Source organism: Phocaeicola salanitronis DSM 18170 (genome assembly GCF_000190575.1).
In the GTDB taxonomy this organism is placed as follows: domain Bacteria; phylum Bacteroidota; class Bacteroidia; order Bacteroidales; family Bacteroidaceae; genus Phocaeicola; species Phocaeicola salanitronis.
The window spans coordinates 1,153,211-1,210,881 of sequence record NC_015164.1; the positions used below are offsets into that span (position 1 = coordinate 1,153,211).

A 57,671-nucleotide genomic window follows, 5' to 3' on the forward strand; every position below is an offset into this window, starting at 1 on the left:
TCTCCCGAAGGGGAGGCTTTACTTTCTTCGGTTTTTAAGCCCCCTCTACGGGAGGGGGATGGGGGAAGCCTCCAGATTTTCTTCCGCTTCACGGATGCCTGCTTGTGCGGCACGCTCTAAGCACGGCTTCGCTTCGTCATAGCGTTCCAAGAGAATCAACGCTACGCCCCGGGCGTTATCGGTTTGCGGGCTGTTTCCTGCTTTCTCCAAGTATCGCAATGCCTGTTCCGCCTCTCTTCGCTCCAAGAGTGCGTTGGCGGCGTTCAGGTTTGCCGTTTCATCATCGGGGTACATGCGTACCGCCACGTCGAAGACACGGTTGAAGTCCTCGCTCCCCGGTTCGTAGGTCTGCGCCACGGCAAACATCTCCTGCAGGCTCAGGTTCTGCGGACGGGTCTTGATGATTTCTTTCGCTTCGTTTACATTAAAGCCCCGGATGGTGTAGCTCACCGTATAATCGGTGCGGCGCAACGCCGGATAGCAGTCCGCAAGCAGCGTGCGGTAGGCTTCGGGATAACGGGAACGGATGTTCCGCTCCTTTTGGTCGATGTCGCCTTCGCCGTCCATCAGGGCAAGGATGGCATCTTTGTCTGCCAGGTCGCTTTCCTCAACGTACTTGCGCAAGCCTTCCCAGTTCTCGCCGCCCGGTTCCGCGCGAAACAACTTCGCATCAATGCCGTATTCGTTTACCAGGTATTCCTTTAAGGCATTGGTACGCCCTTCCGCCAGACGTTGGTTGGAAGCCTGGCTTCCTTCGGGCGATGCATAGCCCTTCAGCATAATTTGTGTGATGCTGAAATCCTTGTCGGCACGGATGGTATCAATGGTGGAACGGATTTTGCGAAGTTCCGCAGCGTTGCGCCGGTAGTCGGGATGGATTTCCGTACGGTTGACCGGGAAATCGAGGAAGGCTTCCCCGCTCAACGAGCGTGCCTTGCGCGTTTCGGCTTGGGGTGTGATGTATGCCAGGCGGGGGGTAAACACCAGGTCGGCTTGTGCCAATGCAGTACGGCTGCCTTTTTCTACTTCGCCGCATCCACATGCATCTTCCGTGATAGCCAGTTCGGCACGGTCCATCCACGAGGCGTATGGCAAGGCTATGCGGTAGTTTACCGTCTGGGCTTCTTCCTTCTTATGACGGACGATGCTGTAAGGTTGTTCCGTATAGAGCGATTCTTCGTTCCGTTGGTAATAAATGTAACGCCTGCGCCCCATAACCTCTACGGCAGGAAGCCATTTCCACTCTTCGCCTGCATAGAACAGGGGAGCCACCACGACCGAACGGTTCCTCCCGACTTCCATGCCTGAAAGGTCGATATCCATGGCAATCACCACGCTGTCACGTTCCTTGCTGATTTCCACATCGCGCACCGTGGCGCCGCTCGTCAGACGTTGCACGCCCGCATCGGCAAACGCCGAAGAAGCTGCCAGCAAAGACATTACGCTATATAAACAGATTGTTTTCATCGTTCTCCTCCTCCCTTATTAGAATACATAAATCAGGTTGATTGCCGCTTTGGTAGGTCCGAAATAGTGGTGCGGCTCGTTATCTTCCAGCTTGTCGCCGCACGTAGCGCACTCGTACTTGTCGGCTTGCGAATAGACGTAACCGATTCCGATTTCCGCTTCAATGCTCCAGTGCTTCGAAAGCAGCCATTGGTATCCGTAGGCAACGCCCACTCCCAACATCCAGCCTTCGAACCGGTGTTCCTGCAGTTCTCCGAAGTCGGTGCCCAAGAACTTAAAGTCCGTATCCCAGTTGCCCATGTTGTAGATGCCTCCCAAGAGGTGTGCACCGACGAAATGTCCGTTGAACGCCTCGCAGAACCAGTAGCGGGCTTCGGGCTGAAAGGAAAGCTGCCTCCATTTCTTGTTGTCTGAGAAATTCCAAGGATTCCAGTTTGCAGACACGTCAAGCGTCCACTTCGGCGCGAGCCTTGTCTCAAAACCAAGGTTCATCGTCGTTGTAGCGTCATAAAACAAATTGGTCTTCACCGCCCAATCCTGTGCCGAAACCGATACCCCTATGCAGCATAAGAGGATAAATAACAAACGTTTCATAGCATATTGATTGTTTTTTGCTGCCTGAGCAGCCTCACATTTCACTTAATTTAGTATCTTTGCCGCAAACATAGATATATAATTAAGGAGTGTTTGCAACAAGTCTCTATTCTCTACTTAACTATAATCTGCTGCAAACATATATAATAAATTTTACATAAACAAATAGCTTAGTTGTTTTTTTCAAAAAAATGAAATAATACCTTCAGAAGGCTATCCTTCCAACCGCAACCCGTTCCGGTCACACCTTATTGTATTATGCTATCCGCAAACAGCCTATGTAGGGGCGTATCGCATACGCCCGAATGCGCCCAACTTATCCATGCAGATGTTTCCAGGGCGTATGCGATACGCCCCTACAGTTCATTGAATGGAATGCGGATATTCAATTTAGAAGCTGTTTTGAATTTATCGTGCGCTGATTTGGGATGAGTTTTTGAGGCATTTTCGCTTCTGTGATGAGGAAGATAGCGGGCTATCTGACGAAGAACAGGAGCGAAAAGGACCAAAAAATCGCCCAAAGCACACACGAAAACGAACACATCAAGCCAAGAAAAACTTTTTGGAGAAATTCAAAACAGCTTCTTATATAGACGGGAGACATAGGGTAATCTGAAGAAGCAGTTATGTTGCTACGCGCAACGCATATAGGTGCATCCGCTGTAAGATTATTAATCTTCAGGCTGCAAGATTATTAATCTTACAAGCGGAAGATTATTAATCTTACACGCAACGCACTTATCTGTCAGTATAAGACAAGGCAAAATAGGTTAGCCATATATACCATACGCGGTACAGATTTTGTACATTTTAATGGAACATGATTTCAGCACGGAGTACACAGAGGAAAAATTTAAAAGACTCTGTGTGCCTCTGTGTACTTCGTGGTGATAAATACACAATCGCATACCGCACAAAGTATAAAAGCGTATCAAAAAAATAGCCCCGGTCAGGCATCTTCCTAACCGGGGCTTTTATCAAGTATTTACAGATAACAAATTAAGCTTCTTCGGCTACTACTTCGAAAGGAATTTCAACAGCTACTTCCTTATGAAGTTTTACAAGTGCAGTGTAGTGACCAACTTCTTTAACTTGACCCTTAACAAGGATAATCTTACGATCGATGTTATGACCCAATTTAGCCAATTCATCTGCAATCTGAATATTGCTTACAGAACCGTAAACAACACCCGTAGCACTTACCTTAGTCGGGATAGTCAACGAAATGCCTTTCAACGACTCTGCAACAGCTTCAGCGTCTTTCTTAATCTTTTCCAATTTATGAGCGCGTTGCTTCAGTTCTTCAGCCAACATTTTTTTGGCAGCCGGTGAAGCAATGACAGCCTTACCAGTCGGAATAAGATAGTTACGACCATAACCAGACTTAACGGTTACAATATCATTCTTGTAGCCCAAGTTCGCTACGTCTTCTTTCAAAATAATTTCCATACTTATTCCTCCTTTATTTATTTCATCATATCAGTTACATAAGGCAACAAAGCCAAATGACGAGCTCTCTTCACAGCCTGCGCAATACGACGCTGAAACTTCAGAGAAGTACCGGTAATACGGCGCGGAAGAATTTTACCTTGTTCATTCAAGAATTTTTTCAAGAATTCAGGATCTTTGTAATCGATATACTTAATACCGCTTTTCTTGAAACGGCAGTATTTCTTCTTTTTAACATCGACTGAGGGCGGAGTTAAATATCTGATTTCTGATTGTTGTTGTGCCATAATTAATTTTCCTCCTTTTTAGTTGATTTTAAACTTCTTCTCTTTGCAGCGTATTCTGCAGCATACTTATCCATTCTGAAAGTCAAGAAACGGATGACACGTTCATCCCGGCGATAATTGATTTCCAACTTTGAGATAACAGACGGATCTGCCTTAAACTCAAGCAGCTGATAGAAACCCGTAGATTTCTTTTGGATTGGATAAGCCAATTTCTTTAATCCCCAGTTTTCTTCGTTGATGATTTCAGCGCCTTCCTGTGTCAGGATGGTTTTGAACTTCTCTACCGCTTCCTTCATCTGTACGTCAGACAAAACGGGAGTTAAAATGAAAACGGTTTCGTATTGATTCATACTATTCGTTAATTAAATTATTAATAATAAATTTTTTAATTGCGGCGCAAAGATACTACTTTTTCTCTAACCTACAAAGAGATACAAAGTTTTTTGTGTAAAGAGCATCGCAATAAATGTATTTTAACTGCAGCAAACGTCTCCAACTACCCTCGGACATCCCCCAAACAATTATAGTCAATCAGAAATGAATTGCGAAAAATCATTTGTCATGCTGAGTGCCTATTTCCTGCGGAAAACCCATTCGATTATGACAAATTGTAAATTCGTCATTGGTAACGAAGTGAAGCATCTCGGATGCGCCCACGTGGATGTACACGAGATCCTTCACGTCCGTTCAGGATGACAATACATCAAGATTTTTTCGCAAACCAATTTTATTTTACTATAAATTGAACCGATTATTAAATTTTTCATCAAATAATTTCCATAATACAAGAATTATACTTTAATTTGTATTTAAAAGATAAACCGTTAAATAAAAGAAGACACACATGAAAAGCTTATTAAAAAACTTAGGACTGATATTAGTCGTTCTTGGAGCAGTAATTTTAATTGTCTGCTATGCCTCAGGCAATGTAAATAACAATGGTATTTTAGGAGGCTCGCTCTTTTTAATTGTCATTGGATTAATATCATACATTATCTTAAACAAACGCATTACAGACTAAAGGAAACTAAAAACAAAGGCATAAAAAAGCCTGAACCGATTCGGATTCAGGCTTTTTTTATGATTATCAATCCTGGTCGGGAGTAATCAGTTTATATCCTTTGCCATGAATATTGATAATTTCTATCGAATCATCTTCCTTCAAATGCTTACGCAGTTTCGTAATATATACATCCATGCTTCGTGCATTGAAATAATTATCATCAATCCAAATGGTTTTCAAGGCAAAGTCGCGTTGAAGAATCTCATTGGCATGTGCACAAAGCAATCCTAACAATTCAGATTCTTTTGTAGTTAATTTTGTCTGCTTGTCACCGATAGACAAAATCTGCTTTTGAGTGTCAAAGGTAAAACGCCCAATTTTATACATATTGCTTTCCTTATTCCGTTTGCCACGCACACGACGCAAAATGGCTTCAATACGGAAAGTCAGCTCCTCCATACTAAACGGTTTGGTAATATAATCATCCGCCCCAATCTTAAACCCTTCCAAAATATCTTCCTTCAATGTTTTTGCAGTAAGGAATATAATCGGGATTTCCGTATTGGCTTGACGGATTTCCTGAGCCAAGGTAAATCCGTCTTTCTTCGGCATCATCACATCCAACACGCACAAATCATATTTATTCTTCAAAAAAGCCTTGTATCCGGCTTCTCCATCGGGAAACAATTCAGCCGAATACCCTTTTGCCTGTAAATATTCTCTTAATAACATGCCAAGATTTTCATCATCTTCGCACAATAAAATACGCAATTTCTCGTCCATTTTTACTCATCTTTAAATAAAGGTAATACAATAATAAATTTAGTGCCCACATTCAGTTCACTTTCGGCACGTATTGTCCCTTTGTGATCTGTAATGATTTTCTTCACATACGCCAAGCCCAGACCAAACCCTTTCACATCATGCAAATTGCCGGTATGAACCCGATAGAACTTATCAAATATCTTTTTCAAATTTTCTTTTTTAATACCTATTCCATTGTCTTCAATGGATATATGAAGCTTGCCGCCTTCGTTCCAGGTGCGCACTTTCAACTTGATATTGACATCCGGTTTCTTGTATTTCAGCGCATTATCCAACAAATTAAAAATCACATTCGTAAAATGCATCTCATCGACAAAAACGAACGGATCATCCGCATCCAAAGCAACATCTAAAGTTCCATTACAGTTCTCCACTTTCAACCGGAATGTATTTGTCACATTATACACCAGTTCATTAGCATCTACTTCCTTCATTTTCAATGTTGCTTTCTGACGTTCGAACATCGACATCTGCAACACTTTCTCCACCTGAAAGCGCAACCGTTTGGTTTCATCGTTAATCACTCCCGATATATGCTTAAACATTTGGGGCGACTTGCCCACAGCCGGATCATTCAACATCTGGGCCGCCAATGAAATGGTCGATATCGGAGTCTTGAATTCATGTGTCATATTATTAATGAAATCATTCTTGATTTCGGTCAGTTTCTTCTGGCGGAAGATGGTATAAATGGTAAATATGAATGTCACCAACAACACCAACGTAAAGATAAGCGAAGGTATCATAAAGCGCACCGAGCTGAAGATGTAATTATCCATCGTCGGGAAAAACACATTCACAAACCCCATCTTTGCGGGAGGATCTTTTTCAAAGAGCAAACGGGAATATATTTTCTCATTATCATATTCATAATCCGAACACCGATAAACCTCTTTTCCGTCCCGGTCGGTCACTGTAAAATGATAAGGAATATCCACACCGTTGTTTTTCAGTTCCGAATTCAGATAATAATCCAACTGCTTAAAATTAACCCGCTCCTTCAACGGCTTGTCGCTTGCCGTATAAAGGATGTTATAAATAACCTCATCCAGCAAAGCACGTTGATAAACGTAACGTTCCTTCAATATTTCCTGCAGGTTCCGGGATGTCTGCGGTATATTTTTCCCCGTTGAGATAATCACCTTCGGAACACTGGAAGGACGGTTTATTATCGCTTTCCACTCGAAACTGGAAAAAGTGCTTCCATCGGGAGAAGTCATCATAAACTGCTGATGTGCGACGACATTCCGGCTGCTATCGGTACCTATTGACGGCACTTGCAATTGACGCGAAAGCCGTGCCGCCCGTTCGGTAGCCACAACATCTTTCTCCAGATATTTCTTTGTCTCTACCAGTTCCAAATTATGCACTGCCTGCGCAAGACTACGTCCTACATTTTCTTCAAACTGTTCCTTGCGCATCTTGACCATCTCCTCAATATAGCTTACTTGCAAATACAGCAAGCTTAGAAAAGAAAGTCCCATTACAATACCTAATATCCAAATCGTTGACTTTTTCATGGAAGCAAATTTACATGGCTAACCGTTACAATACACCTTACTTAACATGTTTTAATCCCAGATTCTTTTATATTAACCAAAACGTTCTTTTAACATGCCAAAATAAGCATTTCATAGCCTTAGCCTGCTTACCTGCTTGCAAAATTAATAAAATTTTAAATCAATAACAAATAAATATCCCTAATAGTTTAAGCTAAGTTAAATAAAAAAAGGCCGCATTTTAAGAAATGCGACCTTTAAACATATAAAAATAACAACTTGCTTACATTTCGTCCTTTTCTTGTTCTTCAAACTCCTTCATCAGTTTCGTCTGAACATCTGCCGGCACAAGTTCATAGCTGGCAAATTTCATAATGAACGATGCACGTCCTCCGGTCAATGAACTTAAAGCAGTCGAATAATTAGACATCTCCTTCAAAGGCACTTTGGCGGTCAATTTTTCATATCCCTTTTCGCTACTCATACCCATAATCATACCTCTACGTCCTTGCATATCGCTCATTACATCACCCAGCTTATCGCTCGGACAGAATACTTCCACATCATAAATCGGCTCCAAAATCTTCGGACCTGCATTCTTAAATGCATCACTAAACGCATGGCGTCCGGCAAGCATGAAAGAAATTTCATTGGAATCTACCGGGTGCATCTTACCGTCATAAACAATGACACGCACATCACGGGCATAAGAACCTGTCAACGGACCTTGCTCCATACGGCTCATGATACCTTTTAAGATAGCAGGCATAAAACGCGCGTCAATAGCACCGCCGACCACACTGTTAACAAATACCAATTTTCCACCCCATTCCAAATCGATGGTCTCTGTTCCTTTTACCGTAACCTTAAATTCCTGACCATTAAACTTATATGTATCCGGAAGCGGCATGCCTTCATAGTAAGGCTCAACAATCAGATGCACCTCACCGAACTGACCTGCGCCACCCGACTGTTTTTTATGACGATAATCGGCACGAGCGGCTTTTGTAATTGTCTCACGATACGGAATCTTCGGTTCCAAGAACTGGACAGGCAACTTTTCATTGTTTTCCAAACGCCACTTCAAGGTACGCAAATGAAATTCTCCCTGACCGTGAACCAATATTTGCTTCAACTCTTTCGACTGTTCTATTACCCACGTCGGGTCTTCTTCACGCATACGGTTCAATATTGCCATCATCTTTTCCATATCAGCCTCATTCACAGGCTTGATGGCACGTGTATATTTCGGATTCGGATATTTAATGAAGTTAAAACGGTTGTCACAATCCTTACCATTCAACGTATTGCCTGTCTTCACATCTTTCAGCTTCACCGTACAGCCAATATCACCGGCACGCAATTCCTCTACTTTTTCACGGATAGCACCTGCACAAACATATAATTGAGCCATACGTTCTTTAGAGCCACGGTCTGCATTGGTCAGGTCATCGCCTTCATGTACAACGCCGCTCATTACTTTAAAGTATTGCACATCACCGATATGCGGTTCTACCGCAGTCTTGAAGAAATAAAGCGAGGTAGGTCCGTTCGGATCAGGCAGAACAGGCACGCCACGGGTATTATGCACCACTGGCATTTCATCCACAAAAGGCACTACATTGCCCAAGAACTCCATCAAACGCCGCACCCCCATGTCTTTTCCGGCACACACACAAAATACTGGGAACATGCCGCGTGCAACCAAGCCTTTACGGATACCTTCACGCATTTCATCCTCGGTCAGAGAATCCGACTCGAAAAATTTCTCCATCAACGTCTCATCGTGTTCGGCAGCAGCCTCTACCAATACCTTATGCCAAGCCTGAGCTTTCTCCATCTCCTCTGCCGGAATATCCTCAATCACAGGTTCGCCTCCCTCAGGTTTCCATGAATATTTTTTCATTAAAAGTACATCAATCAACGAATTAAAGTCGGGACCTGTACTAATGGGATACTGAACGGGAACAACTTTCGACCCGTAATTCTCTCTTAACTGCTCCAATACATGGTCAAAATCACATTTTTCGCTATCCAACTGGTTTACCAAGAAGATAACCGGCTTGCCTAGTTTTTCGGTATAGCGGAAATGATTCTGTGTCCCTACCTCCGGACCGTATTGCCCGTTCAATAGCAGAACCGCTGTATCTGTCACATTCAATGCAGTAAGAGCTGCACCCACAAAATCGTCACTTCCCGGACAGTCTATGATATTCAATTTCTTGCCATTCCATTCTACATGATAAACGGTAGAGAATACAGAGTATCCGTACTCCTGCTCTACCGGGAAATAATCGCTGACTGTATTTTTGGCAGTGATTCTGCCACGGCGTTTTATAATACCACTCTCATAGAGCAACGCTTCTGTGAGGGTGGTTTTACCTGATCCATCATTGCCAAGAAGTGCAATGTTTTTAATTTCGTTAGTCTGATATACTTTCATGGTACTCAAGATTTAAATAAAAAACAAAAGGATATGCTTCTCATATCTCTCATAATGCCGCGCAAATTAGAAATTAATGAGGAGAAATGCAATTTTTGCCCCGTGTTACTAAACTATGTTTTTAGACACATATTCCTACGACTTCAACTAACTTATGACAGGCATAAGCGAAAACGCTCTTATATTCATTACCTTACGGACCTATATCCATCAGCTTATGCACCTATTCCAATTACGTATAGAACTTAAATGAACATCTCCATCCAACTACCATACATGTCCCGAAAACAAGAAAAAGCCTCATCCGAAGTGAATTACCCTGTAACTGACGATAAAATACATATCCACCCGCCGGTTAATGGCAAGCATTGTTTCTTCCTATTAAAAATATTATCTTTGCACCAGCTTTCATTTACAGATTTTGCAACTCATGGATTATAACAAACTGACTCCCATTGTAAACAAGCCGAACGGATGGGCACTGATGCCGCTCGTCGTTTTTCTGTGCCTGTACCTGATAACCTCCATCATCGTCAACGACTTTTACAAAGTTCCCATAACCGTGGCGTTCCTGGTAGCTTCGGTTTATGCCGTCGCCACAACCAAAGGGCTTTCGCTGAACGACCGCATCCTGCAATACTCTTCGGGAGCCGCCAATACCAACATCATGCTGATGATTTGGATATTTATCCTTGCCGGAGCCTTTGCCCAGTCGGCAAAAGCCATGGGAGCCATTGATGCTACCGTCAATCTTACCCTCTGGCTCCTTCCGGAAAACCTGTTGCTTGCCGGCGTATTTCTCGCCTCGTGCTTTATCTCGCTCTCCATCGGCACCTCGGTAGGCACCATTGTCGCCCTTGCTCCGGTAGCTGCAGGCATTGCCGCCAAGACCGACATCAGCATGGCGTTTATGACGGCCATCGTCGTTGGAGGGGCTTTCTTTGGTGACAATCTTTCTTTTATTTCCGATACCACCATTGCCGCGACACGCACCCAAGGCTGCGTGATGCGAGACAAGTTCCGTGTCAATTTTCTGATTGCTCTCCCGGCAGCCCTGCTGGTATTGATATACTACATTGTATACGGAATGCAAACCGAAGCCCATCCCGACATCTCTCCCATCGAATGGGTGAAAATCATCCCCTACCTTATCGTGCTGGGAACTTCCATCGCCGGAATGAATGTCACACTGGTATTGCTCTTAGGCTTGCTGTCGACCGGCATCATCGGATGGGGATACGGCGCATTCGACCTTTTCGGATGGTTTGGAGCAATGGGAGAAGGTGTACTGGGAATGGGGGAACTGATTATCATCACGCTGATGGCAGGCGGTATGCTGGAACTCATCCGGTTTAATGGAGGCATCGACTATATCCTGCACCGGCTGACCGAACGCATCAACAACAAACGGGGAGCCGAATTCAGCATTGCCGCCCTCGTCAGCCTTGCCAATTTCTGTACCGCCAACAATACGATTGCCATCATCACAGTGGGTCCACTCGCCAGCCGCATAGCGGAAGAATACCGGGTAGACAAGCGGAAAAGTGCCAGCATACTCGACACATTCTCGTGCGTAATACAGGGCATTATCCCCTATGGGGCACAGATGCTGATTGCAGCCGGACTGACCCAATTGTCTCCACTCGACATTATTCCCTACCTTTATTATCCGATGGCATTAGGAATATTCGCCATCCTAAGCATCGCATTCCGTTTCCCACGACGGTACTCCTGATGGAATATTATAAAAAGCACCACAGATTACACGGATATTCAATTTTTCGATTTACGAAGTACGATTTTAGAAGCTGTTTTGAATTTCTCCAAAAAGTTTTTCTTGGCTTGATGTTTCCGTTTTCGTGTGTGGTTTGGGCGATTTTTTGGTCCTTTCCGCTCCTGTTCTTCGTCAGATAGCCCGCTATCTTCCTCATCACAGAAGCGAAAATGCCTCAAAAACTCATCCCAAATCAGCGCACGATAAATTCAAAACAGCTTCTTAATATCAAAATAGTAAATTATCAAATCGTAAATTGATTAATCTGTGTAATCTGTGGTGAAAAAAGCGTCAACGCGCTGCCGTAGCATTGCTGAATGCACTGGTCACCTCATCGAAGAAAACCGGGTCGGGATTTGCCTGAAGCAACTGCATCATCAAATCATATACATCGGCATGGCTGTCCAATTTCATCGCCATCTGCAAATCGGCCAATGACTCTTCATACTTGCCGTTGTTCATATAAACTTCCGCACGTGCCTTGTAGTTTTCCACATCCGAAGGAGTCAGGCGGATAGCCTCATCCAAATCTTCTTCCGCTTCGGCGTATGCCTTGGCATTCATCAGCAGCATGCCTCGCGTATAATACGCAAACGCACGATACTCGGTATCCGCTTCGGGTATAAAGCGTAAGCTTTCGTTTACTGCATGGAAAGCCAACTTGGCATCTCCACAAAAATTACAGACCAAAGCCATATAGCAATGGGCATAGCCATTCTCCGGATTGGCGTTCAGTTCGTTAGTCAGATAAGTATAAGCCTGTTCGATATTACCTTCGTTCAAAGCCTCTACTCCTTTTTGATAATCGGCCGTAACCGGACGCTCGAAACCTTTTGCAAAAAGGGAATTTACCGCCAGCAGCCCGCAAATCAATGTTATAATCAGTGTCTTCATGATACCATTAGGTTGTTTTTGATTGTTGGCTGCGAAATTACAAGCTTTTCTCCGAACAACAAATACCTTTTTTTATGTTCTGCATCAGCTTTTTAACACTTTCCTGCTTAATGACCACAAACCTAAGAAGGTCAGCAGCCCGTTGAACATCAACATTTCATAACCGAAAGCATATCCTGTCAGGTAAAAGCATAGGCGGTCGGTGGCATAACACACCAGCGGAGAGAGCAGCGCCACATAAGGAACAAACCGGTCGCGAGGCAACCTGCGGGTAAACATTCCGAAAGCAAACATGCCCAACAGCGGCCCGTACGTATAGGCTGCCAGTACATAAATCGTATCGATAATACTCTGACTGCCTACCGCCTTAAACACCAACATACAGCCGATAAAAACAACAGAAATACCTATATGCACACACCGGCGGATGCGTTGTGCCTTACCCTCCGAAAACTGTCCTACCTCCAGAATGTCAATACAGAAACTGGTGGTCAATGCCGCCAATGCCGAATCGGCACTGGAAAAAGCCGCAGCGATTATGCCGATGGTAAAGAGCACCAGCACCACCGGACCTAAATATCCCTCGGCGGCAAACATCGGAAGAATATCATCCCCCTTGGCTGGCAAGTCTACCCCTAACCGGGAAGAAGCCAGCAACAACAATATCCCCAACACCAGAAACAGGAAATTGACCGGCAAAAACGAGAAACCGTAACAATACATATTCTTCTGCGCCTCCTTCAGGTTGCGGCACGAAAGGTTCTTCTGCATCATATCCTGATCCAGCCCTGTCATAACGATGGTAATGAAAATGCCGCTGAAGAACTGCTTGAAAAAGTTTTGCTTCGAATGCCAGTCGTCGAACACAAAGATACGGCTGTGCGCATTATCCGCCACAGCACCGGCAACCGATGACCAGTCGCCACCGAGCATCGCCACTACCTTGTATATAATAAGGAGTAAAGCCGCCAGCAGGCAGAAGGTCTGCAGGCTATCGGTCCAGACAATGGTACGTATCCCGCTCTTATGCGTGTATAGCCAGATAAGGACTACCGTACCGATGGCAGTCAGCACAAAAGGGACACCGTATGCGTCGAACACATAATGCTGCAAAATCAGACAGACCAAGTACAGACGCGCGGACGCTCCCAGCAATTTAGAGACCAGAAAAAAAGAAGCGCCCGTCTTATAAGAACAGACACCGAAACGTTCTTTCAAATAAGTATAAATGGAAATCAGGTTCAGCCGGTAATAAAGCGGAAGCAGCACATGGGCTATCAGCAGATAACCGACAAAAAAGCCCAGACAGGTCTGCATATACGTCATATCAATGCCCCGCACCATGCCGGGCACCGAAACAAACGTCACGCCCGAAAGCGAAGCCCCTATCATACCGAACGACACAATGTACCACGGCGACTGGCGGTTGCCCCGGAAAAAAGCATCGTTGTCGCTGCTGCGAACCGACGTGATATGCGCCACCAGCAAAAGGATGCCGAAATAAACCGCTATGGTAACAAGGATGAATATGCCGTTCATTGTCATTTCAATCCGTTCAACCGGAGCAGTTCTTCGATTTCTTTCTTGCTGATAGAAGAACGCTCCGCCTTGTCGTAGATGTAAAGCAAGTTGATTTCGGTCTCCTCCACCGCCACCACTACGGTAAAAGAAATAACCCGTGCGCCGCCGCTCTTGCCTTTCCCTTTCGAAGTAATAGCCATCCGAATCTTGCGCAATCCGCCACCAAGGTCTGTGCCGAGGTGAGGATTGGCAAGAAGTTCTTCACTTAGAGAAGCAATATCGGATTTCATCGACATATAACGTTTTCCTAAACGTTTGGCTTCTTTTTCAAACGTATGTTGGAATTTCAATCTATACTTCATCGTCCCAATCTCTCATAAATTCTTCAAAAGTCTTTGATCTCCCTGCCTTCATATCTTTCAGCCCCGCGTCAATCCCCGCGAGAATTTCTTCCTTGCTGATGTACTCGGTCTCTTCTTCCTCCTTGCGGGTGCCTTCCAACAACTTATCGGCAAGCCACACACGGTTCCGTTCGCTGAGCGAAAGCGACTGGATATATTGCCAAAGACTTTCCATGGATGCAGATACTCTCATATTGTTTCCTCCTCATTAATTAACTCAAGGCAAAGATAACGAAATTCACCCAAATCTACGCATAATTTAAGATTTCTTTCGGGCTGCTACCGCCAATAAGACTCCCAAAGCCACACCCAACAAGGCGGCGAACAAGACACGCGCTTCGCTCGGCAACAGGAAAGTAATGGTATGGGCAGGAAACCAAAACAGCGGAATGGTCTTCTTAAATACAAAGTTCCACTGCACATCCCAGTTCAAATGCGTAATGATGCGGGTCATCGGAATCGGCGTTACCAAAGCCCGTACCGAACCGCCACAATCCAATATATGCGTATCGGTTATCTTATGGAACGTCATGAATACAGGAGCGAAAATACTGTTCATCGCTACCGAAATGCAAAAAGCCACCAGTACCTTTGCCGCACAAAACGGACCTGCCATAAAGGAAGAAGCACCGTTCAAGCCAATGTATTCCAATGCCACCGGTACGCCATTGGCAAATACAATCATCGCCAAATTGATTCCCATACCCAATATCCCCCACACTACCGCACGAGGGACAATACCGAAACCCGCTTTCAAATATTTGCCCGAACTCAGACGAAGCCCCAGCAATTCGCCTAAGGTAGACAAAACTGCGAATTTCAAGAAACTCATCACCATACCGTGGGAAGCATTAAACGCTTTATAGCCTTCATACAACGGTTCGAACACAACAAACGGAATGAATATCGCTACAACAATCACGATGAACAGCAAATCAGACTTTTTCATGGCAACTTTACGTGTTTATTTCATTTTACATTAACAAAAGATTCGTTTCGGTCGCCAAGATAAGCAGAAATGTTCAATCTTCCAAATAAATTCCCGTTATTTGAAACGGGATGTATCCACCGCTTCCCGACGCTTCTCCTGATAACCTCCGAATTTCCACGTAAACGATAAGCCTACAGAGCGGTAGCATGAATAATCGTTTGTCACCCACTGGCGGGCGATGCGGACATACGGGTCGATGCCCGCGGTCTCGAAAATATCTTTACACCAAGCCGACAGGATGCAGTTCTTGCCGGCGAAAGCATAACGCAACGCGATGTCCACATTCCCGCTGGCTGGCAAATCATACGTGCCCTGATGCGCTTTGCTGCGCACAAACCCGTTCAGCGTCAGACGCAAGTCCGGACGGGTGGAAAGCATAACCGTATTGTTCCATACCGCCATGCCATAGCAGATGCGGCGGTCGAAAGGCATGTCGTAGAAATCAGCATCCTTTTCGCGCATCCATACGCCTATCAGCGTGAGGCGCGAATCGAGCCATTTCTTTATCTTGAACGGAAGGGAAGCCTGAATGCCCGCCTGACGCTGGAAATCAAAATTCAGATAACGGTAAATCTCCACCAAGCGTTCGGGCGACTGGTAAAGCGTCTGCGTGGCATAATCTTCCGTATGACTGAACCAGGCAGAAAAGATATACTTCGATTTCAAGACATACACCAACCTCACATCGTAATCTTTCGAAGGCTTCAGCAACGGATTGCCCTGCACTTCCGAATAACCTCCGCCCAGATAAGACACCGCATCCTGCACCGCCCAGTAACCGGGATAACGCTTGTCGCTGCTGAAAGAAAGCTGCACGATATGGCTGGCGGAAGGTTTATACGTAGCCGTCAGATTCGGATACCAACTCCATTCGTCCCACACCGGAGTCCGGTAACGCTCGGCTGCCAGCGAAAAGTCTACCGACAAGTCTTCGCCGAACGACTTGCTGAAGCCCGCATATACGTTCAGCGTCTGTTCCCTCCGGCGCGAATCCATGTCCGAAGGCAATCCTTCATTCCCCGAATAACGCTGGTACGAATTGTCCACACTCGTAGAATACACCGCTCCATAGTTCAGCCCCCAGCCGTGCTTCAGCTGATGTTCTTGCGACACGTAGAACTTCCAGGCATTGATGCGTTGCGCGTCTTCGGTGTAAAAGTCCATACTCGTTCCGTCCATTTCGCTGACAAGACGTTGGCTGCCCGGCGCATGATACCACGTAAACTCCGCGCCAGCCTTCAGTCCGAACGGCGCCTGATAGTCCAGCCGTCCGTTGTGCAGCCACGCTTCCTGATTGCCCAGCGTCGTCGCCGTCTGTGTGCCTGTGGTATATTGGTTATAATGGCTGGTGTCGTAACTTCCATTATAAACAAAGTCCAAGGAATGATTTTCGGCGAACCGGTAACCGGCGCCGAGGCGGAACGTATGCGTATGGTTCCGTCCGTGCCCCCTCTCGTGGTTCCGGACAGAATAAGCCTCACCCTCCGCCTCCTGCCAGTGGCGTGCCTCTTTGTCAGTGGTATGATAGCTCTCGCCGTGCGCATGCGAATAAAGGAAATCCGCCGAAAGCTTTCCTCCGTTATATAATAAGGAGGCACGCTCCTCGAACGAAGCCTCGTGCCGTTGGTCGTACTTGGCGAACGCCTCACCCTGCACCGAGCCGGGGTCGCCGATACGGTGGCGCAGGCGGACGTTTATCAACGCACCCCTCACCTGATAACGCGCCGGAGCATTGTACATCACTTCCACCCGCTCGATACGGCTGGCAGGCATTGACTTGAGCAACGAATAAAGTTGTCCGGCACTCATATTCGTCACTTTCCCGTCCAGCACGACGGTCACGCCCCGTGCGCCCAACGTCAGCCCGCCGTTCATCTCCACCACGCCCGGAAGTTCCTTCAAGGCATCATATACATTGTCTATCGGTTTCTGTGCTATCATCCGCGGCAGGTCGTATTCCAACCGTCCGGGCAATGCCTTCACTACGGGACGCTCGCCCTCCACCATGACTTCGGGCAACGCCTGAAAGAGGCTGTCCGCCTGCACGTCTCCCGTCAGCAGGCTGTCCGCCCGCTCTTGCGCCGGAAGCTTTGCTCCGAAAGCCGCCAGCCATAAAATCAGAATCAGTTGTCTCATCGTTTTTCCGTTTTTTATATTGAACGCAGAGGCGCAAAGACACGGAGGAGATAAACTCTGCGATTCTGCGTCTCTGCGTTCCATTCCATTTTTCGTATCTACTTATAATCTGATGCGGCAAAGTTCGGCATTCGAGACGGAATCCGCCCTATCCTCCGGCTTACCGAGTGTTACCGGAAGTGTTATTTAGTCTTACCATATCCGTTCCATAATATAAAAAGGTGTATCTTTGTCCCTGCGAAAGCTTCCCCACAGTGTGGGCGGCAAATCGCAACGTGCGAAAGCTTCCCCACAGTGTGGGCGGCAAATCGCAACGTGCGAAAGCTTCCCCACGGCGTGGGCACGAAATCGCAAGATGCGAAAGCTTCCCCACGACGTGGGCACGAAATCGCAACGCGCGAAAGCTTCCCCACGGCGTGGGCACGAAATCGCAGCGTGCGAAAGCTTCCCCACGGCGTGGGCACGAAATCGCAAGCCTGCGAAAGCTTCCCCACGGCGTGGGCACGAAATCGCAAGGAAAAAACGAATCAAAAAAGACTGACGCATGAAACTGCCCCTGAAATACATCGCCCTGCTGGTCATCCTCTCGCTAACGGGCGTATTCGCCTACCAAGCCTATTGGCTGACCAACCTTTACCGCACCCAACGCAGCCAAATGGAAAGGAACATCCGCGAAGCCATGCGCATGAGCGATTACAACGAAATGATTGTGCGCGTCAGGCGGCTGCAGAACGACTCGTCGGTACAGACCGAAGTGACCGTCTCGACCGGATACGACAACGAACGGGCGTTTACGAAGACGCATACCATCCGGAGCGTCAGGCAGGGCGACAGCACCCGCATCTCCATCTGGGAACGCGACGCCTCCGATACCGCCCGTACCCCACAAGCCGCCCTGCAAGCCAATATGGCTTCCATCCTTTTCGAAAAGAAGAACTCGACCGCCGAGCTTGCCTCCAACTTCCAGCAAGGGCTGCACGCAGGCATGGACCTATTGAACGAGCCTGATTTCGCCGTTTTCGACAGCCTGCTGAGAAGGGAGCTTCACCGCATCGGCATCGATGCGCCCTACCGGCTGATGTACCTGCACCGGGGAAGCAGCGTTGATTCGAGCTATACGTTCACCGACACACTTGCCGTAGAAGGCACCGCCGGCTACCGCCCTTCCCCGCAAGCCGTCACCTACAGTTACAGCTACGACATGCACGGGCATTGGAACTACCTCCTCATCCTGGAGCCGACCGAAAGCCTCGTGCTCGCCCAAATGGCAGGCATCCTGACTGCCTCGGCATTGATACTGGCCATTCTGGGACTGTCGTTCGGGTTCCTCATCCGCACCCTCCTGCGCCAAAAGACGCTGGAAGAAATGACAAGCGACTTCACCAACAACATCACCCACGAACTGAAGACCCCCATCGCCGTGGCATACGCCGCCAGCGATGCCTTGCTCAACTTCGACTCCGGAACAGACCCGGCGAAACGCGCACGCTACCTGCGCATCTGCCAGGAACAATTACGGAGACTGAGCGGGCTGGTGGAACAGATACTCGGCATGTCAATGGAACGGCGCAAGACTTTCCGCCTGCATCCGGAAACCTTCACCCCTCAGGAAGTCATCGCGCCGCTCATCGAACAGCATAAGCTGAAAGCGGACAAGCCCGCCGGCATTACCCTCCGCATCGAGCCGGAGAACCTCACCGTATACGCCGACCGCACGCATTTCAGCAACATCGTGAGCAACCTGCTGGACAACGCCGTGAAGTATTCGCCCGGCGAGGCACAGATTGACATAACCTGCCGCGAAGACAACGGCTGGTTCGTCCTCTCCGTCCGCGACCAAGGCATCGGCATCCCGCACGACAAGCTGCGCCACATATTCGACAAATTCTACCGCGTACCGACCGGAAACCTGCACGACGCGAAGGGCTACGGGCTGGGACTGTATTACGTAAAAGCCCTGACCGAGAAGCACGGAGGTACGGTGGAAGTAAGAAGCGAGCCGGAACGGGGAAGCGAATTCACGATTAAATTAAGAATGAAGAATTAAAGATGAAGAATAGAGAAGCAATAATCGATGTACTGCTGGTGGAAGACGAGGAGACACTCGCCCTTATCATCAAGGACACGCTGGAAGGGCAAGGCTTCGCTATCCGTTTGGCGGAAAACGGGGAAGAAGGAATCGAAAAGTTCTTCGGCCAAAAGCCGGACGTGGTAGTGGCAGACGTAATGATGCCCCGCATGGACGGATTTGAAATGGTGCGCCGCATCCGGCGCAAGGACAAGCAGACACCCGTGCTCTTCCTTACCGCCCGTTCCGCCACGAGCGATGTGGTGGAAGGTTTCGAATTAGGGGGAAACGATTACCTGAAGAAACCGTTCGGGATGCAGGAACTTATCGTGCGCATCAAAGCCCTCTTGGGACGGGCTTCCAACTATTCCGCCCCGGAAAAGCAAACGTCCGTAACAGAATTCGAAATAGGCAGGTACCGCTTCAACGCCATCACCCAACGCCTCTCCTACCTCGGAAACGAGACCGAACTTTCTTACCGCGAAAGCGAAATCTTGCGCCGCCTCTGCGAAAACCGGAACGAAGTGACCCTGATGCAAGACATCCTGATTGAGTTATGGGGCAACGATACGTTCTTCAACCAGCGCAGCCTGCACGTATTCATCACCAAACTCCGCCACAAGCTCTCGCGCGACGAGCGCATCCGCATCGTAAATGTCCGAGGCATCGGGTACAAACTCATCATCAACTGAAAAAGCCCACAATCACACAGACAACCAATCGCCACCCGCGAAACTTCCAGCCGCTTGAGGAGTTTCAACAGGCTGAAACTGCAGTTTTCACCGGTTAAAACCATCGTTTCAGCCTGACAAAAGCCGCAAGGCAACAGGCTGCGTTTGAAAGTTTTCCTTGCCGCATCGCTTAAAGAAGCCGGATTTTTCGTACATTTGCGCCTCGGAAACAGATAAGGAAATTAGAAACGATGAACCAACAATATCCGTCCGCATTACTCGAAAAGGCAGTAGACGAATTTGCCAAGCTGCCCGGCATCGGCCGAAAGACCGCCATGAGGCTGGTGCTCTACCTGCTTCGGCAAGACACGCAGGCAGTGGAATCGTTCGGCAATGCGCTCATCCGGCTGAAACATGAAGTGAAGTATTGCAAGGTGTGCCACAACATTTCGGACACGGACGTCTGCCAGATTTGCTCCAATCCCTCGCGCGATGCCTCGACCATCTGCGTGGTAGAAAACATCCGCGACGTAATGGCAATCGAAAACACCCAGCAATACCGCGGACTATACCACGTGCTGGGCGGAGTCATCTCGCCGATGGACGGCATCGGTCCCTCGGACCTGCAGATAGAAAGCCTGGTGGAACGGGTGAAGGCAGGCACCGTGTCGGAAGTCATCCTGGCGCTCAGCTCGACCATGGAGGGCGACACAACCAATTTTTACATCTTCCGCAAACTGGCACCCTACAACGTGAAACTGACCATCATCGCCCGGGGCATCTCCATCGGCGACGAGCTGGAATATACCGATGAGGTCACGCTGGGACGCTCCATCGCCAACCGGATTGTGTTCACGGGCACCACGATTTGAATTTACGATTTAACGATTTACGATTTTACGATTTATGGAAAAAGAACTGAAACGCCTGATACGGATATTGAAAGCCGAATATGCCCTGATGTGGGTGCTGACTGTGTTGCTCGCCGCGCTATATGAATGCGACATCTTGCCTCAAGGGCTTTTTGCAGGCGATGCCCAAATGGAATACATCATGCAGGTAACCAGCATCCTGCTCACGATATGCCTCATCCCCCTGTCGCTGCGCCTCTTCAACCAGTCATTAACGCGCTACGTATCGCTTTTGCCTCTTCCGGAGGCCTTGAAAAGTTACCGCCGCTGGAGCGAAATCCGTATCGCCTTGCTATTAGTGCTTGCACTCATCGATTTGTCCGCATACTATTGGACGATGAACACAACCGGACTGCTATGTGCCGGCATGACCGTCATAGCGTCCTTATTTTGCATTCCAAGCAAGCAACGGCTCTTAAACGAACTTCAACTATCAGATATATCCAAACAACAATGAAGCTGGCACAGCCCTTACATACCGGAACAATCCTTCTTCGGGCCCCCGAGCCCGAAGACATCGATGAAATGCTTTCATTCGAAAACGATGAAAGCTTATGGGAAAACAGTTGTACCACGGGTCCCTACTCCCGTTATCAATTAAAGAAATACATTGCCGAAAACCAGAACAATCTCTTCGCCGACGGACAACTCAGGCTGATGATTGAACACGCTTCAGGAAATGTGGCAGGCATTGTAGACCTTTTCTCATTCGACGCACGCCATAAACGTGCAGAAATAGGGATTGTAATAAAAGAGAGCTACCGCCGGCAAGACATCGCATACAATGCCCTCAGCTTATTGGAAAGACATTGTTTCCATTTGCTCGGCATCCATCAACTTTATGCTTATATCCGGACAGACAATACCGCCTGCCTGAATTTATTCAAAAAATTAGGATATACATTCAGCGCTACACTAAAAGATTGGATATATACAAGCAGGGGATATAAAGACATTTGCATCGCGCAAAAACTTCAAATCAATTACACGAAGGATATTGAGGGTAAGTAGCCCATAAACGATAAGGATTTCCCAAATCGTTCATGCTGTTGAACCAAAGGTCACGGTAATTTTCATCCAGCAGATGGCATTTGTCGGTCTCCCCTACCATCCACGAATCGTCATCAATTTCTTTTTCCAATTGTTTATATGCCCACCCGGCATACCCGGAAAAGAAACGGACATATCCTTCAATCGGATTTCCATTTAATATGTATTGTTGAAGAGCTGTAAAGTCACCGTTCAGGTAAAGCCCATTTCCTAAATTCAATGCTCCTTCCAGATTACCCAATACATGCAAAAAGAAAATCGTATCCCGATCTACAGGCCCTCCTTTAAAAACAGGAATAACAGGCATCGAAGCTAATCTAGGAACCAATTGGTTCAGTGAAACATGGTATCTGAAGTTTTTATTCATCACAATACCCATACTTCCTTCAATATTGTGTGTAACCATTAAAATGACTGAGCGTGCAAAATGATAGTCATACAATAGTGGAGAAGCAATAAGAATACTTCCCGCATGTGGAAGCGCCTTATTTGAATGTACTTGGAAAATGCGCATATCCATATAACTTCCTTTTTAATGCCTAAATATAACTCTTATTCTTAGAAAATAAAAACTTTCCCACCTTTTTCTGAAAATATTCTTCAAATATTTGGCAATTCCAAATTTTGTAGTAACTTTGCACCCGCAATCGAGAGAGATAGCAACGAAAGAAAAACAAAATGGTGCGTTAGTTCAGTTGGTTAGAATACATGCCTGTCACGCATGGGGTCACGGGTTCGAGTCCCGTACGCACCGCAACTCGAAAAAGCAAAATTAGGAAAAGCTCTGATTCCCAACGGAATTAGGGCTTTTTTATTGGTTTTCGGGCGGCAAAAAATAGCGTTTTGAAGAAGTTATGAGGGGCAAATTCAGGGTCCTTTTTAGGGTCACTGAAAAAAGCACCTGAAATGTATTATACTTCGCTGATTTTCATATTCTTGCATAGGATTTACCTGTTCCCTATTTTGCTAATTTTGTAACGCTAAAAACAAGGTGAAATGAAACAGGATTCAATGAAGATTTTGTTCTTCATCCGCAAGAGCAGGCTGAAGAAAAACGGCGAGGCTCCGGTGTTCCTCCGGATAACCATCAACGGACAACAGGATGAGATACGCATCCAACGCTCTGTCCCAATCAATCTGTGGAATAACCTGAAGGGATGCAGCAAGGGAAAGGATCGTGTGTCCTTGGAACTGAACAGCTACATAGAGGCTCTGAAAGTACGGCTGTACCAAATCCATAAGGAACTGCTCTGCCGGGATGCGCTGATTACTCCCAGAAACATGCTGGTCAAACTGTTCTCTAAGGAGGAACGGCATTTGGTTGTAGAAACAATGAAAAAGTGTATTGATGACTGGCGCTCTCTTATCGGGCAGGAATACCAGCCGTCTACTATCTCCCGCTATGACAACTGCTATGAATCGCTGAAAACAGTAGTAAAGGAATTCTATAAAAAGGAGGACATCACGTTCTACGAACTGAACGGGGAATTCATCGACACGTTTGAAATGCACCTGCGGACAGAGAGAAAACTCTCGCAGAATACGCTCACCAAATACATGAGCTGCTTCCGCAAGGTGTTGGGCATAGCCAGGGATAACGGCTGGCTGAACTTTGATCCGCTGGTGGGTAAACGGAAACGGCTGTTCAAGAAGGAAGAGACATGCCCGACTTTCCTCACACTGGACGAATTGCAACGAATCATGGAGAAGGAGTTTTCAACGGCACGGCTGAACCATGTGAAGGACTTCTTCCTGTTCTGCTGTTATACCGGGCTCTCGTACATAGACGTGAGTACCCTGCGGCCCATACACCTGTACAGGGACAACAACGGAAAGCTGTGGATACACAAGTCGAGGGTGAAAATCACGACGAACAAGGAAACCTGTACGAGTAATGTGCCGTTGCTACCGCCTGCCATCGCTATTCTGGAGAAATACAAGGGGTGGAATGAAAAGGATCCGGACGCACCTTGCCTGCCCATCCCGTCGAATCAGAAGATGAACGAATATTTGAAGGAAATAGCTACCTTGTGCGATATAAAGAAACGCCTGACCGTCCATGTGAGCCGGCACACCTTCGCGACCACGGTGACGCTCGCCAACCACGTGGCCATCCAGAACGTGTCGAAAATGCTGGGACATTCGTCCACACGTATGACCCAGCATTACGCACGGGTGCTTGACAACAGTATCATGGAGGACATGAAGGGAGTGGCTGGAATATTCCGCTAAATGTTTCATGAAGTCTGAAATGCTTCTCAACCGGCTGGTCTTATAACAAAACCAGAAAGGATTGTTTCTCGTAATGACAATCCTTTCTGGCTTTATATCTCTCTACCTGAAAGCTTCCCGCCTGTTCTCTACAAGCAGTTTCTCTATGTCTGCTTCCCGATACAGAATTTTACCGCCTATTTGATAAAACGGGATTTTTCCTGTATTACGATATTCCTGTAACGTGCGTTTTGTCAATTTCAAATGCTGTGCCAGTTCGGTGTCAGTCAGAAAACTTTCTCCATTCAATATCGGTCGCATATTGGTTTCCAGCATGTCGAGTAAAGCAGATAAATGCTTCATGTCCTGGAAAAACGCAATAGCCTGCGGATCGTCACGCATTATAACTTTACTCATCCTTCGGACTCCTTTCTCGATTTACGTCTACAGCCTGTCATTCCTAATAATCTCATAATATCGTGCTCCTGATAATAGGTCCTGCGGTCAATCTGGGTGTAAGACAAAGTACCGTTGCTACGCAAAGATTGCAAGGTTCGTGGCGAGATATGCAATATGGCGCATACTTCCTGATTGTCCAGCCATTTGTTCAGTCGCTTGGGCAAATGTCTTTGAGACAACATTTCCACTTTCTTCTTGAGCAATTCCAAAGCCATGCGCATATCTTCAAATGTTTTAGCCTCTATACATACAAATTCCATACATCTCATTTTTAGGTCAGACAAATATAGCATTTGTAACCGTATTGCCAAAATGCATGTCGGCAACTGGCTGCCAATGGCATCAAATGTCATAACAAATTCACTCAATTGAAATTTTTCAAGCGGCTACAATGCTCCCTTTTAAGCGTATGCTCGCCTGCGTGAATCTAAATATTCACTAAAAACATCTATCCCAAGCGGGGAGTTTATCAAATAATCTCTATTTTAGTCCGTCGTAATATCTAATCTTACCCAAAGGCATGAATGATTTTATCCTGACCCTATTGATAAACGGAGGCGTAGTCTTATGCATTGTTGGGCTATGGGCTTATGCCAGATACTGGCGGCGAAAGGCGGCAAAGGCATTCCTCCAGCATGCGGTGGCCTGCTACAAGAAAGAAGACAGGGAAGAGTTAGCCGGACAAGCCGTGATGGCCGGGAGCAGACATGCCGGTTTGTTGTATGCGCTGACGTGCCCGGAACGGTTTGACATCGTACGGCCGATGCGGGCTTTCCGTTTCGGGAAAATACGTTGCATGTGTGCCGGCTATTATTTTCCCCAACGCTATGAAAGCTGGCTGAGGGATGATCAGGCAGATTTTGTACAGGATGTGTATGCCTTTAAGGACGGGGAAGAACCATGTGAAGACTATTTCTCACAAGCATTTGAAATTCTTTCTGTCAATGAGAATGTGACAGCGGTATTCATGCCCTGCAGTACCTCTGAACGGTATTACAGACGTTTCGCAAAAATAGCCCGCTATTTGGAACGGCATGGCTATGCTATGTCCGGACTTCATCTGATAGGAATCATTAGGAACCGGGAAAGCAAGCACACTGCCGCCCAACGGTCGAGCGTTGATACGTCGAACTACTCCATGTCGCTGGCATTGCAAGGAAAAAAGGTGGTAATTGTAGATGACCTTCTCACTACGGGAAGCAGCCTGACCGGATTTGCCCGGAATTTGGAACGAATTGGCGCGGAAGTGATCGGAGCGGTATTTCTTGCCCGTACATTTCAGGTCCCGTCATGGACGAAGGTTCGCTGGACGGTATGGAAAAGACATGTTTTGCCTCAGTGGATAAAGGCATAACGGATTATTTTGCCAACTGAGGGTAAATAACGTGAGTTCGATATAATTCAAAACATAGTAAGTTGCCCGTCCTTGACAAAACACAGGTCAATGGCGGGTTTCATTTCAAAGAAACAGTATGCCGCTATGGCAGATAGTGAATTGGCAATGAAGTTATTGAAGGAACGGTGTCTGGAGTGTTCAATCTGTGCGATATTCTTCAACTCATCATTGACCGTTTCTATCAAAGCTCGCTTTCTCAGCAGGATTTTGTCCGCTACGCTCATCAGGGAATTTTTCATATTGTTCTTCACTTTGGTTATCAGCTGTATGCCGCTCGTGAAAAGATTCTCGAACAGTGCCTGACCGATGTACCCTTTGTCCGCACAGAGCTTTCCCTTTATATTTTTTAGGGACCTGGTTTGTTTCAACGGCTCACGGTCATCCACATTTCCGGGCGTGAACATAAAGTTAAGGATTTCCCCTTTGTCGTTGATAATCAAATGCAGTTTGAAGCCAAAGAACCATTCCATGGAGCATTTCCCACGTTCTGCAAGTCCCTCAAAAGTCTTGTGAATCAATATGCGTTGATTAAGACATACACGCAACGGGGTGGAATCAACAAAACTGATACCGGTATAAGTACCCAGCAAGACTTCCTTGATGAAAACAGTCAGCTGTAACAGGACTTCCTTCTCCAGTTCCACAAAACGGTTGTAGGACACACGTCTGGGGAAGAGGTGACTCAAGTGCTTGCAGACATATTCCTTGTAATAATGCTTGAAACATCGGAAACCTCCCGAGTGGAACAGAATGAGGATGACCATGATTTCCGTATCGCTCATTCGGTTCGGCTTGTTCCGGTGCTTATGATTCTTGTCTTCAACCATGTATTTTTCCTGCACTTTGGCAAATTCTTTGCAAAAATCATCCGCCATGCAATAAATTTCCGTAAATTTAGCCTCTGAGAACATAGTGGTAATCGTTTAAATGTTATAATTTAATACTTTTATCGCTATGTTCCTAATTTTCAAATGAATAATTTTATTCCTTATATCGAACTCACGTTAAATAATTGAATCTACGGCCTAAAGAATTGCACAGGTATCATTGAAGTGATGAAAAATTTATGTCAGAGTTCAAACTTTGTATGGCAATAATTTAACATGAGTTCCACATAATTCAAAACATTGTAAGCTGCCCGTCCTTGACAAAATCCAGGTCAATGGCGGGTTTCTTTTCAAAGAAGCAGTATGCAGCTATGGCGGAGAGCGAATTAGCAATGAAATTATTGAAGGAACGGTGTCTGGAGGGTTCTATCTGTGCGATGTTCTTCAACTCATCATTGACTGTTTCTATCAAAGCCCGTTTTCTCAACAGAATTTTGTCCGCTACGCTCATTAGGGAATTCTTCATGTTGTTCTTCACTTTAGTTATCAGCTGTATACCATTAAGGAAGAGATTCTCGAATAAGGCTTGTTCGATATATTCCTTGTCCGCACATAATTTTCCTTTGATGTTCTCTAGAAACTTACCCTGTTTCAATGGCTCACGGTCATCCACATTGCCCGGAGTGAACATGAAATTGAGAATCTCACCCTTGCCATTGATTATCAGATGCAACTTGAATCCGAAAAACCAACCCATGGAACATTTTCCATGTTCGGCAAGCCCTTCAAAGGTCTTATGAATCAAGATTCTTTGGTTGCGACATACACGTAAAGGAGTAGAGTCAACAAAACTGATACCTGTGCAAGTTCCCAGCAATACCTCCTTGATGAAAACGGTCAGCTGCAACAGGACTTCCTTCTCCAGTTCCACAAAACGGTTATAAGACACACGTCTGGGAAAGAGGTACGCCAGATGCTTGCAGACATATTCTTTGTAATAATGCTTGAAACATCTGAAACCTCCCGAATGGAACAGAATCAGAATGACTATGATTTCCATATCGTTCATTCGGTTTAACTTGTTCCGATGCTTATGATTCCTGTCTTTAACCATGTATTTTTCCTGTACTTTGGCAAATTCTTTGCAAAAGTCATCCGCCATACAATAAATTTCCGTAACTTTATCCTCTAAGAACATAGTGGTAATCGTTTAAATGTTATAATTAGTCACTATAAATTTAATACTCTTATCACTATGTTCCTAATTTTCAAAGAAATAATTTTATTTCTTATATCGAACTCATGTTATTTTAGATAAATGCTTATCTTTGCATTAGAAAACATATTGTGTGTAAATAAAGTCTTCATAGTCCTGTTGATTTTTATGTATTAATAGGAAGATTTGACTAAGTTTATTTGAAACAAAATGAAGAATAATAAATGCGCTTTAGGTTTAAAGAAACTATTTGTTTTAAATATCCTGATGCTTGAAGAATTGATGTTACTCAAAAATTAATATTAGAGTATTGATAATTAATCATGAGAAAGATTTTTAGTAATAAAATATATCATAGTAACATAGACCAAGGATCTATTATTAATAATTGTATAGCAGAAGATTATCCACATAGTGCTGTATGGGGGTGTATAATTACTCCTCGTTGTGATTTAGCGCACCAAGGAAAAGTTTCAACAGTTCATTATTTACCAATTATCAATATAGAAGATTGGATAAGAAATGAAGCATATAATATACTAAAAAAGCAATGGGCGAATGCCCTGGAGAAGAAATTGAACACTATATTAAAAGATGCCGGAAGTGGCGATTGCTTTTTAAATAAGAACCTTCCTTCCGAAGATATATTAACTGTTGCAAGGACATTAATAAAAAAGAAGGCTGTTCTTAAGTCTTTTGAAACAGATTTTAGTATATATCTAAAGCAAACAGATAATGATTTTAAACAGTCATTAACTCAAAAGCAACAACAAGGAAATTTGAAAAATCTCATAAAAGATCTTGTCAAAGGAAATAATCATGCTTTTTATTTCATTGAAAGCTGGGATAATCCAACTGAATCTCTTCCTTATAAAGTAATTTTATTAAGAGACATTCGGAGGTTAAGATTAAAAATTGCGCTTAAGTTCGCATCTGGATTTCTTGAAGAAGATATTAGCCAAGAAGATATTATATATAATGATTTGGCTACATCAGGTGATTGTAGTAATTTATATTGTATTATTGAACAGATCAAATCTCCATTTATAGAACATATTTTACAGGCGTTTTCCTATAATTTTTGTAGAATAGGAGTTGAAGATATAAACAATATTGAAAATGTTGCAGATAATATAGTAAACCAATCTTTAAAAATATTATTGTCATGAATTATATATATATAACATATGATGCAATAACAGAATTTGCTTCTGATCGCTTTTTTCAAAGTGCAGAATACAGCGAAAGCATTATGCTGTGTAATATTCTGCGAGGAAAAGAGGAAAAATGGCAACATAATAAAATTGCATTTAAGCTAGTTAAGAATGGCTGCTTTTTCTACACAGAAAAGCTGAATAAGAAACGTGGAATAATTTTTGATTTATCAACCTTTGAAGGATTCTTAAAAAATGAAAACGAACGTATTATTACAATCTTTCAAAAGACGATAAAATACGCTGTCAGATATTTTGAAAAATTGCCAACAACAACTTGCGAAAAGCTTCTCCCAGGATCTACTACCATTGTTTATCCTTTTCCTTTTACTGCAACTAAAGATGTAGATAAAGTTTTAATAGATAGAAATTCCTCGAAACAAGATAGGAAGGACCGAAATATTCTTACTGTATTTTTCTTTGGAAATAACGATAAAGCAAAAGTTTCTTTTACTAATTTAAATAAGGCTATTGAAGAGTTGGTAAATATAAGATATAATGAAGACTTAGTAAATGGAACCAAAGAAAAGAGACAAACAGCTTTACTTGTAACAGATTTAAATACTTTAAATATATCAATTGATTCTAAAATAGGATACGAGAACTGGCAGTATTATTTAACAGAAAATCAAAAACAATTTGTAACATCATTAATTAAAGGTCCTGAAAGATTGGAGGGTGCAGCTGGTACAGGAAAGACATTGTCAATGATATTAAAATGTATATATATATTAAAAAGTAAGATTGATAAATTAGAAGAATATCATATTATATTTATAACTCATTCTTTAGCAACTAAAGAAAGAATTATAGATATCTTCCAGAATAATTGGTCGGAATTTGAAAACTATCAAGAAAAGAATGGTTCACGCCCTATTGTCTCTATATTTATAACAACATTACAAGAATGGAGTGCGAACCATTTGGGTACTAATAGTATAGCTGAAAATGAATATCTTGACAAAGATGCAAGCTATTCTAAAGCTATTCAAATATTATATATTGAGCAATCTTATGATTTTGTTATGAAAAATCATTGGAATGCATATAGCCTAATTTGTTCCAATGAATTTTCGTCTTTTTTTAATAATACTCCTAAAGAGAATTTATTAGAAATGCTACAACAAGAAATAGCGGTAATGATAAAAGGACGTGCAGGAGGAAATTTTGATAAATATAAGATGTTAAATCGTCCCCAATACTCAATTCCAATAAAAAATGATGCTGATAAAAGTTTTATGTTTGTAATCTTTAATAATTATCAGCATTCATTGGAAATGGTGGGACAGTATGATAGCGATGACATTACACTTTCTGCATTAGGACAAATAAATACTCCTATTTGGAGTAGAAGGAGAAGTAGAGAAGGATATGACGCTTGTTTTATTGATGAAACACACTTGTTTAATATTAACGAATTATCTATTTTTCATTATATAAACAAACCGGAAGAACAAAATAATATTATTTTTGCAATAGATAAGTCTCAAGCTATAGGAGATTGGGGAATTACGAATAAATCATTAGAAAATTTATTCAATATATCTTTAAATAAAACTGAAGAGCATAAATTTAAAACTGTATTTAGGAGTTCTCCTGATATTGTTAATTTGGCATTTAATATACTTTCATCAGGTGCTACATTATTTACTAATTTTGAGAATCCATTAGATTATTCTTTCTTTAATTTTACCAAAGAAGATGATAGGAAATGCAAAAAGCCAGTTTACATCATGCATAAAGATGATGATACTATTATTAAAAATGCGTTTGATTGGGCAGATAACTATAGCAAAGAGATGAATTGTTTAAAATCCAATATATTAATTATTGCAACAACTGATATTTTATTGAAAGAAATGGAATCCTATGCAAAAAGATGTCATAAACCATTTGAAGTCTTACAGAGTCGTAGCGATTCAAAAACCATAAAGCAAGCTATAGATGGCAACAAATATATACTGAGTGGTATTGATTATGTTGGAGGATTAGAATTTGATGCATTGGTAATTGCTGGCGTTGATAAAGGACGAGTACCACCTAGTAAAGATTCTAATGACGGAGCTTATCATTTTATGAATTATGCATGGCACAATAGGATGTATGTAGCTGTAACAAGAGCAAAATACGCCATATGTATATTGGGAGTACAAAGCAGAGGGGTAAGTCCTATATTGGAAAGCTCTATTTATTATAGAGTACTCGATTATCAAGAATAAATGTTTATCTATGATAATCCTTGAAATATGTTACAAAAATATTTAACTATATCAAAGTTTCTTTTTGATAATAATGAGAACGCGTTAAAACTGATGTGCCTATTTCACTAGAATGTAAAAGACTGTGTCAGCAAAGAATAAAATATTAATGTTGCTGACACAGTTTAATTTACATCCTCGTTACTATTAGGTTCATAGTGACAGTCGCTATTGTTGTATATAAAGGTTTAATACCTGTAGTTGGCCGAATGCTTACGTCCTTCAGACGTATATCTTCATTGAAAGCTTTGAACGAGATGTGTTCGATGAACGATATACCGTCTATCTGTATGTTGTTAACCTTTGCACCGAACTCAACGGATTTGGTTTCCTTGCTTCTGACGATGGGACGTACATAATGACGGTCAATGCTGACAATACGGTCACTGACCTTACGACCTTCAAACATGTCCTTTTCCTGTACAAGAACCTTTCTGATGATGGAAAGACGCTTCCGGTAATCCTGCGTATATCGTAGTGCAGCTCCGTACTCTCTATGAATTTCATCCATCTGTATGAGGAGTTTTTCAAGGAGCCTGATCATACGACGCTTGAGCATCCTTGTCCTTGACGCCTTTCTTTTTCTTTTCTTACAGTATGACAGATAGACATCTGCGTAAGCATCCGATAAAGTACACATTGTAAAGCCATCCACTCTTCCGTTACTTTGCCAATAAAAAGACCATGAAACGAATAATGAGTAAAGAAGAGTTCCTGTCTGTTTATGAAAGACAACAGGCCAGTGGCCTGACCATAAAAGATTTCTGTGAGAATGAGGCCTATTCATCCTCCTGTTTCCATTATTGGAAGAAGAAATTCGGCCTGAGCCGTACTTACACCAGCCATCCGGACAAGCTTCCCGATGATACGTTCATTCCATTGGATTTGCGTCGCAGGGGCAATCTCCCGTCAGGCGCGGGTGGCGACGTAACAATAGAGCTTCCTTCCGGAATCAGGATCCACCTTGACAGCCATGGAAACCCTGAACTGACATTTGGATTGATACACAAATTATGCGGCCATGTTCTGTCTGAATGATACCATGCGCTATTTCCTGTGTCCCGGAAAGACGGACATGCGCAAGGGGATCAATTCCCTTTGCGGAGTGGTTCACGACCGGATGGGACATGACGTCCGTCTGGGCGATGTCTTCATCTTCATAAACAGAAGCAGGACCACCATGAAGCTCCTCCATGCAGAAGACGGCGGCATGGTATTGTATGTGAAACGTCTGGAAGAGGGCACGTTCCGTCTTCCGGCCTATGACAGCCGGAGCAGGTCTTATCCGATGGAATGGCGCGACCTGGTCATGATGGTGGAAGGAATCAGTGACAATCCGAACGAGAGGCTGAAAAGGTTGAAAGCCAGTAGAAAGGATGGCTTCTATTGAAAGTTTTTTCATGTATCCGGTTGCGTATCTGACGGAAAATCAGTATCTTTACATCATATAAAGAGATAGAAACGGATGATTCGGCAGGATACAATGGAACAGATAATCAGGAGTCAGCAGGAGCAGATAGCCGGTCTCCTGGAGACTAACCGTTCCCTTGTCGAATCCAACGGGAAACTGCTGGAACAGACGGATGCGCTGCAACGGAAGATACAGGAACTGCTTTCACAGATAGCATGGCTGAACCGCCAGCTTTTCGGGCGGAGAAGTGAGAAGCTGGCAGCCCTGGATCCCAACCAGCTCTCCCTGTTCGATTCCGTTCCTGCAACCGGACAGGATGAAGACATCCGGGAAGATGACAGCAGCGCAGCGGTTCCTTCGAAAACAAAGCCCGATGGAAAGAAGAAGGAATCCCGGCGTAACCGCGAACTCCTGGAGGGACTGCCGGTAGTTGAAGTGGTGATTGAACCTGACCGGGTGGATCTGGACCGTTACAGACGGATCGGCGAGGAACGTACCCGTACGCTGGAATTTGAACCGGGCAGGCTGTATGTAAAGGAGACTGTCCGTCCCAAATATGGACTGAAAGACAACCTGAGTCTTCCCAGGGAAGGTGAAAGCGGCGTAATCATTGCTCCGCTTCCACCTTCTCCTGTTTACAAATGTCTGGCCGGTTCCACCATGCTGGCCGAAATGCTCCTACAGAAATACGAATATCACGTTCCATTCTACAGGCAGGTCAAGGAGTTCCGCCATCTGGGTATCCGTCTTTCCGAAAGCACACTGAGCGGCTGGTTCAAGCCTGTGTGTGAACTGCTGAGACCACTTTATGACGAGCTGGTACGGCTGGTTGTCGGCTGCGGATATGTTCAGGCGGACGAGACCACCATAAGGGTGATCAGCAAGGGAAAGGGGAAGGCCGACAAGGAGTATCTGTGGATGGTCAGGGCGGTCATGGAAAAGCTGGTCATTTTCCATTACGATGACGGTTCCCGTTCGGGACAGACTATAAGGAAACTGCTGAAGGACTTCAAGGGATATCTGCAGAGTGACGGTTACAGTGCCTACAATGTATTTGAAGGTACTGAAGGAGTGTGCCTCATAGCCTGCCTGGCCCATATCAGACGTCATTTTGAGACGGCTCTGGAGGAGAACAGAAACCTGGCAGAACATGCCTTGAAAACAATACAGGAAATATATCGCATAGAACACTTTGCCGACTCCCGGGAATATACGGCGGAAGAACGGCGTGAACTGCGGCTCTGTCAGTCCGTCCCCCTGTTGGATTCCTTTGAGAAATGGATGGAAGGCACATATGTCAAGGTTCCGCCCAAAAGCCGGATGGGACAGGCCATTTCCCATGCGTATCCGTTATGGCCAAGAATGAAGGCCTTCCTCAAGGACGGCAATATAAAGATAGACAATAATCTGGCTGAAAATGCGATACGTCCTCTGACGCTCTCAAGAAAGAACTTCCTCTTCTGCGGGAATCATGAGGCCGCGGAAAATACAGCGGTCATCTGTTCACTGCTTGCCACCTGCAAGGCACAGGAAGTCAATCCGAGAGAATGGCTGAACGATGTCATTGCCAGACTTCCATACTATCAGGAAAAAGATTCCGGCAAAGATATCCGGGAACTGCTTCCGGATGTCTGGAAGTTGAAGAAGTCCAACGAAAATCCAATTGAAGTCTAATAGAGGTACAATAGAATAGCAAACTCTTCTTACCAACTTTATATTCGTTGATAAGAAGAGTTTGTTGTTTTATGAATCTACAATGTGTACTTTATCGGATGCTTACACATCTGCAACATAAGCATATTTGTTGCGTGGACGTCTTATTCCAAGCTCCCTGCAATGCCGGCAGATTTGCCTGTAAAGCCATTCGAGACTTTCCCAAAGAAGCTTCATGTCTGTAGGAAAGCGCATATGGCATAGCAAGTAGCATCTGTCATGCACACGTGAAGGTTCTCAAGATATAGTTTCCAGTGTGTGGCAAGTACCTCCTAAATGGACTCAATGTCAAGATGAGATGCTATCTCATTACGGATTGCGCTGACTATCTTATAGTTGGTTATGGGAAAGACTGGATCTATCATGATTCCGCAGAACATCTGGTAATGTATGTTTCCGTTGAGATGTTCCACCAACCGTCTATCGGAAAATCCAGATATAAGAAGAAACTTATAACTGAATCCTGTTCCCATTTACACAAAATTTTGGACAGTGTCGAAAATCCGGTATAGGACTTCAGCACCATAAGGACAATCTTTGCAGAAGGACTAAAAATGCTCCTGCGTCCCAGAAGCTGCTCAGACAGGCCTGCGGATTCTGCCATACGCTCAAACGGAAACACCGGGTGAAGCTTGCCAAGCTCACTCTCATTAAAACTCTTGCGATATTTTTCCAGAATATCAAATTCTGTAACCCCCAAAGTTGGGTGAATTTCGGAAATATTTTGTGCCTTAGCCATATCTTAATCGGGAAATTCTCCCCCCGTTTTGGCTGTCAAACCTTATTTTCGGGGAAATATCTAAAGATACAAAAATTAGCCAATCGCAACACCTTGTGTATAAATTATTTAGCTAATTTATACTATCTAATGAATATCCTCTGTAAAATAAAGGTTATAAAATATCATTAATAAACAGATGTATCTTTGAACATATTAGAAGATGATATAATTTTATTTATAATATTATTTTGCTCAATTTTCAGCCTTAATGTATTTATTTCATATAAGTCTAAAACTGTATAAATCCCTTCAAACAAAAACTCTAATGCGCATTTATTAGGGTTAGATTGCTTTATTATTAATTTGTAAGGTAAAAATATAGTGTATTCAATGTCTTTCTCTTTTTTAAAAATAGTTGGTCCACATATTTCGTTTGTTAATGATTCTTTTTTTGCAGATATACGGAACATTAATTCATATTCTATTCCATAAGATTGTTCAAATTTAGGACTCATTTCTACTAATTTAGACACTTCTTCAGATAAAAAGCGTTGAAATGATGAACTAAAGGGGAATGAAATCCCCGCTTGTATATAAAGTTGTCCAAAATATATTTTCATACTAATGATTTCCATTTTTAGGTTTGAAACTTTTTTGATTACCTTCTGGCACCTTTCCTGTTTTATCGTAATACGATTGTAATCGTGCCGTTTCTGCATTTTTTGCTTCTAAAGTTGTTGTTATACCTAAATCTTCCACAATAAACCCTTCTACATTGCCTTTGCCATGTATTTTTTCTAATTTTCGTATTTGCTGATGAAGTCTTGTTGGTAAATCTGAAGATTTTGTAATTCGCATCATATCGGCTTTCCCTATTTTATATAATTTATCTTTTATTCTTATTTCATAGATTCCAAAATGGCTAATAGCTGAATTGGAATTCAAGTGTAATCCCCAAATATCAATCCAAATATTTGTATCAAGCACATAACCATATATAGTTGGATTATTCCCTGCTAAACCAATTGGATCTTGTGAAATATAGTTTCCTATACTTGCATCATAGTATCTAAACCTGTTGTAGTACAGTCCTGTTTCTTCATCCGCATACTGTCCTTGGAATCTGAAAGGACAATCGCATTGTAATTTTCCTACAAAGTTAACGACTTTGCCGTAAATATCCAAAGAACATTCCCAGGTCTTGTTTCCCTGCCCGTCGTACATCTGGATAGGAGTACCCATGTAGTCGGACACGATGGAATACTGTTTATCGCCCTGTATCTTTGCCGCAGGTACAAACGTGCCCGCCTCGAACACCCAGGTGGTAATATCTTCTGCTGGTTCTTTGGGAGGGATGTTTCCCTCTTCGTCCGATTGTAAGCCAATGGCTTTGTAACTCCATTCGTGCAGCGGTACGTTGCCATCCCACACCCAGCGTGTGACCTTCCCGAAATACCGTTTGGCCGTGCGGCGCCCCAACGCGTCATACCGGAACTCCACCGGCCTGCCGTCCGGACGTATCACTTTCTTCAGCATGCCGTTGGACGCCCACCCGTAGAGCCATCCCGTGCCCGTAGCCAAGCAGCGGATGCCGCGCTCCTTCTCCAGGCGCTTGCGGTCATGAGTCACGGCGTTGTCCTGCAACTCCTTGAACTCGCGGAAAACGAGGTTGCCCTCGTCGTCGTAGTGGTAGAAACAATTCGGGTCTTCCAGCAGCCGGCCTCCCGCACCGTACTTGCGGTCTTTCCTCTCCGGCGTTTCAAAGAGGTTTCCCACGAAGTCCGGCACGCGGTATATCACGTCCGTCTCGGAACCGTCTGTCGTTTCCTGGCGGATGAGGAAGTCGAAACGGTCGTAATCGTAGCGCATGACCGTTCCCGTCAGCTCGTTCTCCTTGGCGAGCAACCGATTAGCGATGCCCCACTCGTAGCGGTACGCCCCGCGCTCGATGCCGCCCGACCGCACGGACTTGCGCACCTCGCGCCCGAAACGGTCGCGCTCCGTCCTGACGGTCACACCCCCGGAGAACGTGCGCTGCACCTCCAGCCCCGTGTTGTCACGCACCCAGGACGCCTGCCAGCCTTCGCCCGACTGCATGGCCTGCAAGTTACCCTCCCGGTCGTATGTATGGCGGATGTCCGCTCCCAGACTGCTGGTGATGCGGGTGCAGTTTCCTTCGCTGTCATACGTGCGGCTGACGGTATATTCTCCCTGTTTTTCCCCGGTGACCAGTCCTGTCTTCCTGTCACGGATGAACTCCAGCAGGTTCTCCGCGTTCTGTGCCTTGACGAGCAGGCCGTCCTTGTCATACGTGTAAAGGGAGACCTCCCCGTCGTACTGTTCCTCCTTCAGGATGTTATCCAGCCCGTCGTAGAGGTATTCGGTCCATTTGCCGCCGGGACGGTTCACCCGTGTGACTCGTCCCGCCCCGTCACGCTCGTACTCGCGGCGGATGCCGTCGAAGCCTGTCTCCGTAATGACCTGGCCCAGCCCGTCCAGCCCGAAGAAATAGTTGTCGCCCGCCTCGTTCCCGATGCGGCGGAGCTGCAGCTCGCTGTTGTAGCCGAAGGTGATGCGGTGACGCTCCTGCTCGCGGCTTTTCAGCACGCCCAGAGCACCGTAGGTGAACCTGACCTCACGGATGTTGTCGGCGGCATGGACCAGGTTGCCCATGGCGTCGTACTCGAAACGGTGCACGTTGCCGTCCGGCTCCTCAAGGCGGATGAGGTTGTCGGCACGGTCGTAGGCGTAGCGGGTGGCGTTGCCTTTCACGTCCACCGCCTGCACGAGCCTGCCCCTGCCGTCGTATTCCCAACGGCGGAACAGCCCGTTGGGGAACTGCAACAACTCAAGGTCGTACCTGTCGTTGAAGGTGAGCGTGTAAACCCGTCCCTGTCCGTCGGTGATGGTGCGCAGGACTCCGCCGTCGTAGGTGTATTCCACCGTCTCCCCGCTGAGCGTGGTGCGGCTGACGACACGGTCCTGTTCGTCATAGTCCCATGACAGCTCCCTGCCTTCCGGTGTGCGGAGCGAGGTCAGGTTGCGGTTCTTGTCGTAATTCAAGAACGTGTCCCCGCCGTTCTCGTCCGTGATGCGGACGGGCTGACCGAACTCGTTGTAGGCCGTCTTGCGGGTATATCCTTCGGGATTGACCGTGACCTCCAGCTCCTGATAGCCGTTGTACTGCTGGCGGGTAATCCCGCCGTTGGCATCCGCGATCTTGTAGATGAGCCTGTCCTCTCCGTAGTAGTATTCGGTCTCGGCATCCTCGCCGTTGCGGATGCGGGTGCACCCCTTGGCGTAGCGGATGAAGTATTCCATCACGCCGCCGTCGCCCCACGTATGCACACACCGGGCATTTTCGCCCCTGCCTTCATATTCCCAATGGAAGGACATGCCTCCCTGGTTGGTGAGCTGCACGAGCAGGTGTCCGTCGGCATAGACGAAATGCTTGCTGACATCCAGCGCGTCGGTGGTCTCCACCATGTCGCCCCGTCCGTCGTACCGGTAGCGGACCAGCTTGACCTCCTCGTTGTCCTGCCGGATGGACACGCAGCATACACGGCCCAGCCCGTCGGTTTCCACTTTCAGGCGTTCGCCGCGGGAGGATATGATGCCCGACAGGCGTCCGGCGGAAGCGTACTCGAAACGGATGCGGAACCCGTCTTTTGTGGAAATCTCCGACACCATGCGGTATCCGAAACGGTTTTCCGGCCCGCCGAAACGGTATTGGAGCCCCCGGATGTCGGTGAGCAGGTAGCCCTGTGCGTCGAGTGTCCAGAGAAGCTGCTCCTTGCGGTCGAAATAGGAACCGCCGGGTTCCAGCACGGGCAGGAAGGACTCACGCCCGTCGGCGTGGCGGAAAAGGAACGCCTCTTCCTCCAGACGGCGTATGCCCAGGTTGTAGCTGTGGTGCCAGTTGTAGCCCAGCGGCCCGTCCACGGCGGCATCGCTGTAATAGGTGCGCTCCCAGACGATGGGGATGGGGCCGGGAAGCTCGAAGTCCACGTTGGTGTGGTACACCCTGCCTGTGGCGGCATCCACCGGCTCGCCGAACGTCTTGCACTTGATGGGCTGGAGAATGTCCGCCAGCCTGTTCTTTCCTTTCTGTCTCAGCCTGTCAATCAGTGCCTGGAACTTGTCGCCCAGCTTTTTCCACAGTTTCCCCAGTCCCTTGAGGCCGAATTTCAGGGCCAGGGCGAACATGTCGATGGTCGGCGGGCCTCCGACAAGCACCGGCTTGCCCGCCGAAGTGATGGTGGACAGCATGGAGGTGGGGGCCATCAGCGCCTTGCTTACCTTCTTGGGCTTGCCCTTGCGGGGGACGGTCGGTATTCCCACTATGTTGCAGGAGAGGGCCGGATGCGTCAGGGCGGAACAGGGGGCGCCGTCCGCCAGTACCGTAGAGCTGCCCATCCACATCTCGGACTCGGACATGCCGCTGACCAGCGGGGCGGAATGCAGGACGTAGGCCGGCAGGTGCACGATGCCGATGCCCGCCTGGGCGATCCACTGGCCGTGGACCTTCACGGACGGGGCCATGCCCTTGAGTATGCTGCCCGCCACGCCTGCCACGCCGCCCGCGGACGGGGGGATGGCCGTTGCCAGGCTTGCCATGAGGTCGGCCAGGAGGTCGTACACCTTGCCCACGTGCGGCACGGGCATGACGGGGGAAGGCGGCGTGACCGTGGGGTGCGTGTCGATCCCTACGGACAGGTCGCCGAACTTGGCCACAGGCATGCCCGGCACGGAAGGAAGAGCTCCTGCCAGACCTGACTGGAGCTTGTCCAGAGCCGCTTTCGAGGCCGTGAAAAGGTCGGAAAAGCCCCGCACAAGGCTCGAACTTCCGGAAGCTGGCAAACCTGAAGAAGAAATAACGGACATATTTTTATACTCTACATTACATTATTATCTAAAAACAAACCGACTAATCGGTATAATATGCGCAAATATAAATCTTAAATTTGGGATAAAGAAATATAGACCAATTATTTATTGATGTTATGTAACATCTTTCAATACACCTTTCAACTGCATTTTATAAAAGTGCAAATTAAAGAAAAGGATTGAAAGACAGTAAAGTGTAAACCTCCAGACTGTAAATACTGTAAAGGGTTTACAGACTACAGGTTTACACTTTTATTATAGATGGCAAAATCCAGATCTTGTAATTTATTGTATATCAAACGGAAAAGAAAGGATAACCGTTCCAAGGGATTTCCATGGCACACTATTTTCACTATTATAGCCATATACTCCTCATGTGCGCACGGAAGGGGTGATTATTGTATCACTTATAAAAACATGGAGGAATAACTATGCCTTATATAGACGATGAACTGCTGGAAAAGATGATTAATACGATGGCGGAAGGATTTGCGCGTATCGAAAAGAAGCTGGAACGCATGAACCGGCAACGGGACTGCCTGGACGGAGACCAGTTTCTGGACAATGTGGACTTGGCGGAACTGCTTGGCGTGTCGCAACGGACCTTGGCACGCTACCGGGAAAAAGGGAAAATACCTTATTATTGTGTGGATGACAACGGGCGGACACTTTACCTTGCTTCGGAAGTACGGGATTTCATCAAAAGCCGGCAGAAAGGGAAAACCATGAAACCTGAAAAGGGCTAGTCACAGACTGGATGCGATTTGTAAGAGTGAAGATATATAGATAGAGATAGATAGAGAGAGACCGTTTTGAATTTCTACAAAAACTTTCCTTGACCTGGACAACCGTTTTCGCGTATACTCCAGGCTATAAATTCAAAACAGTTTCAGATGTGGATGCTTCATTCAAGAGAGCCGTATCATTGCTCAAAAACAGCATGTTGATACGGCTCTCTTATTATGCCAAAGGCCCCAGTACTCAAACCGGGACGGCAGTCATGCGCATCGTGTCCAGATTGAGATAGAGCCCCCGATAGAATGTACGTCCTTCCCGGATCATCTTCCACAGCAATGCGCAACCGGCCTGTGCCAGCATGGAATTAATAAAAAGGTCCTGCTTTTCCAGGGCTTCCGCCAGCGAACAGCTCGGGCCGGAGTCCTTCTCGTCAATCGTGGAATAGCTGACCTCTTCAGTAATGACATTCAGGTGCGGTGTAGGTTGGTACTGTTCCGAAGCGGGTTGGTAAATCTTGTTGCGCACGGTACCGACCAGTACCTGCCCGGTGGTGCGGGCATTGCCGAAATCCATCCAGTAAATCGGAGTGGTCTCATTGATATGGACACTGTCCCTGAAAGGTTTCAGAAACCGCCAGAGCGTAAGCCTGGAACGTACATTATCGGTACAGGTGATGATGATATTCGCCGTACGGTTCTTTCTCTTCCCTGTTTCAGGCATCGGATAACGGCGGGGTTCCGCTGTCCATGCCGTGCCGAAAAAACGGTTGATCCGGGTGACGAGCGCGACCGCCTTGTTCAGGCCGATTTCCGGCTCGGAAAACAACTGGCGTCCGATGTTGGATTCGGACACGGCATCAGGGTCGTAAACGGTAACATAAAGCCCCGGATGCCCCAATGCCTGCAAGGCCCTGTCCATACGGGCTAATGAGGTGATGACCTGTGACCCTGTACCGCCGGCACCGATGACGATGACGCTGACCGGGTGGTGCGGAGAAAGCAGGTAATTCTCGGTATAATGTATTTTTTTCTTCTTCATGACAATAAATCTTTCAATTTGATATTTAACGGTTGCAGCTCCTCTTCGTTGAAGGGAGCGTTGCGGGCATTCTCGGTGACGATGACCAGGTTGCTCCTGGTTGGGTTGACTTTCCCTCCTAAATGGGAAAACTCGCTTGTCCAGAAACGCTTTTCCCAATATGCCAGCCAATCGGCATAGGTCGGGTTCTGCGGAACGTCCAGCGAGGTGCTGCCCAGGCAGACCTTGCTTTGTGTGACGTTGAAGAACGGTGCCCGGTAAAGCTCCGTCCTTTCTTCCGGCCTGTCCCCCTTGAATGCGTAGATATCCATCTGTTCCTTTTCCACCTTGTAGACAACTCCCGGAAGATTGAACTCCCCGTCAGCGATGTTCAGACCTCCGGTGAAAAACATCCGGTGCCTTCCCGGAGGGTTGTACCAGACATACTTCTCATGCCCTTTCCGGGAATTGCACTCCAGCAGGTTCGGCGGAATCCTCCCGTACGGAATACGGCATATATCAGCGGAATAGTTGTCCGCCAAAGCCCCGATAAATTCGTGGCTGACGGGAATGGCAGCTCCCATACGTCCGTCGGGACTGATGGGACGCAGTTCAAGATGGTATTTGTCATTGCTTCTGTAAGTATTGGAATCATACGCATAAGCGATGAGTGCCGCTTTCGGCACCATGATTTCCTGCAATCTGGTTGTCAGTTCATTCATTTTCTTTCAGTTAAAAATGTCGTTCAATATATTCTGTAAACTTCCCGAACCACCGGGCGAAGCGTTCGGGAAAGTCATCCATGCTAAATAGCCTGTCCGTTTCGGGAGACAACAGCATACGGGTGACAGGGGAAAGGCAGTACGTTTCCCGCTGGTCCGAGTTAAAAATCTCCATCATATCTTCCGTCAGCACGTCACGGATGGAATAGACCAGCATGACCTGTTCATACAATGGGACGGGCCGGAAATCCGGTTCCTCCTCATATGCCCAGTCGTACTGGTAGGACATGATGGAAGGCACGGCTTTGCCGATGAAAGCCATGCCTTCCTTTACGAGCGCCAACAAGCCCCGTTCATTCTCCCTTTCCGGGCAATGTTCTGTCAGTTTCCTGAAGAAGCCGGAACAGAACGGACGTTTCCAGATACGTTTCAGCATCCGGTCAATCCCGCCCTTTTCATAGGATTCCACCAGTTTCTTCCACGCTTTGGCTTCCCGCGGTGTTATGTCCTCGTCATAAGCGGGACGGCTTTCCAAATCGTCACACGCCATTTCATAGTAATATGTATCTTTCAAATCCTGCATGCCATGGTGCAGCATGAAGCGGCGGATAAATTCAAGTACCAGCCTCCTTACCGGCGTGGAAAGTGCCTTGGTAAAATCCAAAGGCAGCCAGAAAAGGGTGTGGTCCGGCCAGTCGTGGTGCCGGTAGAGGCAGAATGCCAGCCTGCCTTCCACCACTTCCAGATTGACAGATTCAGGGACCAGGTTGTCCATCACCTCAAAAAGCCGGGCGATGTCCAGCCTCGGGCACCGGCTCCGGCTCTTTTTGGGGAAAGGCAGGCGGACATCCAACAGACGGGCGTAGTTTACCGCCGACCGGTACAAGTAGTCGAAAGACTCCGGTGTGGTAAGGTTTATACAGGTGACATCGTCCTCATCCATGCAATAATCCGGCGCAACCGGAAGCAGCCGTTCCGTCAGAAAACCATTGTTGTGCCGGGTGGCGGCAGGAGCTTTATGCTCCTGCGCAATGTCCCCCGGCTGATGTCTGTCTGCCGTTCGAGTTCGCAGATGATCTGCCGTGCCAATTCCTGCAACTGGTAGTCTGTAAGCTGTACGCATGCCTGTTTCTCCTTCTTATTAGTCTGTTTTACTCTTGCCATACCTTTATCCTTTTACGCCGGTGGTCGTTTTGAACTCATAAACCGCACAGTCCTCCTCTATGACAGGGCCGTGTACGTTTGCCGTGGTCAGTTCGGGATAGGTCATGGAGTAGAAATCCATTACGTCAGCCGGAGCCATTTCCGGGTTCGGATCGTCCAAAACAAGGTATGTGCCTGTTTTCTTCATTTTGAATACTCTTTTGAGTCCTTTGACTTCAAGTGCCATATCTTTTATCTTTTTAATAAGTTAATACTGCTATTTATTCATGATTGCGGCAAAGGCTTATGATGCCGGATGTTGAACCCTGACACATAAGCCTTTGCGTGTAATAAGCGGATTTAATCCGTACATCGGGAAGTCAACAGCACACCAGTTCCAATTCCTGCTGCGCCTCGTCCTTCATGCGGTTCTCTTCCGGGAAATCCGGGTATTCGGCATAAGGGTCTTCACGGAGCAGTTCACGGTCCTCTTCATCTTCCTTGTCAAAACTGTAAGGGGCTGCCGGCTCCTGTGGGTGGGGTTGAAAATCCGGGGTTCTGCCTGCTGCCGGAGGGTTCGGCGATGTCTGTACGGGGGCAGACGGCTGTGCCTGCACATACGGATAGGTTCCCGGATACGGGGGATATACAGGCTGCCCGTAAGGCGGGTATGGCTGTCCGTTAGGGATAAAACCTTGTGGCGGCGTTGTCTGCGGCTGCTGTCCGTACGGCGCTCCCCATCCGTATTCCGGCTGCGGAGGTATGGGTTGTGCTGCCGGCTGTGCGACCGATGCCGGTGGAACAGCGGCATTTCTGCCCGCTCCGTGAGGTGACATCGGTCCGGCATCAGTCCTTTGTATGGGATTGCCATTGACCGGATGGGGCTGGGCGGACGCCTGTTGTGCCGGAGCAGGAGTCGGAACAGGCTGCTGTGCTGGCGGTTCAAGCCCGACTTCCTGCGCTCCGAAGAGACTTCCGGCATTCGCCTTGCGCTGAATCTCCTGCATCTTGGCGTCAATTTCTTTCTGTTTATCAGCCGTGGCAAGCAGACGTGCCTGTTTTAACCAGGTCTGCGCTTCGGAAAACCTGCTTGCCGCAGCCGTATCGTCCGCCTTCTTCATCAGTTTTTCCATTTTCTCCCGTTTTTCACGGGCTTCTTTGGATTCTTTTTCGACAGTTTTTCCCGGTTTGGCCTGTGAAGCGGTCTTTTCTGCCGCCTTCTCGAAAGCTTCCAGGTTCGTCAGGATGCCGAGCGCCTTCTTTACCGGTGCCATGACCGCCTGCAGGAACTCCCGGTCCAGTTCCTCAGGTGTCCCGCTAAGGACGAGGGGCACCATGTGTTGCTGCTGTTCCTCTTTCAGGGCGTTGTTCCGGGGCATGACCGCCACATTCAATTTGTCATTCATCCTGCGGATGTTGATGCTCAGGTCAGTGCCTGTGCTGATCAGTTGGTAAATCTGTTCAAAAAACATAAATCTAAAATTTAAAAGGTTATTAATTGGCTTATTCTATGGTTTCCTGCATGAAAAGCTTCAGCAGTTCAGCCCTGTCCGGTCGTGAGGCGATGTCCCGCAACGGTTCCAGGTAATAGCCTATGGTACGCGGTTCGTCTGCCGTGTCCGGAAAACGCCGCTTCACAGGACGTGACGGATTATACGGTATCGGCCATGCAACGGGCATGGCGGGGGCGGAAGGGGCAGTTGTTATTGTCTTCATGTGTTCTTGGCTTTAACAGTTACAATAAAATTCCGAATACGGCCAGCCATACGGCTGCCTTGAAAAAGAGACGTATGGCACGGAATGCCAACGAAATGGTTTCTCCAGCCAACAGGATGGCTACAAGGATATTTGCGGATACAATCCCGCTCTTCAGCAGGAGAAATGTACCGATGAACAGGCACAGCACCATGACCGTCCTGCCGATGCATTTGATGATTCTGATTTTCATATCTTTTCATTTTAAGTGAATGACCCCATCGGGGTATGTTTTCCCGATTTTACAAAGGCCGGGTAGCGGATTGGCAGTTTCCTGCACAAGGCTTGGCGGGAAAAAATACCGCAGCGAAGCGAGGATGATTTTTTCCCAGCCAACCAAGCCCCAAGGGGGCTCGCCTTGGGCAGGAAAAAGCAATCCGCTACCTTTGCTGCGTAAAAACGGAAAAATATTTTCACCTAAATAAAAAAATGCAGACCTCACGGCCTGCATCCCTTTTCATTTTGTTTGCCGGGCTTTATGCAGCCAAGCGGATAAGGATTCATTAAACGGTATCATCTTCGGATTTTTCTCCCTTGGAACCGCACAGACGGAAAATCTCATCCGTCACCTCGCCCGCCAGCCTGGACACCTCCTTCAAAAATGTTTCCTGGGCGAGTTTGCCTTGTTCCATGTCTTCCAGTTGCGCTTCCCAGCCGGAAGTGAGGGACGGATCGGCAATCTTCATGCCGCGTACCGTCTCGTAGATATACAGCCCTTTGCGTGTGGGAACGATGTATTTGCCCGAATAACGGATGTATTTGCGGTCAAGCAACGTGTGGAGAATAGCCGCACGGGTAGAAGACGTACCCAGCCCGGCCTTTTCCATATATTCCACCAGCTGCGCATCGGTATAGGGCGGTGGCGGCAGGCTGCGCCGGCGCACCAGGCTGCATGCCGGAACCGGCAAAGTCTCGCCGGCGGAAATATCGGGCAGGGTCAGGAAAACGGCATCTTCCGGGGCAATGTCGCCCTTTCGGCCGAATATGCCGTGCCACCCTTGTTCCACTATCCGGAAAGTGTCTGCACGGAAACGGAGTGCCGCACATACGGCATCTACCGTAGTACACTCCACCTTGCAAGGAGGCATGAAGGTTTCAAGCATCCGTCCAACCACAAGCAGGTAGACCTGCATCTCGCGCCGGTCAAGTTCGAGCCTTCCGGGACACACTCCTGTTGCGATGATGGCCGGATGGGCAGCGCTGTCGTATCCGACAACATGTTCCGGCAGGCACGTAGGGTCGATGCCCGCTTCCTGTACATAAGCTTTCAAACCGTCCCAAGCCAGCATCTTTCCCATAATGTCCGGCAACATGGCGGCAACGTCAGGCGACAAGGTACGGCAGGAGGTGCGCGGATAAGAGATGAGCTTCTTCTCATACAGGCTCTGTGCAATGTCATGCACTTCGCATACTGTCAATCCATAATAGCGGCCGGCATCCTTCTGCAGTTCGCCCAGACTGTACAGCGCAGGCGGTGGAAGTTCCTTGACCCACCGGGTGACGGTTGTGATGCGGAGACCTCCGGCATGGCTGCAGTCGCGATGGAACTCCCCGGCACGATCCCGGTCGTGAAACGTGTCCACGCTGCGCAGCTTGAACGGGATGCCCTCCTTGGCGGTACTGACATAAATGTGCCAACTGTCTGAGGCTATGTGGTTCTCCCGGTCCCGGTAACGTCCGCTGATTGCGGCCAGTACGGGGGTCTGCACCCGTCCCAGGGAATGGTTGCCCAAGCCTGTCGCCCGGCAGAGCGCATAGCTCGCGTTCATGCCCAGCAGCCAGTCTGCCTTTGCCCGGCAGTCTCCCGCCCGAAACAGGCCGTCGTACATTTCCAACGGCTGCATACGCTTCATGCCCTCGCGCACCGCCTGCTCCGTAAGCGAGGAAATCCAGAGGCGGAGTACCGGCAGGCTGCATCCCAGATATCGGTAAAGCTGCCGGAACAGCAGTTCACCCTCGCGCGAAGCATCCGTGGCGGCAATGATGCGGGAACATTCCGGTAACAATTTCTCGATGACCTTGAGCTGTTTGACCGCATTGATGTCGGGAATCCAGCCGTTGTCTGTACGGACATGCTTGACCATCAGCTGGAAGGGCCGGGGCACCAGCGGAAAGTCCTTCCGCTCCACACGTGCCTTGCCGTAGTCTTTCGGCATGGCCAGGGAAAGCATGTTTCCGAAGGTCCAGGTCACTATGTAGCCGCCTCCTGCCATGTATCCGTTCCCGCGCTTGTCCGCGCCTATGATTCTTGCTATTGTCTTGCCCACTTCGGGCTTGTCTGTCAATATGAGTGTATGTTCCATTTTATTTGTTATTGGTGTTTCCCCGTGCCTGAAGCACGGGGAAACGGGTTTGACCATCGTTATTCTTCAAAAGATCCGTTATCAGGGCTGACCCCGTTGATTTCCATGAGCGCATTTCCGTCCGTACTGCGCACGAGGCGGATGGTGGCATCCATCGTCAGGTCGATGAGGGCCGTTCTCAAATGGACGGACAGGACGGCTGTCTCCTCTCCGGAAAGGAGCGGATCAAGATTGCCGCTGTCTTCCAGTTGCTGTCTGCTGATTCCGAAAGACTGAAGCCGTGTCCAGTCCATGTCGGTTTCTGAAAAAATACAGTTGCTTTTCTTTCCCATATTGTTCTTGTTTAGAAGGGTTCGTGAATGAATGATGTTTCTGTCAGACTGCCTGTTTTGCACTGCGTTTCTGTTGCTGGGACTGGGTGGTCTCAGCCTGTGCCGCGTTTCGTGAGATGTTCCGTTTCCGGTCCGGATTTTCCTGGTAGAAATTCAGGATGCCGGTGCTCGGATTGACTTTGGCATAGGAGGAAAACTCCTTTCCGTTTTTTCCTTTCAGGCCGGAAAGAAGCACCGCCTTGCCGTCCTGCAGGTCCGCCCGTTCCTTGGCCGAAAGCACTTTGCCGTAGACTTCCGCAGGAATCCTGGCTTCCTGCTGCTCGCTGAATCCGTCCGGCGTGCGCGAATACTGCGGATACCCGTTGTTCATGTTCAGGCGCACAAAAGAGGAAAACTCCCTGCCGTCGCGTGAAATCATGTTCTCCAGGAAAACGGGCTGGCCTTTGCGCAATGCCTCCCTGTCTTCCGGTGTCAGGCGGACTTCGTTGATTTCTTTCGGGATGTAGATCTCACCCGTTTCCGGATTGTGGCGCGTGTACTTCAGCTGGCTGGTTTCCGGGTCCTGTGTCACAAAGGACGAGAATGTGGTTCCGTTGCTGCGTTTCATATCCTCCACCAGGATGGTGTGCCCTTCGCTGAGCATCTTGAGCTGTTCGGGCGAGAGCTTGACGCCTCCCAACGTCTGCTGGTTGAACACCTGGTCCTTCGGGAAAATATATTCGATGCCCCTGCGTTCCGCGCTGTACTGGATGGTGGCGTTAAACTCCTTGCCGTTTTTGGACGTCATGCCGTCCACATAGACGGCCTCCCCGTTTTTCAGGCGGGCAATCTCGTCAGGTTCCAGTTTCACCCCCTTGATTTCATCCGGAATGAACACATGCTCCTGACGTACCGCCACCAGTTCGTTCGTCACCTTGTCCAGCGAGACCAGGCAGGGTTCGGCATTGCCGTTGTTCCGGAAGTCCAGGTTTACCACACGCCCCAGGTTGCCCGACTCACGCAGGTTCCTCTTGTCCTCTTCCGTAAAGATATGCCCGAAATAGGGGCGTTCCAGTTCCGGTTCCCTGCGGATGCCGTGAATGCCCAGCGTTACCTCGCCGTTCGGGTTGCTCATGAAGGAAAGGCGGGCATCCATGCGGACGGTCGCCAACCCGGGCAGGTTCAATGACAGCTGCACCAGCTTGTTGGTCTTGTACCCCTTGAGCATGCCGTCAAGCACTCCCATACGTTCCAGCATATCTTTGGACACTCCGATATTTTTCAGCCCTTCCCAGTCTATCATGTTCTCGTTATACCGGTAGGACGGTCCCTGTGGCTGTTCTTCCTGTACGGGCTGCTGCGCCTGCTGTTGCGCGGCCTGCTGTACTTCGGTGTGCTGTTCGGCATACTGAGGCGCTGCCGCCGGCTGTTCGTTCACTGTCTGTTTCTTTGCCATTGTCGCATCTTGTTTTAGATTCTTGTTTTGTTCCTCCTTCTGCTTTTTCGGACGGATCTCGTAGTGCTTGAGGAACTCTTTCACTGCATCCGTCTGTTTTCCTTCCGCCAAATCCTTTATGGCCTGCCTGTTACGCTTGTAATCCTGAAAAGTCAGGCGAATCAGGTGGAAGTGGGTCGGTTCACGGAACTGGCTCCAGAAATTCTTAATGAAATTTTCGAGTATGCTCGAATTCTTGTCGAACTTCAGGAACTCGTTCTCATGCTTTTCATCAGCAGGCACAGTCTTGCAGTTGCCTTTTTCATCTGCCTCGCTGACTGTCTGGACACCAGCCTTCGGGTCATTCTTATTGTGGACCATCAGCAGTTCGCTGACTTGCTCCACATAGGGCGCGGACTCTGCTGCCGGTTTGGCGGCAGCTTTGCGGGTACGCTTCGTTTTGGGTTCTTTTTCCATTTCTCTTTTCTGTGTCATACGCGTCGTTTTTAGGTGTTAACGGTTTGTTTTGACACGTCAAAAGTAGATACATAATTTGGATAATCCTTTGATTTTAAAGAAAGTGGCATTACATGTCATCAGGTGTCTTCAAATGTCAGGAAAGAGCATGGAACAGACCGAGAAAAGGGAAAAATGTGGGTGAAAAACAATTGCGGATGAAGCAAAAGAGAAATAAGGGAATAGGAACGAATAAAGGGAAGGGCAGATGCTGTACGTAGCCAAAGCCATGCAGAGCAGAGGGAGCTGGAAGCCCCCTGTAAACTTTAAGATACCGGATGCCCAACAACGAAAGTAATGTATAACTGGAGAATTTCTGTTAGTTTGAAGACTGGTGTCAAAAAGCAGGCCTCTGCCTGTTGCTCTGAATCATTCATGCGTCGCGTCGGTCGCAGTTTTGCCCCTGTAATCATTCCTTAATTCCGTTTCCGGTTGCCGCCGCGTTCTTTTTCGTGAGAATTTTCCCGGCGAAGCCGGTTATGGAAAATTTTCACGAAAACCGGCGGAAACGCGGCTGGCAAAACGGAAACGGAATTACCTTTGATGGAAGGGGGAAAATTGGAATATCCTCTATATTTTATTGATTTGATATACCATAGCGATTCATCTTTTTGTACAGTGTCGGGCGGCTGATTCCCAACAATGCCGCTGCCTGGGTCAAATTCCCGTTTGATTCGGCAATTGCCTGCCTTATCTGTTGTTCTGCTTGCTCTTCTTCCTGTAAGAGAGACTGCATTTTCTTACTATTCCTACCGACTTTCATTGTTTCCGGTCCTAAAGTCGGGGTTATCTTCAAGTACCTGGAAGAAATACATTGCCCTTCACTTAGCACCACCGCTGCCTGAACCACTTGTTTCAATTCACGCACATTGCCCGGCCAGCTATGTTCCAACAACATTCTTTTAGCCGGCTCGTCAAAATCAGAAACTTCCAGCTGCCATTTTTCACTATATTGTCGCCGGAAAAAATCAGCCAACGGAAGAATATCTTCAGGGCAGTGGCACAGCGCAGGCACCGTCATCGTAAAGTCCTGCAAACGATAAAGGAGGTCTGCCCGGAAACGCTTTTCCGCCACTGCCTTGTGCAGGTTTTCATTGGTAGCCGCAATGATGCGTACGTCTGACCTCCTGTCCTGTCCGCCTCCTACCGGCCGATACCTGCGTTCTTCCATGGCACGTAACAGCATCTGCTGTGTCTCAAGCGGAAGATTCTCCACCTCATCAATAAACAATGTGCCGCCATGCGCTTCCTGGAAATATCCGGCCTTTTCTTTCAAGGCTCCTGTAAAAGCCCCCTTAACATGACCGAAAAAAGCGGATGCGGCAAGTTCTTTGGGTAACATACCGCAATCAACTGTCACATAAGGCTTATTGGCCCGCAAACTTTGCCTGTGTATATTGCCGGCCAAATGTTCCTTTCCGGTTCCCGTTTCCCCCCAGATAAGCACGGACATATCCGTAGGTGCAACCAAACGGATGTAATGGTACAATTCATTGAACGCTTTGCTTTTCCGTTCGTATATCACTTTGGAAAACGATAGATTCCTGCTCCTTATTTTTTCCATTACAGGCAGCAACTTGTCTTCTATCAACGGTTTCAGTATATAGTCCTCGGCTCCTAACTTCATCGCATGGATTGCCGCATGTATATCCTCATACTGTGTCATGATGATAAAAGGTTGGGAATATCCCTGTTTCCGCATCCATTCCAGTAAAGATGTGCTTTCACCGTCCGGCAATCTCAAATCGGCCAAGAGGGTATCTTCTTCACCCAGAGAAGAGAGCATAAATTTTCTTGCCTGCGCAAGGTGATGGATTTTTACTGTTTTCCATCCCGCCTTTTGCAAATAACCACAAATATAATCGCAGAACAATATGTTATCCTCTATAACTATCACCCTCATAAGCCTGTATAGTTTGTTGTGCCAACTTAATTATTTCTCTTCCTTTATCTATTATATTTTGAAATGCCAAAACAAGCTCCTCATGCGTGCATTCCGGCATCTGATGGAGTTTTTCATACATTTCGCGTAGCGATTTGGCCGCATGGATCATTTCCCAAGAACTGCTCAAATGATGTATCCAATCGTTCAAAGCCTTCCGGTCTTCCTTCTCCAAACATTTCCTCATCGCATCCATATCATCACGTGTCTGGCGGATCAGCGTATCAAGCATTTCCCGTCCGTTACTACATTTTAATAATGCGTAAAAATCCACCCGCTCTTCCTGCCTCTTATTTCCCAGACATCCTACACATACCCGCATCAGTTCATCTGCGGAGAACGGCTTTCGCAAGCAAGCAACAAACCCAGCCTCAGACAAGCCGGAAATATCGCCTCCGGTTGCTGTAGCTGCGATGACCGGAATCGTACGTGAATTGCCGACATTTGCCATCCGCAATAATTTAAGCACATCAAACCCATTCATCTGTGGCATTTTCAAGTCAGTAATCAATACATCATAATTCTGGTATCGTAAGTGTTCGATCATGTCCCGCACGTTTGCGCACACGGTACATTGTACTCCCTGACGGATAAACATTTCCTTCATCATGGCCAACAATACCTCATCGTTGTCCAATGCCAATACCGTAAACGGAAGCACCCTTGAAATTTTTTCTCCGCTTTCCATAGGCATCTCTTCCGCTAGAGATAAAGGAAGCAAGAACGTAAAGCAAGTTCCTTTTTCCAGCCGGCTATTCAATTTTATTTTTCCACCCAGCAATTCCGCCAGCCCTTTTACGATAGCCAGTCCTAATCCGACTCCTTCCACGGTAACGGCATTCGGCAACCTTTCAAAAGCTGTAAAGATGCGCATCTGTTCTTCCTCACTGATTCCTGTGCCTGTATCTTCAACTTCCAAAGACAAGACTCCGCCTGAAAAGTCAGTTCGAAGGGTTATCTTGCCTTGTGAAGTGAACTTAACCGCATTGGACAATAAATTGGCACCAATCTGGAGAATCCGCTTCTTGTCGCCCACCACTACGGCATCACAGCCATTCTCCACCTCAAACCTCAATCCCTTTTCGATAGCCAAAGGCATAAATTCTGCTTGCAATGCATCGGTAATGCTTTGAATCCTGAAAGGAACCGGGTTCGGCTTTTCCTTATTGCTTTCCAACCTGAAAAAATCCAGCAGTCCGGCCAACATGGAAGCCATACGGTCTGTAACTTGGCGTATCGTCCTGATGTATTCCTCCCGTTTAGCCTTGTTTTCTTCTGTTAAAAGCAGTTCAATATTGCCACCGATGGCAGTAAGCGGCGTACGTAAATCATGAGTAACAGTCAGCATGATCCTTTTCCGGGCTTCAATCAAGACCTTGTTTTCAGAAACGGTCTTTTCCAGTTGCCCGACCGTTTTTTCCAGTTGTCTTTTATACCTATTGATACGTGCCATATCCCGATGTATAACTGCATACGATACTCCAAGCAGCAGCACCATGATTGCGATTTGCCCACTGGTAGTGGCAAAAGAACGCTTTTCTGCCTCAGCTATCCTGTCTTCTCTCTGTTTCAGTTCTTTCAAAAGTGTTCTGTCCATGTATCTGAGCATAGCCCTCAGCTGTCCGTTCAGTTCCCTGTTTTTTCCCGCAAGACTATCCGCCTGCCCTAATAGCCTGCGCGTGTATTCCTGTTGCCTATCTACAACATTTCTGTCCAAATCGTACAAGCGGGAAGCCGTAGAGGAAGGCCTGTCATTCTTCCGCTTTCTGAAGAGTCTTTTCCAAAAGTTACGCTTCTTATTACTATCATCCAGCATACTTTGACGAGCTATTTCCGGTATCTGCCGGGCAATCTTCCTGTCCATGTCCTCTTTCATACGTACCGTCACCATGTATTGCCCCATAAGTTGTTCTTTATCTTCCCATAATCTGCGGATGCTGTCAAGATGCGCATCGACCAACCAACCTTTGAGGTTGCACAAAAGACTATCAACAGACAGCCTTTGCCTATGGTAAGCCTGTAAGTCCTCCGTTTCCCATTCTATGAAAGTTTCCGAGAAGGAAGAAAGTTCGAGCATCCTAACATATACATCATGTATCTCCTGTTTACGGCTACTGATCTGTCTGACTTCCTGTTCCCTTACTTTGCGCTCTTTCCATTCATAAATACCTGTATATATAATACTTCCTATGATTAAAAGTATAACGGCATATCCTACAGCAATCTTTGCCAGAAGAGACCGGGGGTACAAACTGATTTTCATTTACATTTTCTCTTTGTTACTCATTGCTTATATAGACAAAAATCGGCCTGCAACAAATGGCGAAAGTTCTTCGCCACCACTTATTATATAAACCGACCAGTCGGTATTTATTTGCAAAGATAGACTTTTTCAAGGAATAAAAAAACAGATATCCATATCTAGTTCCTATGTTTTGAATTTCTACAAAAAGTTTTTGGGGGTGATGTATTCATTTTCGGTGTGCTTTGGATGATTTACTGGGAAGTTACCGCTTTCTTCATCAGGTCATCCACTATCTTTCTCACCACACAAGTGAAAATGCCTCAAAAATCATCCTAAAGTCAGCATACGACAAATTCAACATAGAGCATAAATAACAATTATACAGTATTTTAGATTGAGTTGTAGCTATAAGATTGAGGAATCAAAAAGGGAAGATACAGATGTGTCCCAGAAGTATTTTTCAGAGCGAACATAAGAAAGTTTTTCCAATAGAAGAATCGAAAAACTGCCGGCTAAAACTATATGCGTCATGTACAGCCAATTTATGTTCCCGTGATGCCTTATAAACTACTTCCAAAAGAAAGTTCTGTTCTTGAAACAGCAACTCCTGATACAAACGGGAAAACTCATCCATGTATTCACCAGCAGAAGATACAAATTGCAAATAATGCATCAAGCCGTTTCCTTTCAACTCCTCGGGGAAATCAGATATTGCACGTTCAATAGGATTCCTATACAAAAGAGTGAATTCATTCCAATTTTCGTGTGGGCTGGATGCCATTTCCGAGGTAAGCTTAGAAGCAGGGAAAAAGCGCAAACGGATGACAGCATCTACCAATTGTTTTTTAGAAGGGAAATGATGGATAACCGCCCCCTTGGACTTATGCACAGCCAAAGCTACATCGCAAAATGAAGTATTTCTTATACCTTTTGCAATGAATAGCCTGTATGCTTCATTGATTATCTTTCGTTTTAAGTCCGGATCCATTTTATAACTGCGCGTAACATTGAAAAATAGCACAGACGCAATCAAGACTCAAACAGCTAGTGGAAAAAGCTAAAGACGTATTGACGCACCTGTGCTATATGACAATGTATAGCGCAAGTCATCATATACCATCTCGTCTTTTTGAAATTTCCACTTTCGTTTGAAAGATGAATATGACACCTGTACTTAATGTATCAAGCTTTATTTTATACGAGGGACAAAGATAAAGTTTTTGCCGCTAATTTCCAAATTTAGACCACACTTAATAATACGGTTCCATAAGAAAAGCGTCCGCTTTCAGGTACTAACAGCAAAATTTTTTCACCGGATTTAAGTTCATGTGTTCTCCAAAACTCATCCAATGCCGCAAAAATAGCCGCAGATGCAATGTTTCCCACTTTAGGCAAATTGGTAAACCACTTACTTTCATCAATTCCCACCCCCACATTTTTCAATTCATTGATTATCTTATCATAGAAGAACATAGATGAAACATGGGGAATAACGTAAGAAATAGAATCCGGAGAAACACTGTGCATTTCCAAACAAGATTTGATATGTTTAGCCCAATATGGTACGGCTTTTAGGCCTAACAATTTAACATCCTGTTTTACAACAAAAAGAGAACGATCTATTCTTTCTTGATTACTAAAGACTTTCCAACTTTTTAACTCCCCATCTTCTCTTTTTTCTGCTCCCATGAACATACAGGTTGGAAGTTCATTGGCATAAGATACCATTTCTACCCACTCTATGCGTAATGCTTTCCCTGTACCAGGACTATTTTGGAGCAAAACTGCACTAGCTCCGTCACTAAGCATAAACCGTAAGAAATCTTTTTCAAGTGCCATATATGGTTGAACTCCAAGATCTGCACATTTTTCATATTCGATATCATAATTTTTAGACAGTAATGTTGCAGATGTCAACTCTGAAGTGCTACATATTGCATTCTTTTTTTCTCCAGATAAAATTCCCCAATATGCTACTTTAAAGGCCTGAAGACAAGATAGGCATATTCCTGAAGCCGAAAAGATTTCTAAGGGCTTCTTCTTTAACAGACCATGCACCATAGAAGCATGAGATGGAAGCATTTGATCTGGACTTGATGTCGCACACGATAATAACTCTATATCTTGATCTACTATAGAAGATTGCTCTAATAGTTTTACAATAGAGTAAACAGCCATTTCTGCATTCGTATGAGTAATCTTTTGTTCTTTCGTTAATGCATAATAACGCTGTTTAATTCCATTTTGTTTCAGTATTATAGGTTTAACTCTAGAATGTTGTCCAGTAATTAAACCTAAATAATCTTCCATGTATTCATTGAATACAGGGGCATTCGGGAAATAGCAGGATGTTCCCGTAATAAAAACATCATTTTCCATTACTATTTACTTTTAATTAGAAAATATAAAAAATAGAGTTGCTCTTTTAAAGCATTTATGTTCAGTCCATTTTTTAATGCATCTTGATACGACTTTCCTAAAAAAACTAATCTCATTTGCTGAGCAAATAATTCTATATTGCATGTGTTACGTATTTCACCTTTATCTTGTGCCCGTTTTAATATCGCTTTCAATTGCATAATTTCTTGACTTTCTATTTCATTAAGCATTTGATGAAATCCCGGATAATATTTTTCTGCTTGTAAAACCAAATTCATATACGCGCGTGTTCCATTGATTTGCGCTTCTGGCATAACAAACTGAGAAAGTCTATCCATAGTTTTCGCAATATTCTCTACATAATAATTTATATATTCCAATAAAGACATATCATAAATGCTATCAGATTGATGCTTGTTTTTCTGTGTATCTAAAATATACACATTAATAACGTCCACTAATAGATCCTTTTTTGTCGGATAATGATAAGAAGTACAGCCTCTTGTCATTTTAGTAATTTTTTCTATATCTTTCAGAGAAACCGTTTCATAATCTTCAGTCAGAAACAATCTAAATGCAGCTTCTCGTATCAAATTTTTTGTTTCTGTTCCTTTAACACTTTGCATACTTATAAATTTGTTTTGATACAAAGGTATGATTTCGGAAGAAGAAATTCAATAAATCTATTTATATTCTGCATTGTAATCATTAAATTTGGCAACATATACATTATTATCGGGTTATTATTCTGCTTTCTTTTCACTTTTTACTACTTTTGTCTTACACAAATCCGATTAGTCGGTTTGTAGGCATAGGAAGGCTCAAACAAAAGTGGAATTTTCGAATGAGACGTATTCCTATGCCTTTT

At 46.2% G+C, this 57,671-nt stretch carries 53 protein-coding genes, 1 tRNA gene and 2 pseudogenes; 16 read left to right on the forward strand and 40 right to left on the reverse strand.

Annotated features, from left to right (window positions below; translation table 11 throughout):
* Nucleotides 1–45: 45 nt before the first annotated feature.
* The 5 genes from BACSA_RS05080 to rpsF form a co-directional block, all read right to left on the reverse strand.
* Nucleotides 46–1,467: a DUF3868 domain-containing protein gene (locus BACSA_RS05080; protein ID WP_013617042.1), complete on the reverse strand. Its 1,422-nt coding sequence runs from the start codon at nt 1,465–1,467 to the stop codon at nt 46–48.
* Between the two features lie 18 nt (nt 1,468–1,485).
* The gene (locus BACSA_RS05085; protein WP_013617043.1) at nt 1,486–2,061 is read right to left on the reverse strand and encodes a DUF3575 domain-containing protein; all 576 of its coding nucleotides are present in this window, start codon (nt 2,059–2,061) and stop codon (nt 1,486–1,488) included.
* Nucleotides 2,062–3,060: 999 nt separating this feature from the next.
* On the reverse strand, nt 3,061–3,510 hold the full coding sequence (rplI, locus tag BACSA_RS05090; protein WP_013617045.1) for a 50S ribosomal protein L9: 450 nt from the start codon (nt 3,508–3,510) through the stop codon (nt 3,061–3,063).
* 17 nt (nt 3,511–3,527) lie between these two features.
* Nucleotides 3,528–3,797: a 30S ribosomal protein S18 gene (rpsR, locus tag BACSA_RS05095; protein WP_013617046.1), complete on the reverse strand. Its 270-nt coding sequence runs from the start codon at nt 3,795–3,797 to the stop codon at nt 3,528–3,530.
* A 2-nt stretch (nt 3,798–3,799) separates the two neighbouring features.
* A complete protein-coding gene (gene rpsF, locus BACSA_RS05100) occupies nt 3,800–4,147 on the reverse strand; it encodes a 30S ribosomal protein S6 (protein ID WP_013617047.1) in 348 nt (115 codons plus the stop codon).
* Between the two features lie 494 nt (nt 4,148–4,641).
* On the opposite strand from rpsF, the gene BACSA_RS20095 reads away from it, so the two are divergent.
* Nucleotides 4,642–4,818: a hypothetical protein gene (locus BACSA_RS20095; RefSeq protein WP_013617049.1), complete on the forward strand. Its 177-nt coding sequence runs from the start codon at nt 4,642–4,644 to the stop codon at nt 4,816–4,818.
* A 66-nt stretch (nt 4,819–4,884) separates the two neighbouring features.
* Here BACSA_RS20095 and rprY read toward each other — a convergent pair whose 3' ends face one another.
* From rprY to BACSA_RS05115, 3 genes are all read right to left on the reverse strand, one after another.
* Nucleotides 4,885–5,583 carry a response regulator transcription factor RprY gene (gene rprY, locus BACSA_RS05105; RefSeq protein ID WP_013617050.1) on the reverse strand — a complete coding sequence of 233 codons (699 nt, stop codon included), beginning with the start codon at nt 5,581–5,583 and terminating at the stop codon, nt 4,885–4,887.
* A gap of 2 nt (nt 5,584–5,585) precedes the next feature.
* Nucleotides 5,586–7,145, reverse strand: a complete 1,560-nt coding sequence (locus tag BACSA_RS05110) for a sensor histidine kinase (protein ID WP_013617051.1) — start codon at nt 7,143–7,145, stop codon at nt 5,586–5,588.
* A 262-nt stretch (nt 7,146–7,407) separates the two neighbouring features.
* Nucleotides 7,408–9,567, reverse strand: coding sequence for an elongation factor G (locus BACSA_RS05115; protein WP_013617052.1), 2,160 nt, complete (start codon nt 9,565–9,567; stop codon nt 7,408–7,410).
* Between the two features lie 430 nt (nt 9,568–9,997).
* Here BACSA_RS05115 and BACSA_RS05120 point away from each other — a divergent pair, with 430 nt between their 5' ends.
* A complete protein-coding gene (locus tag BACSA_RS05120) occupies nt 9,998–11,302 on the forward strand; it encodes a Na+/H+ antiporter NhaC family protein (RefSeq protein WP_013617054.1) in 1,305 nt (434 codons plus the stop codon).
* A gap of 330 nt (nt 11,303–11,632) precedes the next feature.
* Here BACSA_RS05120 and BACSA_RS05125 read toward each other — a convergent pair whose 3' ends face one another.
* From BACSA_RS05125 to BACSA_RS05150, 6 genes are all read right to left on the reverse strand, one after another.
* Complete coding sequence (locus BACSA_RS05125) at nt 11,633–12,235, reverse strand: tetratricopeptide repeat protein (protein WP_013617055.1); 603 nt, start codon at nt 12,233–12,235, stop codon at nt 11,633–11,635.
* Between the two features lie 84 nt (nt 12,236–12,319).
* Entirely contained in the window at nt 12,320–13,774 is a 1,455-nt protein-coding gene (locus tag BACSA_RS05130; RefSeq protein WP_041584236.1) for a sodium:solute symporter, read from the reverse strand.
* Between the two features lie 2 nt (nt 13,775–13,776).
* A complete protein-coding gene (locus BACSA_RS05135) occupies nt 13,777–14,118 on the reverse strand; it encodes a type II toxin-antitoxin system RelE/ParE family toxin (protein WP_013617057.1) in 342 nt (113 codons plus the stop codon).
* Nucleotides 14,108–14,350, reverse strand: a complete 243-nt coding sequence (locus BACSA_RS05140; protein ID WP_013617058.1) for a hypothetical protein — start codon at nt 14,348–14,350, stop codon at nt 14,108–14,110. Before BACSA_RS05140 ends, BACSA_RS05135 begins: the two co-directional genes overlap by 11 nt.
* A gap of 66 nt (nt 14,351–14,416) precedes the next feature.
* Entirely contained in the window at nt 14,417–15,106 is a 690-nt protein-coding gene (locus BACSA_RS05145; protein ID WP_013617059.1) for a hypothetical protein, read from the reverse strand.
* A gap of 96 nt (nt 15,107–15,202) precedes the next feature.
* Complete coding sequence (locus BACSA_RS05150; protein ID WP_013617060.1) at nt 15,203–17,284, reverse strand: TonB-dependent receptor; 2,082 nt, start codon at nt 17,282–17,284, stop codon at nt 15,203–15,205.
* 544 nt (nt 17,285–17,828) lie between these two features.
* Between BACSA_RS05150 and BACSA_RS05160 the strand changes: the two genes are divergently transcribed.
* The 5 genes from BACSA_RS05160 (at nt 17,829) to BACSA_RS05180 (ending at nt 21,945) form a co-directional block, all read left to right on the forward strand.
* Nucleotides 17,829–19,331 carry a sensor histidine kinase gene (locus BACSA_RS05160; RefSeq protein WP_013617061.1) on the forward strand — a complete coding sequence of 501 codons (1,503 nt, stop codon included), beginning with the start codon at nt 17,829–17,831 and terminating at the stop codon, nt 19,329–19,331.
* A gap of 2 nt (nt 19,332–19,333) precedes the next feature.
* A complete protein-coding gene (locus tag BACSA_RS05165; RefSeq protein WP_013617062.1) occupies nt 19,334–20,044 on the forward strand; it encodes a response regulator transcription factor in 711 nt (236 codons plus the stop codon).
* A 230-nt stretch (nt 20,045–20,274) separates the two neighbouring features.
* A complete protein-coding gene (gene recR / locus BACSA_RS05170) occupies nt 20,275–20,895 on the forward strand; it encodes a recombination mediator RecR (RefSeq protein WP_013617063.1) in 621 nt (206 codons plus the stop codon).
* 34 nt (nt 20,896–20,929) lie between these two features.
* Nucleotides 20,930–21,391 carry a hypothetical protein gene (locus tag BACSA_RS05175; RefSeq protein WP_013617064.1) on the forward strand — a complete coding sequence of 154 codons (462 nt, stop codon included), beginning with the start codon at nt 20,930–20,932 and terminating at the stop codon, nt 21,389–21,391.
* Nucleotides 21,388–21,945, forward strand: a complete 558-nt coding sequence (locus BACSA_RS05180) for a GNAT family N-acetyltransferase (RefSeq protein ID WP_013617065.1) — start codon at nt 21,388–21,390, stop codon at nt 21,943–21,945. Before BACSA_RS05175 ends, BACSA_RS05180 begins: the two co-directional genes overlap by 4 nt.
* Here the strand turns inward: BACSA_RS05180 and BACSA_RS05185 are convergent.
* On the reverse strand, nt 21,914–22,504 hold the full coding sequence (locus BACSA_RS05185) for a YqgE/AlgH family protein (protein ID WP_013617066.1): 591 nt from the start codon (nt 22,502–22,504) through the stop codon (nt 21,914–21,916). The genes BACSA_RS05180 and BACSA_RS05185 overlap by 32 nt on opposite strands.
* A gap of 160 nt (nt 22,505–22,664) precedes the next feature.
* Between BACSA_RS05185 and BACSA_RS05190 the strand changes: the two genes are divergently transcribed.
* Both BACSA_RS05190 and BACSA_RS05195 read left to right on the forward strand, forming a co-directional pair.
* A tRNA-Asp gene (locus BACSA_RS05190) sits at nt 22,665–22,738 on the forward strand.
* A gap of 242 nt (nt 22,739–22,980) precedes the next feature.
* Nucleotides 22,981–24,216, forward strand: coding sequence for a site-specific integrase (locus tag BACSA_RS05195; protein ID WP_013617067.1), 1,236 nt, complete (start codon nt 22,981–22,983; stop codon nt 24,214–24,216).
* A 102-nt stretch (nt 24,217–24,318) separates the two neighbouring features.
* Here the strand turns inward: BACSA_RS05195 and BACSA_RS05200 are convergent, their stop codons facing one another.
* The gene (locus tag BACSA_RS05200) at nt 24,319–24,612 is read right to left on the reverse strand and encodes a helix-turn-helix domain-containing protein (RefSeq protein WP_013617068.1); all 294 of its coding nucleotides are present in this window, start codon (nt 24,610–24,612) and stop codon (nt 24,319–24,321) included.
* Nucleotides 24,609–24,914, reverse strand: coding sequence for a helix-turn-helix domain-containing protein (locus BACSA_RS05205; RefSeq protein ID WP_013617069.1), 306 nt, complete (start codon nt 24,912–24,914; stop codon nt 24,609–24,611). The genes BACSA_RS05200 and BACSA_RS05205 overlap by 4 nt, the downstream gene beginning before the upstream one ends.
* Before the next feature lie 260 nt (nt 24,915–25,174).
* On the opposite strand from BACSA_RS05205, the gene BACSA_RS05210 reads away from it, so the two are divergent.
* Nucleotides 25,175–26,008 (forward strand): phosphoribosyltransferase, encoded by an 834-nt coding sequence (locus BACSA_RS05210; protein WP_013617070.1) that lies wholly within the window; start codon nt 25,175–25,177, stop codon nt 26,006–26,008.
* A 47-nt stretch (nt 26,009–26,055) separates the two neighbouring features.
* Here BACSA_RS05210 and BACSA_RS05215 read toward each other — a convergent pair whose 3' ends face one another.
* Nucleotides 26,056–26,961, reverse strand: coding sequence for an IS982 family transposase (locus tag BACSA_RS05215; RefSeq protein ID WP_013617071.1), 906 nt, complete (start codon nt 26,959–26,961; stop codon nt 26,056–26,058).
* A gap of 208 nt (nt 26,962–27,169) precedes the next feature.
* Complete coding sequence (locus tag BACSA_RS05220) at nt 27,170–28,075, reverse strand: IS982 family transposase (RefSeq protein WP_013617072.1); 906 nt, start codon at nt 28,073–28,075, stop codon at nt 27,170–27,172.
* Between the two features lie 341 nt (nt 28,076–28,416).
* Here BACSA_RS05220 and BACSA_RS05225 point away from each other — a divergent pair, with 341 nt between their 5' ends.
* Both BACSA_RS05225 and BACSA_RS05230 read left to right on the forward strand, forming a co-directional pair.
* Entirely contained in the window at nt 28,417–29,262 is an 846-nt protein-coding gene (locus tag BACSA_RS05225; protein WP_013617073.1) for a hypothetical protein, read from the forward strand.
* Nucleotides 29,259–31,526 (forward strand): UvrD-helicase domain-containing protein, encoded by a 2,268-nt coding sequence (locus BACSA_RS05230; RefSeq protein WP_013617074.1) that lies wholly within the window; start codon nt 29,259–29,261, stop codon nt 31,524–31,526. Before BACSA_RS05225 ends, BACSA_RS05230 begins: the two co-directional genes overlap by 4 nt.
* A gap of 256 nt (nt 31,527–31,782) precedes the next feature.
* On the opposite strand, the pseudogene BACSA_RS05235 reads toward BACSA_RS05230, so the two are convergent.
* A pseudogene (locus BACSA_RS05235) lies at nt 31,783–32,181 on the reverse strand (DDE transposase); the annotation flags it as partial.
* Nucleotides 32,182–32,249: 68 nt separating this feature from the next.
* On the opposite strand from BACSA_RS05235, the gene tnpA reads away from it, so the two are divergent.
* From tnpA to tnpC, 3 genes are all read left to right on the forward strand, one after another.
* The gene (gene tnpA / locus BACSA_RS05240; protein ID WP_013617075.1) at nt 32,250–32,603 is read left to right on the forward strand and encodes an IS66 family insertion sequence element accessory protein TnpA; all 354 of its coding nucleotides are present in this window, start codon (nt 32,250–32,252) and stop codon (nt 32,601–32,603) included.
* Nucleotides 32,587–32,955: an IS66 family insertion sequence element accessory protein TnpB gene (gene tnpB / locus BACSA_RS05245; RefSeq protein ID WP_013617076.1), complete on the forward strand. Its 369-nt coding sequence runs from the start codon at nt 32,587–32,589 to the stop codon at nt 32,953–32,955. The genes tnpA and tnpB overlap by 17 nt, the downstream gene beginning before the upstream one ends.
* 75 nt (nt 32,956–33,030) lie before the next feature.
* A complete protein-coding gene (gene tnpC / locus BACSA_RS05250; protein ID WP_013617077.1) occupies nt 33,031–34,650 on the forward strand; it encodes an IS66 family transposase in 1,620 nt (539 codons plus the stop codon).
* A 108-nt stretch (nt 34,651–34,758) separates the two neighbouring features.
* Here the strand turns inward: tnpC and BACSA_RS20390 are convergent.
* The 3 genes and pseudogenes from BACSA_RS20390 to BACSA_RS05265 all read right to left on the reverse strand — a co-directional run.
* Nucleotides 34,759–35,428, reverse strand: a pseudogene (locus BACSA_RS20390) (transposase); the annotation flags it as partial.
* A gap of 167 nt (nt 35,429–35,595) precedes the next feature.
* Complete coding sequence (locus BACSA_RS05260; RefSeq protein ID WP_013617078.1) at nt 35,596–36,030, reverse strand: hypothetical protein; 435 nt, start codon at nt 36,028–36,030, stop codon at nt 35,596–35,598.
* Nucleotide 36,031: 1 nt separating this feature from the next.
* Nucleotides 36,032–40,294: a DUF6531 domain-containing protein gene (locus tag BACSA_RS05265; protein ID WP_013617079.1), complete on the reverse strand. Its 4,263-nt coding sequence runs from the start codon at nt 40,292–40,294 to the stop codon at nt 36,032–36,034.
* A gap of 434 nt (nt 40,295–40,728) precedes the next feature.
* Between BACSA_RS05265 and BACSA_RS05270 the strand changes: the two genes are divergently transcribed.
* On the forward strand, nt 40,729–41,043 hold the full coding sequence (locus BACSA_RS05270) for a helix-turn-helix domain-containing protein (RefSeq protein WP_013617080.1): 315 nt from the start codon (nt 40,729–40,731) through the stop codon (nt 41,041–41,043).
* 235 nt (nt 41,044–41,278) lie between these two features.
* Here the strand turns inward: BACSA_RS05270 and BACSA_RS05275 are convergent, their stop codons facing one another.
* From BACSA_RS05275 to BACSA_RS05345, 17 genes are all read right to left on the reverse strand, one after another.
* Complete coding sequence (locus BACSA_RS05275) at nt 41,279–42,073, reverse strand: PRTRC system ThiF family protein (RefSeq protein WP_013617081.1); 795 nt, start codon at nt 42,071–42,073, stop codon at nt 41,279–41,281.
* Nucleotides 42,070–42,774: a prokaryotic E2 ligase family D protein gene (locus tag BACSA_RS05280; protein WP_013617082.1), complete on the reverse strand. Its 705-nt coding sequence runs from the start codon at nt 42,772–42,774 to the stop codon at nt 42,070–42,072. Before BACSA_RS05280 ends, BACSA_RS05275 begins: the two co-directional genes overlap by 4 nt.
* A gap of 10 nt (nt 42,775–42,784) precedes the next feature.
* Entirely contained in the window at nt 42,785–43,717 is a 933-nt protein-coding gene (locus BACSA_RS05285) for a hypothetical protein (protein WP_083802536.1), read from the reverse strand.
* A 35-nt stretch (nt 43,718–43,752) separates the two neighbouring features.
* On the reverse strand, nt 43,753–43,938 hold the full coding sequence (locus tag BACSA_RS19195; protein ID WP_083802538.1) for a hypothetical protein: 186 nt from the start codon (nt 43,936–43,938) through the stop codon (nt 43,753–43,755).
* 4 nt (nt 43,939–43,942) lie between these two features.
* Entirely contained in the window at nt 43,943–44,164 is a 222-nt protein-coding gene (locus BACSA_RS05290) for a PRTRC system protein C (RefSeq protein WP_013617084.1), read from the reverse strand.
* Nucleotides 44,165–44,297: 133 nt separating this feature from the next.
* On the reverse strand, nt 44,298–45,389 hold the full coding sequence (locus tag BACSA_RS05295; RefSeq protein ID WP_013617085.1) for a PRTRC system protein E: 1,092 nt from the start codon (nt 45,387–45,389) through the stop codon (nt 44,298–44,300).
* 31 nt (nt 45,390–45,420) lie between these two features.
* Nucleotides 45,421–45,633 (reverse strand): hypothetical protein, encoded by a 213-nt coding sequence (locus BACSA_RS19025; RefSeq protein WP_013617086.1) that lies wholly within the window; start codon nt 45,631–45,633, stop codon nt 45,421–45,423.
* A gap of 19 nt (nt 45,634–45,652) precedes the next feature.
* Nucleotides 45,653–45,865, reverse strand: a complete 213-nt coding sequence (locus BACSA_RS05300) for a hypothetical protein (protein WP_013617087.1) — start codon at nt 45,863–45,865, stop codon at nt 45,653–45,655.
* 6 nt (nt 45,866–45,871) lie between these two features.
* Nucleotides 45,872–46,114 (reverse strand): hypothetical protein, encoded by a 243-nt coding sequence (locus BACSA_RS05305; protein ID WP_140406975.1) that lies wholly within the window; start codon nt 46,112–46,114, stop codon nt 45,872–45,874.
* Nucleotides 46,115–46,175: 61 nt separating this feature from the next.
* A complete protein-coding gene (locus tag BACSA_RS05310; RefSeq protein WP_013617089.1) occupies nt 46,176–47,975 on the reverse strand; it encodes a DNA topoisomerase in 1,800 nt (599 codons plus the stop codon).
* Nucleotides 47,976–48,034: 59 nt separating this feature from the next.
* Nucleotides 48,035–48,307, reverse strand: a complete 273-nt coding sequence (locus BACSA_RS05315; RefSeq protein WP_013617090.1) for a DUF4099 domain-containing protein — start codon at nt 48,305–48,307, stop codon at nt 48,035–48,037.
* A gap of 43 nt (nt 48,308–48,350) precedes the next feature.
* Complete coding sequence (locus BACSA_RS05320) at nt 48,351–50,216, reverse strand: DUF3945 domain-containing protein (protein ID WP_013617091.1); 1,866 nt, start codon at nt 50,214–50,216, stop codon at nt 48,351–48,353.
* A gap of 598 nt (nt 50,217–50,814) precedes the next feature.
* On the reverse strand, nt 50,815–52,140 hold the full coding sequence (locus tag BACSA_RS05325; protein ID WP_013617092.1) for a sigma-54-dependent transcriptional regulator: 1,326 nt from the start codon (nt 52,138–52,140) through the stop codon (nt 50,815–50,817).
* Nucleotides 52,115–54,442: a hybrid sensor histidine kinase/response regulator gene (locus BACSA_RS05330; RefSeq protein ID WP_013617093.1), complete on the reverse strand. Its 2,328-nt coding sequence runs from the start codon at nt 54,440–54,442 to the stop codon at nt 52,115–52,117. Before BACSA_RS05330 ends, BACSA_RS05325 begins: the two co-directional genes overlap by 26 nt.
* Nucleotides 54,443–54,884: 442 nt before the next feature.
* The gene (locus BACSA_RS05335) at nt 54,885–55,457 is read right to left on the reverse strand and encodes a TetR/AcrR family transcriptional regulator (RefSeq protein ID WP_245546578.1); all 573 of its coding nucleotides are present in this window, start codon (nt 55,455–55,457) and stop codon (nt 54,885–54,887) included.
* Between the two features lie 206 nt (nt 55,458–55,663).
* Nucleotides 55,664–56,803: a StlD/DarB family beta-ketosynthase gene (locus BACSA_RS05340; RefSeq protein ID WP_013617095.1), complete on the reverse strand. Its 1,140-nt coding sequence runs from the start codon at nt 56,801–56,803 to the stop codon at nt 55,664–55,666.
* Nucleotides 56,804–56,805: 2 nt separating this feature from the next.
* A complete protein-coding gene (locus tag BACSA_RS05345) occupies nt 56,806–57,429 on the reverse strand; it encodes a TetR/AcrR family transcriptional regulator (RefSeq protein WP_013617096.1) in 624 nt (207 codons plus the stop codon).
* Nucleotides 57,430–57,671: the final 242 nt, after the last annotated feature.

Coding starts and splice junctions, on each gene's coding strand:
- BACSA_RS05140 (WP_013617058.1), bottom strand. CDS start 14,350: ATGAGAGTATCTGCATCCATGGAAAGTCTTTGGCAATATATCCAGTCG.
- tnpC (WP_013617077.1), top strand. CDS start 33,031: ATGATTCGGCAGGATACAATGGAACAGATAATCAGGAGTCAGCAGGAG.
- BACSA_RS05225 (WP_013617073.1), top strand. CDS start 28,417: ATGAGAAAGATTTTTAGTAATAAAATATATCATAGTAACATAGACCAA.
- BACSA_RS05165 (WP_013617062.1), top strand. CDS start 19,334: ATGAAGAATAGAGAAGCAATAATCGATGTACTGCTGGTGGAAGACGAG.
- BACSA_RS05150 (WP_013617060.1), bottom strand. CDS start 17,284: ATGAGACAACTGATTCTGATTTTATGGCTGGCGGCTTTCGGAGCAAAG.
- BACSA_RS05185 (WP_013617066.1), bottom strand. CDS start 22,504: ATGGATATGCGCATTTTCCAAGTACATTCAAATAAGGCGCTTCCACAT.
- rprY (WP_013617050.1), bottom strand. CDS start 5,583: ATGGACGAGAAATTGCGTATTTTATTGTGCGAAGATGATGAAAATCTT.
- tnpB (WP_013617076.1), top strand. CDS start 32,587: ATGTTCTGTCTGAATGATACCATGCGCTATTTCCTGTGTCCCGGAAAG.
- BACSA_RS05205 (WP_013617069.1), bottom strand. CDS start 24,914: ATGGAATTTGTATGTATAGAGGCTAAAACATTTGAAGATATGCGCATG.
- BACSA_RS05110 (WP_013617051.1), bottom strand. CDS start 7,145: ATGAAAAAGTCAACGATTTGGATATTAGGTATTGTAATGGGACTTTCT.
- tnpA (WP_013617075.1), top strand. CDS start 32,250: ATGAAACGAATAATGAGTAAAGAAGAGTTCCTGTCTGTTTATGAAAGA.
- BACSA_RS05285 (WP_083802536.1), bottom strand. CDS start 43,717: ATGGATGAGGACGATGTCACCTGTATAAACCTTACCACACCGGAGTCT.
- BACSA_RS05310 (WP_013617089.1), bottom strand. CDS start 47,975: ATGGAACATACACTCATATTGACAGACAAGCCCGAAGTGGGCAAGACA.
- BACSA_RS05330 (WP_013617093.1), bottom strand. CDS start 54,442: ATGAAAATCAGTTTGTACCCCCGGTCTCTTCTGGCAAAGATTGCTGTA.
- BACSA_RS05080 (WP_013617042.1), bottom strand. CDS start 1,467: ATGAAAACAATCTGTTTATATAGCGTAATGTCTTTGCTGGCAGCTTCT.
- BACSA_RS05120 (WP_013617054.1), top strand. CDS start 9,998: ATGGATTATAACAAACTGACTCCCATTGTAAACAAGCCGAACGGATGG.
- BACSA_RS19025 (WP_013617086.1), bottom strand. CDS start 45,633: ATGAAGACAATAACAACTGCCCCTTCCGCCCCCGCCATGCCCGTTGCA.
- rpsF (WP_013617047.1), bottom strand. CDS start 4,147: ATGAATCAATACGAAACCGTTTTCATTTTAACTCCCGTTTTGTCTGAC.
- BACSA_RS19195 (WP_083802538.1), bottom strand. CDS start 43,938: ATGGCAAGAGTAAAACAGACTAATAAGAAGGAGAAACAGGCATGCGTA.
- BACSA_RS05300 (WP_013617087.1), bottom strand. CDS start 45,865: ATGAAAATCAGAATCATCAAATGCATCGGCAGGACGGTCATGGTGCTG.
- rplI (WP_013617045.1), bottom strand. CDS start 3,510: ATGGAAATTATTTTGAAAGAAGACGTAGCGAACTTGGGCTACAAGAAT.
- recR (WP_013617063.1), top strand. CDS start 20,275: ATGAACCAACAATATCCGTCCGCATTACTCGAAAAGGCAGTAGACGAA.
- BACSA_RS05210 (WP_013617070.1), top strand. CDS start 25,175: ATGAATGATTTTATCCTGACCCTATTGATAAACGGAGGCGTAGTCTTA.
- BACSA_RS05135 (WP_013617057.1), bottom strand. CDS start 14,118: ATGAAGTATAGATTGAAATTCCAACATACGTTTGAAAAAGAAGCCAAA.
- BACSA_RS05345 (WP_013617096.1), bottom strand. CDS start 57,429: ATGCAAAGTGTTAAAGGAACAGAAACAAAAAATTTGATACGAGAAGCT.
- BACSA_RS05340 (WP_013617095.1), bottom strand. CDS start 56,803: ATGGAAAATGATGTTTTTATTACGGGAACATCCTGCTATTTCCCGAAT.
- BACSA_RS05130 (WP_041584236.1), bottom strand. CDS start 13,774: ATGAACGGCATATTCATCCTTGTTACCATAGCGGTTTATTTCGGCATC.
- BACSA_RS05275 (WP_013617081.1), bottom strand. CDS start 42,073: ATGAAGAAGAAAAAAATACATTATACCGAGAATTACCTGCTTTCTCCG.
- BACSA_RS05325 (WP_013617092.1), bottom strand. CDS start 52,140: ATGAGGGTGATAGTTATAGAGGATAACATATTGTTCTGCGATTATATT.
- BACSA_RS05220 (WP_013617072.1), bottom strand. CDS start 28,075: ATGTTCTTAGAGGATAAAGTTACGGAAATTTATTGTATGGCGGATGAC.
- BACSA_RS05315 (WP_013617090.1), bottom strand. CDS start 48,307: ATGGGAAAGAAAAGCAACTGTATTTTTTCAGAAACCGACATGGACTGG.
- BACSA_RS05295 (WP_013617085.1), bottom strand. CDS start 45,389: ATGTTTTTTGAACAGATTTACCAACTGATCAGCACAGGCACTGACCTG.
- BACSA_RS05125 (WP_013617055.1), bottom strand. CDS start 12,235: ATGAAGACACTGATTATAACATTGATTTGCGGGCTGCTGGCGGTAAAT.
- BACSA_RS05215 (WP_013617071.1), bottom strand. CDS start 26,961: ATGTTCTCAGAGGCTAAATTTACGGAAATTTATTGCATGGCGGATGAT.
- BACSA_RS05195 (WP_013617067.1), top strand. CDS start 22,981: ATGAAACAGGATTCAATGAAGATTTTGTTCTTCATCCGCAAGAGCAGG.
- BACSA_RS05160 (WP_013617061.1), top strand. CDS start 17,829: ATGAAACTGCCCCTGAAATACATCGCCCTGCTGGTCATCCTCTCGCTA.
- BACSA_RS05200 (WP_013617068.1), bottom strand. CDS start 24,612: ATGAGTAAAGTTATAATGCGTGACGATCCGCAGGCTATTGCGTTTTTC.
- BACSA_RS05115 (WP_013617052.1), bottom strand. CDS start 9,567: ATGAAAGTATATCAGACTAACGAAATTAAAAACATTGCACTTCTTGGC.
- BACSA_RS05265 (WP_013617079.1), bottom strand. CDS start 40,294: ATGTCCGTTATTTCTTCTTCAGGTTTGCCAGCTTCCGGAAGTTCGAGC.
- BACSA_RS05145 (WP_013617059.1), bottom strand. CDS start 15,106: ATGAAAAAGTCTGATTTGCTGTTCATCGTGATTGTTGTAGCGATATTC.
- rpsR (WP_013617046.1), bottom strand. CDS start 3,797: ATGGCACAACAACAATCAGAAATCAGATATTTAACTCCGCCCTCAGTC.
- BACSA_RS05175 (WP_013617064.1), top strand. CDS start 20,930: ATGGAAAAAGAACTGAAACGCCTGATACGGATATTGAAAGCCGAATAT.
- BACSA_RS05085 (WP_013617043.1), bottom strand. CDS start 2,061: ATGAAACGTTTGTTATTTATCCTCTTATGCTGCATAGGGGTATCGGTT.
- BACSA_RS05180 (WP_013617065.1), top strand. CDS start 21,388: ATGAAGCTGGCACAGCCCTTACATACCGGAACAATCCTTCTTCGGGCC.
- BACSA_RS20095 (WP_013617049.1), top strand. CDS start 4,642: ATGAAAAGCTTATTAAAAAACTTAGGACTGATATTAGTCGTTCTTGGA.
- BACSA_RS05260 (WP_013617078.1), bottom strand. CDS start 36,030: ATGAAAATATATTTTGGACAACTTTATATACAAGCGGGGATTTCATTC.
- BACSA_RS05290 (WP_013617084.1), bottom strand. CDS start 44,164: ATGGCACTTGAAGTCAAAGGACTCAAAAGAGTATTCAAAATGAAGAAA.
- BACSA_RS05230 (WP_013617074.1), top strand. CDS start 29,259: ATGAATTATATATATATAACATATGATGCAATAACAGAATTTGCTTCT.
- BACSA_RS05270 (WP_013617080.1), top strand. CDS start 40,729: ATGCCTTATATAGACGATGAACTGCTGGAAAAGATGATTAATACGATG.
- BACSA_RS05280 (WP_013617082.1), bottom strand. CDS start 42,774: ATGAATGAACTGACAACCAGATTGCAGGAAATCATGGTGCCGAAAGCG.
- BACSA_RS05320 (WP_013617091.1), bottom strand. CDS start 50,216: ATGACACAGAAAAGAGAAATGGAAAAAGAACCCAAAACGAAGCGTACC.